The sequence below is a fragment of the Bacteroides sp. 1_1_30 genome, assembly GCF_020982715.1.
Taxonomy (GTDB): Bacteria; Bacteroidota; Bacteroidia; order Bacteroidales; family Bacteroidaceae; genus Bacteroides; species Bacteroides xylanisolvens.
In genome coordinates, this window is sequence record NZ_JAJKHN010000034.1 from 1 (window position 1) to 57,671 (window position 57,671).

Here is a 57,671-nt window from a genome sequence, read left to right on the forward strand (position 1 = left end):
GCTTTGCCTCGTTGAATATAATTCTTGACGAAGTAGAGCACCATATTTGAGTTGTACATGGTGGTTTCGCCATAACATTCTTCCGTAAAGCAGTAGTTGTCATACCAGGGTTTTATTATTTCTATCAATTCGTCCACCGTATCTTGTGGCAGATAGTCGGCATATATTTTGCAGAAGTTCTCAAAGGTGGTGCCACAATGCGCATCCAGCCTCTTTCGGTAGTTGTGCAATTCACCGACTATTCCGGCGAAGTTGAAATACAGCACCAAATACCTGTTCCGGTCAGGGGGTAGGGTGTTTTCCGATGTAAAGGTCGTCAAACAGGGCATCGAACTTATTCTTGGCAAGTATATCATAATAATGTTGCAACATATTTACTGTAAGACTTTTGCCGAAACGGCACGGGCGAATAAAGAAGAAAAACTTGTCTGCCTCTTCTATCATGGGGATAAACCGGGTTTTGTCCACATAATAACAGTCGTCGCGGCGGATTACTGCGAAGTTCATCATGCCGTATGGGATACGTTTTCTGCGCGGTATTATATATTCTTCCATAATTTAGTTAGTTTTGTCTTAAAAGTGTCTTTAGAGTAGTAGTGATGCACAGAGAATCGATTTATGATCGGCAATCTGTGCATCTTTTATTGTATATATGTCAGTAAAGCATTTCTTTTTTAAACCATACTCCAAATACTGGATCTGCAAGAACTATCTCTTTTCCATTTGTCTCTATGAGCTCCTTTTGTAGTAATGCATTTTTTAAGCGGACAATATTGGCCGATGTTCCTAAATTGTATTTTGAAATGACTTCTTTGCTGCTGAATTTAGTGTGTATTCCATCAACAATTGCTTTTAGAAAATTCATTTGATAGGCAGAAAGGTTTTCTGTTTCACTTTGGAATAGAATATTGTTTTGGTCGAGTAGGTCTTCCAATGCATAAGAAAGTTGTTCTGTGGTTGCTGTATTAATGGTACGTATCCAAAGTAGCCAGGAAAGTTGCTGTACATAAGACGAATGGTTGTCTACAAGGCGGCAGATTTCTTCTGCAAGTTCGGGAGAAATGTGTTTTCCTGTATTTTCAAATCGTTTGCATATATATTCAATCCAGTATTTTGTTTCTATTTTTGCGAGATAGATAGCATCTCCAAATTTATAGAATGGTAAATTCTTCTTTTCAAAAAGTTCGTTCATTAAATGCTTTTTACTTCCGAAAAGACAATATGAGACATGTTGTTGTAATTGCCATACGCTACGTAGCTTTTTCTGAAACGTTTTGGAATCTTCGAAATCCGAAATTTGTTGGAACTCATCAATGCAAATGACTATCTGTATTCCTTTCTCTATTGCAATTTTTTCGGGTAACTGTAAGATGTCATTCTCCGTATTATTTTGCATGTTGTACTCGAATGATATAGAGAAATCGTTCATCGGATCTGCTCCGATAGAGATTTTGGGATTGATGTGTGAGAGGAATTGTTTAGTATTCTCTATCCATTCCTCCCATTTGGAAGAAGTTTGTTTTAAGATAGAAGTGGCAAAGAGACGATAAAACTCATTTTCGGTGCGACAGGAAAAAATGTCTATGTAGACCACTTTTCTCTTGCTATCTTGTGATAGCTGGGCTACTTTCTTAACTAGTGATGTTTTTCCCCATCTTCTAGGAGAAATAAGCACTGTATTTACACCATGTGCAAAGTTTAGGAGTAAACGTTGAGTCTCTTTTTCGCGATCTGTAAAGTTATCTCCGGAAGTGGCTACACCAAAAACAAACGGCTTTTCCATAACTATTCTTTATTATTCTTATTGGGCAAATATAGTGATTCTTTGAAATACTAACAAGTTTGTTACTAACAATGTTGTTACTAATAGACTTGTTAGTATTCTTAAAAGAATAAATGCGAACATAAAACAATTTGATTTGTTATTTATAGTAAATGGATCTATGTGGAGGTGGTTTTCTTGCATTATGATATTAAACATCTCTTTATATCTATTTTTTAAGGTGATTGTTTGACTATATGTCAGTTTAAACCTTTATATTTGTATATGTGAAGTTAACCGAAGAAAAAATCACTTATTATTGGCTATGATTAAAAAGGAAATTAAATTCAGTCTTGTTTATCGGGACATGTGGCAATCTTCCGGTAAATATCAACCTCGGGTTGATCAGCTTGTTCGTATCGCTCCTTTGATTATTGAGATGGGCTGTTTTGCCAGAGTTGAAACGAATGGCGGTGCTTTTGAGCAAGTGAATCTGTTGTACGGTGAAAATCCTAATAAAGCCGTCCGTGCTTTTACCGCACCTTTTAAAGAAGCGGGTATTCAAACGCATATGCTCGATCGCGGATTGAATGCGTTGCGTATGTATCCGGTTCCGGCAGATGTGCGTAAGTTGATGTATAAAGTCAAGCATGCGCAGGGAGTGGACATCACACGCATCTTTTGTGGACTGAACGAAACAAGAAATATCATTCCTTCTATTAAATATGCTTTGGAAGCAGGTATGATTCCGCAGGCAACTCTGTGTATCACCTATTCTCCCGTACACACTGTTGAGTATTATGCCCGAATTGCCGATCAACTGATTGAGGCCGGTGCACCTGAAATATGCTTGAAGGATATGGCGGGTATCGGTCGTCCGGGTATGTTAGGAGAATTGGTCAGGACTATCAAGGAGAAACATCCGGATATATTGATTCAATATCATGGTCATAGCGGACCGGGATTGTCTATGGCTTCTATTCTTGAGGTTTGCGAAAATGGTGCGGACATCATTGATGTGGCTATGGAACCGATGTCTTGGGGTAAAGTGCATCCGGACGTAATCTCTGTGCAGGCTATGTTGAAAGATTTAGGTTTCCAGGTTCCCGACATAAATATGAAAGCATATATGAAAGCTCGTGCTATGACGCAAGAATTCATTGATGATTTTCTGGGTTATTTTATGGATCCTACCAATAAATACATGTCTTCACTTCTACTGAAATGTGGTTTGCCGGGTGGTATGATGGGTTCCATGATGGCAGACTTGAAAGGAGTACATTCCGGTATCAATATGATATTAAGGAGTAAGAATGAGCCGGAACTTAGTCTGGATGATCTGCTTGTGATGCTTTTTGATGAAGTGGAATATGTATGGCCTAAGCTGGGTTATCCTCCTTTGGTGACTCCTTTCAGCCAGTATGTGAAGAATGTTGCATTAATGAATCTTATGCAGCAGGTAAAAGGGGAAGATCGCTGGACAATGATAGATAACCATACTTGGGATATGATTCTGGGTAAAAGTGGACGTCTTCCGGGTAAGCTCGCACCGGAGATTGTAGAGTTGGCGAAATCTAAAGGATATGAATTTGTCGATACCGACCCGCAGTTGAATTATCCGGATGCTTTGGATGAATATCGAAAGGAAATGGATGAAAATGGCTGGGAATATGGAGAGGATGACGAGGAACTTTTCGAACTGGCCATGCACGATCGCCAGTATCGTGATTATAAGTCCGGGGTTGCCAAAAAGCGTTTTGAGGAAGAGTTACAACATGCTAAAGATGCGGCAATGGCAAAGAACGGATATTCGGAAGAGGAAATTAAGAAATTGAAACGTGCCAAGGCAGACCCGGTCATTGCTCCTGATAACGGGCAGGTACTTTGGGAAGTTTCCGTAGAGGGACCATCCATTGCTCCATTCATCGGACGTAAATATCAGCATGATGAAGTCTTTTGTTATCTTTCTACCCCATGGGGAGAATATGAAAAGATTCTGACCGGATTTACCGGACGTGTGGTGGAAATATGTGCGCAACAAGGTACCAATGTACGTAAAGGAGATGTAATCGGTTATATTCTACGGAGTGATATCTTTGCGTAAACCTTTTATAAGAGTTAGGGTATAAGCTACACCTAATAAAGAATTTTAGTAGGGTGTCTTAAAAGTGTTTTTAAAATAGTAGTGATGCACAGAAAATCGATAACTAATCGGTGATCTGTGCATTCTCATTATTGTTACCTTAATGTAATAATTCTATGAGTATGTTACTATACCAGTACTTTATTCTCTAAAAGTTCTATGCGTTTGCACAATATCTCGATAAACCGGCTGTTTGCCTTGATTAGTTCACGGAGATCCTCTGCAGCTTCAATGCGGACAGTGCTACAATCTTTCGCGACTCCGATATTTGTCCCGATTGTACCTGTGTTATTGACATACACATTTCCATCTATTTTATTAAATAGCTCCAATGCAGACATATTTAGCACTTCTGCTATTTTGTTCAGCCTTGTTAATGTGAGGTCGGTTTCACCATACTCAATCTTACAATAGGCACTTGTTGACAGGTTCAACTTTTCTCCCATTTGTTCTTGAGTAAGATTCTTTTCCATACGAAGCATTTGCAGCCGATGTCCTACTATCTTTTTTAAATCCGTTTCCATGTATATTGTTGTTGGGAAGCAATTTTTATTCGACAAATGTAACAATTTTAGCGGATATAACAAATGCTATTTTATACTTATTCAAAGGAACTGAAGAAAATACAATGATGGAAAGATTTTGAATGAGAGAAAAATACTTCATATTATCGTACATACTGCAATATTCCTTTTATATTTTCCTTTCTCGTTGATATTTGGATAATACTATGCGTTTAATGGATAGTTGTAGTAAATATTGTGTATACAATTGATCTTGATGTGTGCTTAACTTTGCAACCGGAGAAACACGCAGTGACTCTTAACACTTAAAAAACAAACATTTCATTAATAATAAAAGAAAAACAAACATGAAGAAGATTTTACTATTGTTCTCAATCTGCTTAATTTCGATGTTAGGTTATGCACAAACTAATGAAGATGGAAAAGAAAGCGTTTACATTGATTATTTTTCCCGTCCTGGCAGTATAAACAACATTTTAGCAGAAGCTTTGCGTAATAAAATTATTGAAGGTATTCAAGAAATGAATCGTGTCGTGTTGATTGACGTTGATTCTAATGAAGCATTGAAAACCGAAGCCAGGCGGCGTCAGGAAGCTTCCGCTATGGGAGATGTTGTTGCCAGAAGCGAGGCTATGACGACGTTGGGAGCTAAATATCTGATTCAGGGGAATATTACAAGTATGCAGGGTATTAAAAAAACGGACAGTAAAGGAAAGCCCTATTATAAAGGAAGTGTTTCTTACACATTAAAGATTGTGGATCCTTCTAATGGTACGCTCAAAGGTACTCAGGCTTTCTCTCATGAAGGGTTGACGGGAAGTATAGGAGATACTCCTGAAGAGGCAATCATTAAAACGTTGGATTATGCCAAAATAAGTATGGATGACTTTGTTAACGAGAATTTTAAGATACAAGGTACGATTGTGCAAGTGGAAAGCACAAAGAAAGATAAAGCACAAACTGTATACGTTGATCTTGGAACAAAAAGAGGTATACAGAAAGGACAGAAGTTTACTGTTTACATAGAGATGGACATTGCCGGTGAACTGTCATTGAAAGAAATCGGTCGCTTAAACGTGAAAGAAGTGTTGAGCGGGACACGTTCTTTGTGCAGTGTCAGCAAAGGTGGGGAAGAAATCATGAGAGCTACCAAGGAAGAAAGGAAGTTGATTATCATTTCGAGGAAAGATACCTTTTTGTCATTATAATCAATTTCAATTATCAACTTTTCTCCTAGCAAAAAGAAAATGAAACTACGAATACTACTTTTGAGCCTGCTGGCGACATATACTATTCATCTCACAGCACAGGAGCTATACTCCAATGATCTGTTTTGCGTGAAAGCAGATAATAATTTGGCTGTTATCGCAGCCTCCGGAATAGCAGAAAAGAAGAAAGATGTATATTCTATGGCATTGAAGTCGATTTTCAACGCTCTCTTCTTGAATGGTATTGACGGAGTAGAAAACGGTCGGCCGCTGGTTGGGAAAGAAGACTCTTACTATATGAACCAGTTTTTCAATTCACGCTATATGCTTTTTGTGAAAAATTATGAGACGGTCGAAGAACCGGTGCGACAATCTTCCAGACTTTATAAGGGTACGGTTACGGCCCAAATTTTACTGGGTGCACTTAAAAAGGATTTGATACGGAACAAATTGATGACAAAGCCCATGGAGGAGATGTCGATGGAAGAAACCCGGCAACAGGTTGCTCTTCCAACCATTATGGTGGTTCCTTATAAAAGTAATGACCGGAGTTCGTATGCCGGTATCCTGAAAAATGATTTTGATCTTCGCGTAGCGGTAAGTACGGTAAAAGAAGGATTCGTCAAACTTGGTGTGAAGACGGTAGCTGCCGAAGGAAAACAGGCAGGTACTCTGCGTGCTTCTGAATGGGAGAGTAAGAATGCTGATTCCAATGATAAACAGTTGTTGATGAATTCGGGGGCAGATGTATATGTGATTGTTGATTTGCAGAAAGATATATCGGCAACCTCAGGTAGTAGGGTATCATTGATTATGACTGCTCGTGAGACCGCTACAGGAATTGATTTAGCCAGCCGGAAAAGCTGGACGAACCGCTTTAGGACAACAGATGTGGACAAACTATGTGCGTATGCGGCACAGGATGTTTTGGATGGTTTTCTGAAAGATATTTCAAAGGAGTTTGCCCGGAGAGTCCAACAGGGAAATACGATAGTTCTTCGGGTCAGTCTTGCTGATAACGCTGTCAATACGATGAACAGCCGGATAAACGGGAGCACTACTCTTTCGGCGCATATACGCAACTGGGTGAGGAAGAATGCTCAGGGAGGACGCTACCATATTCAAGGTGCTGTGGACGATAGTCTGATATTTGATTCGATACAGATTCCTGCAAAGGACAGCGACGGCTTGCCGATGGATTGCATCACGTTTGCGGATAATCTGGTTAATTATCTGAATGATTCCGGAATAGATAGTGAACACAGAGTGGATGGAAGTACCATCTATTTGACTATTCAATAAATCAAGGACGTATGAAACATTGGCTTTTATTTATTCTTGTGATTTCATGGTTTTGCTTTCCGCTTTCCGGTCAACAAACGAACCGTCCTGACTGGGTGAAACAGCATCCTGTTGATGGTTTAAATTATATCGGAATAGGAATGGCTGAAATATCGGGAGGGGATTATCAGCAAAAGGCAAAGCAAAACGCTTTGTCTGACCTTGTATCTGAAATTCAAGTGGTGATTGCCGCCAATTCTTTGTTGAATACGTTGGAGGACGATGGTAATGTGAAACAAACCTTCGCAGAAAGTATTCGTACAGAAGCCCGGGCGGAAATAGAGAACTTTCGTCTGGTGGATTCCTGGCGAAGTGACAATGAGTATTGGGTTTATTATGAACTGAATAAGGATGATTATGCGGCCTTGGTGGAAGCACGTCGTCAGAAGGCAATCCGTAACGGCTTCGATTTTTGGTATAAGGGACACATTACTTTACAACAGGGAGATTTAATGACTGCCATTGAATTATTCTCAAATGGAATGGAGGCTATACGCCCGGTGCTTAATCAGGAGTTGTTCTGTTCTTACGAAGGAAAGACAATTAATCTGGCGACTGAACTATATGCGGCTTTGGCTGGAGTATTTGATGGAATAACGATTGTTCTGAATCCGGCAACCGTTTCAGCCACGCCGTTTCAAGGTATAAGGGAGCCTATTGCTATAGGTGTTTACCGTAATGGAAATCCGTTAAGGAATATCCGGTTGAAAGCCGAGTTTGTTTCCGGGTCGGGAGATTTGTCTTCCATGTCTCCCACCGACGAATCGGGAGTTGCCGCTCTTTATGTGCGCAATATTACTTCTAAACAGGCACAGCAGGAAATTGGAATTTCATTAATTGATGATGTGTTCAGCTTGTTCCGGAAGGGAAGTTATGCAGCTTTATTCAAACAAATGCTTTCTTCTCTTCCCGGAGCAACGTTGACTGTCAACACGGCGCAGACACAGACTTCTGCTTATGTTAGAAGTGCGCAGAGCGATATAGAGACGGTGGAACGAACTGTGAAGAGTTTGCTGAACAATCATTTCTTTAACGTAGTTGCATCTCCTTCTGAAGCCGACATTATCGTTACATTGGATAATAAGTGTCGTAAAGGCAATACCGTTCCGGGTGAACTGTACAACTTCATCGAATTCTTTTCTACGTTGGGGATTAAAATAGAAAATAACCGGACGGGGCAAATCCTATTGAATTATTCTATTAATGATGAACGGACATTAGTACCTGAAAATAAGTCCGCTTCTCAAGGCAAGAATATGGCGGCGCGTGAATTGATAAAACGGTTGAACCGGGAGTTTGCGCGTGAATTGAAGAAAATAACATTCGACAGAACCGGAAAGATTCCGGAAAGACAGAAGATGTTGCCGGATGTTCCTGTTCCGGTAGTCGGTGCTTCCGTACCGGAAAAAGAAGCTGATCCGGTTATATCTGTCCCTGTTGTGGTGCCGGAAGTTATTCCTGCTCCTTTGGTTCCGGTTAAGTCCGCCAAACCAGAGAATCAAAAGGCAATTCGGGTTGAATGGTTGGATGGTGTCTTTGTTGAATTTGACAAACTTGCAACTTTGGGAGACAAATCGAGGATACATCTTAAGATTGTGAATACAAATGCTGACGATTGCGAAGTGGACTTATATAGTGGAAATCTGACGGTTATAAACGAAAAAGGTGAAGAATCTCCGATTGTCAGTCTCAAACTGGGGTCTAAGTTCAATGACCGCAGAGTCACTGCGCTCATTGTGCCTGATCTGCCTACGGAGATGGTTATTGAGGTAAGTAAGTTGCAATCTATGGCACTGCTGCAATTGAAGGATTTCAAAAATAATATAGTGAAGTTGAGAGGCTTGAAATGAATCATATATTAACATTAAAAAAGACTTGAAATGAAAAGAATTAATTTATTGGGAACAGCATTGCTAACCATTGTTGTTATGACAAGTTGCGGTAGTTCAAAACCTGTAACACAAACAGTGCAGCAACCGGCAGTGCAACAGGACGTAGAAATTAATGTTCCTTGTTCGGGACCGGAATTTCAAACGAACAAAGAGTATTTTAGAGCTAGTTCGATGGGACTTTCTACGGATATGTCTATTGCAAAGAAAAAAGCGATGACGGAGGCCCGGGCTGAAATTGCTACTGCTATCAATGCAAAAGTGAAATCGGTAACCGATAGTTATGTTTCCTCTTATCAGCAAGATGAAAATGATGAAAGCAAAAGTCGTTATCAATCATTGACCCGTACGGTAGTGGAACAGGAATTGAGCGGTACGCGTGTAATTTGTGAAAAAACCATGAAGACTCCTGATGGTAAATACAAAGTATATGTCTCTCTTGAACTGGCAGGAGAGGAAATCATGAATGCTATGGCAAATCGTATTAAGAATGATGACAAATTGCGCATTGACTTTGAATATGAAAAGTTCAAAAAGGTATTTGAAGAAGAAATGAGTAAAAACGCCCAATAAGCAGCTTGTTTATCTTTAATAACTACCCAACTATTTGAAGATTGAATGATGAAACTTAATTTGTCGGATATAAGATATAATTGGGTAGTTATTTTTATTATCCAGTTGCTTTTGTCTCCCGGTATTGATGTGTTTTCACAGGCAATGCCTGTTGATACAGTTTATAACCAATCTTATGACTGGAGACCGGGACAGCGGGAGACTTTGCCGGAATGGGTGTTTGCTTCTCAACGGAAAGGTCGGGTAGTTGGTATATCTGATCCTCGTATGAAATCCGAAGCTGCAAGGATGCTTGCTTTGCAAAGAGCGGCTTATCTGTATTCATTGCAGCAAGGGGTACAATTGAGACTTCTCTCGGACGTTTTTTCCACCATGGAGACTGCCAGTAATACATACGAAGACCAAAGAAACAAAATGCTTGTACTGGGAGTGATCGAACATCCCGTTCAACATGTTTCTTACCGGATTGAGCATGAATATACTTCTATATTTGGAGAGAAATTTCTGGAGGTATCTTTTACTCCATCGAATGATAGTTGCGATTTTTCTTATCATTTCGTTAGTGAGTTGATGCTTTTGTTTACGAAAGAAAGGGTTGAGGAAGAAGAGGTGAAATTCAATTTATTGTTGGAATCGGATAGTTGTAGGGAGCAATCAGACCAGTCATGGTTTCAGCTTAAGGGAACACAGTCATCTCCTCAAATAATTTCATATATGAACGGAGTTGAAATTTGTTCTTCACAAGAAGGCTGTTGGTATGAAGATGCCGGTTTCGGAGGTCAGGACGGATTGGAGAAGATGGATATGAGGAATGCCTTTTGGAATGCCTATATGTCTTCTTTAGTGAAGGCGCTGTTGTTATATCCGTTTTCTGATGTAAATGTCAAGCAGGTGGACGATCGTTTCAATGGCGGCACTGATTCCGGTTGTGGTTTGTATCGGGAGAAGGTTGTCGCTGTCTTGTCCATTTTCCCCTTTATCAAAGATATACGGAATAATAAGCTGTGTGTGGATTGGCAGATAACAGAACAACAAAATATAATAAGGAAATGAGGAAAAATAGGATACGAATACTATCTATGGTAGTTTTTTCATTGTGTTTGCCGTTTAGTCTTTTTGCGCAAATAGATAAAGACATGAAGGAGTTTGACGATTTTGTGAAGCAGCAGCAAAAAGAGTTTGATGATTTTGTGAGCGAACAGAATAAGGAATTTGCCGAATTCCTGAAAGAAACCTGGAAAGAGTATGATTTGCAGAAGCCGGTGGTACGTCCTCAAAGACCAGAGCCTGTAAAACCGGTCAGCTTTGACCATAAGAAGCCGGCAACAAAACCGCAAGAGGTTAAAGTAGGGGAGGTGACCCGACTCCCCATTCCGACAGTGACTCCAAGTGCGACATTTTCTCCTTCAAAAGGGAAAACACCGGTTCCGGTTATACCGGGAGGTAAAGATGTGGCTGTAGAACCGGAAAAGGATTCTGCGGTGCTCCCTGAAATAAAACCGGAAGTGAAGCCTGAAGAAACCGTTCCGGCCAAACGCTCACTTTCCGGTGTAGAGTTTTCGTTCTACAGTAAAGATTGTGTTGTCAATGCTTCATTGAAGAACCGGCTCACTTTAAAAGGGATTGCAGAGAAAGATATTTCTGCCGGATGGGAGACGTTATCGCGTAGCAACTATCAGCCTTTGATAGACGACTGTCTGGCTTTTAAAAAGGATAATGCCCTGAATGACTATGGCTATCTGCTGTTAACGAGGAAAGTTGCTACTGAACTATGTGGAAGTACTCATTCCGATGAAATAGCTCTTATGCAAATGTTTCTCCTTTCTCAATCGGGATATAGGGTTAAGGTGGCGCGTATGGATAACCGCCTTACTTTATTCTATGCTTCGAGTAACATGATTTATGCTACCTGTTTTATTACTTTGAATGGAGTAAACTATTACAGGTTTGATACTACCCCGGATAAAACTAATTCTATTTACACTTACAACCGTGATTTCGCCAATGCGAAGAACCCGGTAAATATGAATATCACTGCTCCTCAACCCTTTTCAGGAACTTACGTGGAGAAAACGTTGCAAGCGAAAGCTTATCCATCCGTCAAAGTCTGCTCGAAAGTAAATTCGGGACTTATTTCCTTCTATAAGGATTATCCGCAATGTGACTTTTCTGTCTATGTGGGAGCTCCTGTCAGTCAGGAAGTACAACAGACGGTGCTTCCATCATTGCAAGCTGCCGTACAAGGGAAAAAACAATCGGAAGCCGCTAATATACTGATTAATTTCGTGCAGACAGCTTTTGATTATAAGACAGATGGTGACCAGTTTGGTTATGAAAAGCCTTTCTTTGTGGATGAGCTGTTCTACTATCCTTATTCCGATTGCGAAGACCGTGCTGTGTTATACTCTTATTTGGTACGTACTCTTATGGGGCTTGATGTTGTATTGTTGGAATATCCCAATCACATGGCAACAGCGGTCTGTTTTGATGAAAACATTGACGGAGATTATATAACTGTAAGCGGAAAGAAGTACATAATTTGTGATCCTACTTATATTGGAGCTTCTATCGGGCTTGCCATGTCGCAATTTAAGAATGTGGCAGCCAAGGTGTTGAAATATTAATTTTATTATATTATGAAGAATATTAAAAAGTATTTGTGTGCCATTGTAATGATGGTTATTTCGATGACTGCATTTGCGCAGGAAGATGTTTTTAGCGGTGACTGGCTAGGAGCAAATAAAGAAGGCGATTTAAAGGTTGCGTTCACATTGAATTGTGATGGTAATTGGCAATTGAATCCTTATAATGAGAATGCCAGATGCAATGGATTTATGGAAGTGAATATGCTGGAACCCGGTGGAAGGGAATCTTTGATGGCAACTTATGAGTTTTACGTCGAGAGTATGAACGGGAATGAACTGACTCTTTCTTTTGTAGGTGGACGTCCGGAGGTTGATGCCGGGATTTCCGGTCAATGCAAAGTCGTTTATAGGGATGATAAGTTGTCGTTTACCGGACTTGATAAAGGCGGAAAAGATGCTGCCTTTAATGGATTGACACTTGTAAAAAGCGGTAGTGGAGCTGATGCAATAGCTGATGCTGCGGCGGATGACGGAGTTCCTTTGGGAGTAAAGATATTGGCTGTTCTCCAACTGATTTTGTATATTGCCGTTGTTTTATTTATTGTGGGGCATATGTTTTTTGTATGGTATAAGGGCGCACGTTATAAAGAGGTTTTTACGGTAGAAGGAATGTTGAATAAACGCCTTGCAGCCGGAATGCCGGAGAAAATGACGGATGAAGAGATAACGGAGGCGTGGAAGCTGATGGATGAGGCATTTGCTACTTGGACGGTGATTGAAAAAACAGATGATGATGAATTCAGAAAGCCGACAAAGATGAAGCAAATTAAGAAATCTGTTCTTTTGATTGATCAGGTTATCGGTATGTGTCCTACTGATGCTGATGTCATAGAACGCTTAAATTCATTGACTGATGTGATTAATAGTGGTGAAGAACGTCATTTTGATGGTTCCAAGAAATTAATCTGGTTAGGTGTCATTGTGGGTATCTTGATGTATTGGATGATGGGAGTCGGTATGATGTTTTCTACTTTAATAGCTACCGGTTTGTATGTGGTAGCGAGCAGGACGCCTCAATTCTTAATTGATAAGCGGGCACTTCGTGGCGGTGGAAATATTCATAATGGTATTTTTGCCGGAGTGTTCGGGTTATTGGCAGGAGCGCAGACAGTGCGGACAATATACAAGTTTAATGATGGTCATAAAGAATATTCTGATGATCATTCACAACATTGGATTGCTTTGGCAATCGGACTTGTCGTTTTGTTTGTATTGGCAATGATGATGGCGTTCTGGGCACTTCTGAACTATTTACGTAATTATGTTCTGTACTTTTGATGGATAAAACTAACATGGTTGTTAATAATGGATTCGGCAGCATAATTAGGCTATTTATGTTTTGAAGTAGAATTTAGAGTAGCAGGTGTACAGGGGATCGATGAAAATTCGATGACCTGTGCATCTTTTTTTAATTAGTGATACTACAAAATATGATTAAGAATCTGCTAATTCCAATATAAATTTTAATATTTGCATTATAACAATAGTGTCAATTGAAAACAAAAGATGAAATAATCGCTATTCTCCGGAATTTTAAGGAAGAATTTGGGGAGAGATATGGAATTGAAAAGTTGGGACTTTTTGGTTCTGTGGCTCGTGGTGAGCAGAAAGAGGATAGTGATATTGATATTTGTGTAAAGCTTCAAGATCCGGATTATTTTACTCGAATGGAAATAAAAGAGTCATTAGAAGAGCGTTTTAATGCAAAAGTGGATGTCGTGTCTTTAACCGCAATTATGCGTAGTTTATTTCGCAATCATATAGAGAAAGATGCAATCTATATCTAATGCTGACTATTGGATATGCTTCTTTTTGTAGAAGAACGTATTAATACAACTATAGAAAGATGTGGTAGTGTCATTTCTGTAAATGATTTCTTAGCTTCTCCTGATAAGATGGATATTTTTGATGCGACTTGTATGCGTTTGCAAACCATAGGTGAGACTGTTAAGAATATAGATAACCTGACTAATCATGAATTATTGATAAATTATGCCGGTACTCCATGGAGGAGCATCATTGGACTGCGCAATATTATTTCTCATGAATATTTATCTATTGACCCCGAAGAAATTTTTAAAATAGTAAAAGTGCATCTACCTGGATTGCTTCTTGCAATTCAGCAGATCAGGAATGATATTGCTGCTAGTATATGAGACCTTTGTAGCTTTTCTATTTTTTATTATGCAAACGGTAGTCTTTAGGTGCCACTCCCATCCGCTTTGTACACTCCTTATAGAAATGTGATCTATTCATAAACCCACTTTGATACATGATTTCTTTAATGAAATTTTTGGGTGGGGATAAAATATCTCGTAGAAAATTCCTGGCGACTCCCGATCATAGTTATTTCCCGATTTGTATAGAGGAGATGAAGCTTGGCATCCATGTGTATGTGGAAAAGCCGCCTGTCAGAACTTCCTTTTTCTGTTTATTATTGACCTTAAACTCTCAAAACTTGCAAAATAGTTTCAATCGTTTCACAGAACCTTTCATGCCTTTGTTTTTGTTCTAAAAGTATGATTCGATTTGTTTTCTAACTTCTATATTTGTTATCAGAAACGAACGACAATGAAACATGGTATCTATATATTGACTATTCTTATGGCTTTATTAAGCCTTCCAGAAAGTGGGTATGCTTCGATTCCATTTTTCGCTGTTGCGAATGATACAATCCGGCGGGCAGTGATATATTTTGATGCGAATGAAGCGAAAGTGAATCTTAGTTATAAGAATAATAATCAGGTAATTATAATTTTAGATTCTTTGCTTCTCGGAAATTTAAATACGAAATATATAACAGCGCTGAATGTGGAAACTTTTGTTTCTCCTGATGGTGATGAATCTTATAATAGAAGTTTGGCTGCTCGGAGAAATGATTCGATAAAGGAATTCTTACAACGGTATAATTCGGATGTTAGTGTTGATAAGATTCATTTTTTTTCAGGGGGAGAGGATTGGTCGGAGTTTCGTAAGTTGGTGGCATCCGACTCTAACTTACCAGATCGGGAAGAAGTGCTGATATTGATTGATTATCATAAGAATGATGTCAATAAACGGAAACAACTGTTGCGAAAATTGAATCGGGGAATTGCTTACCGATACATTGTTCACAATATCTTTCCAGAACTGCGGAGATCGGTTATTACGATTGTCGGAGAAACTTCGAAATTAGGTAAAGAGGCTTTTGAACCGGTATCTTCTGTCTCCGGGTTGTTTGTTTCAAAGCAGGAAGAGGCGCTTCCGAAAGATCAACCTGATAAGCCTGTGGGAGAAAGTGAAAAAAAACAGGCCTGTGAGGTCGATATATCGGAGGCAGAAGGGCCGGTGAAAAGCCAAACTGTACTTGCAGTGAAGAATAATCTGTTATATGATTTGGCATTGGCGCCAAATATAGAAGTGGAAATTCCGATGGGCAAGAGGTGGTCTTTGAATACTGAATATAAATGTCCGTGGTGGCTGAATAGCAAACATGATTTCTGCTATCAGCTCCTTTCGGGAGGGATGGAAGGACGTTGTTGGCTGGGAAACCGTCAGAAACGCGACCGATTGACCGGACATTTTATCGGACTTTATGCTGAAGGCGGGATATATGACTTCCAGCTGCGTGGAGACGGCTATCAAGGTAAGTATTACGGAGCTGCGGGAGTGACTTATGGATATGCACGGCAATTGGCACGGCATTTTTCCCTTGAATTCAGTCTTGGCATAGGGTATTTGACAACAGAATATAAAAAATATACTCCTTATGAGGGAGATATTGTATGGACAAATAGTGGGCGTTATAACTTTATTGGTCCTACCAAGGCGAAAGTTTCTTTGGTATGGTTGATAACAACAAAGAGATAGGAGGGCGTAATGCGAAATACAAGATACGGGTTTCTTGTGCTTTTGTCCTCGCTGCTGATGCTAACTGGATGTAGCCGTCGCGATATATTGGATGATTATCCCGTAAGTGGGGTAGATATAAAGCTGGATTGGGATGGAGTGACAGATCAACTGCCGGAGGGAGTTCGGGTGATTTTTTATCCGAAGAACGGAGATGGCAGGAAAGTAGATAAATACCTTTCGGTACGAGGTGGAGAAATGAAAGTTCCTCCGGGGAGGTATTCGGTAGTAGCCTACAACTATAACACGGAATCTATACGAATCAGGGGCGAAGAGTCTTATGAAACGATAGAAGCCTATACGGGAAACTGTAATGGTTTAGGGATTGAAGGAACGGAAAAGATGGTTTGGTCACCGGATTCATTGTATGTGTTGAATATAGATGAGCTGAAAATAGAGAAGAGTGAAGAAGTGCTTCGCTTAGACTGGAAGTTGGAATCTGTGGTGAAGAAATATTCTTTTGCAGTAGAGGCTAAAGGTTTGGAGTATGTTGCAACAGTGGTAGGAAGCATTGATGGATTATCCGATTGTTACTGTATAGGCAAAGGTCGTGGAGTATGTAGCTCACAACCTATCTACTTTGAGGTAAGGAAGGGAGACAATAAGGTAACGGCATCTTTCACCGCTTTCAAACAAGTAAAGGAAATGACAATGCCGACGCGAATGTCAACATCAGAGAGAGAAACTTCTAGTGAGAAAGATGCTATAATATTAATATTGAAATTTATCAAAACAGATAATACAGTTCAGGAAGCAACAATTGATGTTACTGAAATAATAGGTACACTTGAAAATGCTGGAACAGGGGAAGATGGAAAACCAACCCCACCACCGGAGATTGAGTTACCGCCTGATGATAAGATTGAGGTTGATAAGCCGGAAACACCACCGAATCCTGATGGAGGTGGAGGAATGGGCGGCAATGTTGATGAATGGGGGCCCGAAGATAATGTTGAGTTACCCGTGAATTAAATAAATGCTATAAACAAAATATAACAATATTATAAACTTAAAAAATACAGTTATGAAGAAAATTTTATTGGCAGTAACAGCTGCTTTAGCAATTACGGGTTGCTCACAAAATGAAGAGTTTGAAAGTACTGGACTAAAATCCGAAATTGTATTTAATACAATTGTAAGTAAAACAACAAGAGCTGCAGTGACAGATATTACGGGTTTACGGAGTAGTGGGTTTACTGTATATGCTTATAATACTGGTGCTAATATTATTAGTTCTGAAGGCTTAGAATTAACTAACTCTATTATACCTGAGGGATTGGCGGTAACTTCTTCAGGAGAGAATTGGATCTTTACTGGTACATATTATTGGCCACTAAATGACTATGTACAGTTTTTTGCTTATGCAACAGACGATGCTGTAACAGAATATAGTGTTTCGGCAGGACTTCCTACTTTGAAATATACTATTGCTTCTGATGTCAAATCCCAAAAGGATTTTGTTGTAGCTCAAGCTAATGATAAGAAGAAAATGGCAGAGGCTCTTCAGCTTACTTTTACTCATGCTCTTACACAAGTCAATTTTTCTGTAATTGGAGCTGACAATAGTACGTATAAAATAAGCTCTGTATCAATTGAAGGAGTTGCAGAGAGTGGCGTTTATTCATTTAAAACAGGTAAGTGGACTGCTGGCAGTGAAACAACAGGAAAATATGCTTATACTATTGCATCAAATGCTTCTGTTTCAAGTTCTACGACAGCTGTTCAGCTTGACCAACAAAATGGTATTTTAATGTTAATGCCACAGGCAATGACAGATGCAGCCCAAATTAAAATAAGTTATTCTGTTTATAATGGAGAAACGGAGATTTCGAAATCAGAAAATACAGTAATTCCATTAAAAGAAACTGCTGCATGGGAAGCAGGTAAGAAAGTTCGTTATACTTTAAAATTGGCAAACAATGCAGCTACCATGACTTTTGCTCCAGAGGTTGGCCCATGGGCGAATGATGATGATACTCCAGTAAATAAAGATGTTGAATAAGGGGAGTAGAGCATAGAAGTGGACAGCATTTGGCATGTCTTTGATTGGGTTGTTTAATCTTGAAATTTATGGTTTAGATTGATAAATAGAACTGTATAAAATTAATGAATTATACAGTTCTATTTTGATATAACGATATAACATAACCTCTTTTTCACTTTTCTCTCTTTTTTTATGGCAATATGAAAGATTTCATATATTTTTGCTGGCAGCATAAACAAACACAAACACAGTCAGCGTATGCCATCTATTTGTCAAGGAACCTGGGATTGTCAAATATGTCCAAAAGCGGTGAGTAATGCCATTACTCATGTGATTTATCAGCGTGGTTTTCATAAACCGGCTCAAAAGTGTGAAGAAAATCTTATCCTTTTTTTGATGAAGGGAGAAATACTGGTCAATAGTAAGGAATATGCGGGGACAATGCTTAAGGAAGGTGAATTTATCCTTCAGGCCATTGGTTCTATGTTTGAGATGCTTGCTATGACTGAATGTGAGTGCATTTATTATCGTTTTATTCAGCCCGAACTGTTTTGTGATTTCCGTTTCAATCATATCATGAAGGAAGTATCTCCTCCACTTATTTATACTCCATTAAAAATAATTCCAGAACTGCAATATTTCCTCAATGGGTCTATTACTTATTTGAAAGGAGATAAAGTCTGTCGGGATTTGCTATCTCTGAAACGAAAAGAATTGGCGTTTGTATTGGGATACTATTATTCCGATTATGATCTTTCGAGCTTGGTGCATCCACTCTCTAAATATGTAAATAGTTTCCAATACTTCGTTATTCAAAACTATAAGAAAGTAAAGACAGTGGAAGAACTGGCACAATTGGGTGGATATACCCTTAGTACATTCCGTCGTATCTTCAATAACGTCTTTCATGAACCTGTTTATGAATGGATGCTGGCGAGACGTAAAGAGGGCATTCTGGACGACTTGAACAACTCTAAATGTAGCATCTCGGAGATATGCTATAAATATGGTTTTGAATCTTTACCCCATTTTTCTAATTTCTGCAAGAAATCTTTTGGTGCCTCTCCACGTAATTTACGTAGGCAAGACATTTCATAAATGCAACTATGTAAGATAATTGCGGTTCACCGGTTTCACCCAATTCTCTAAATGCCGATGAATAAGGTAACAGCGGGTGAAAGCAAGGGAGAAATTCAGGCGAAACTGAACCTTCCCGGTTTCACCTATTGAGTTTATTCATACCGACTGTTGGACATATAGCTCCAAGGTGTTGGATATATAGCTCCAAGATGCTGGATATATAGATGCAACAACTCAAGTATTAACACATGAGAACTAAGGTGTTAAGACCTGGTGGCCAAAGTATTACATCCGCACAGTTCACTCATTAATACCTGAAAGCGGATTTGCTATAAGCATATCCGGATTAGCTATAATGATAATTGTTTTAGCTCAAGGGATATTTTAATAAGACAGGTGAAAGTGGTAACGAATGATTTTACCTTATTTCAATCCTCGCTTTCACCCGTAATTCTCTCATTCATAACAGTTCTGGCTATAAGGTGAAATCGGTGAAACTTATGAATTAAAAGTTCATGTTACTGATCCGTATTAATAATAATTGTGATCTACTCATACATAAAGAAATCCCCTGTCGGACTAGCCGGCAGGGGATTCTGTCATTAATCAAATTAAGCTCTCGCTATTGAAATCTAGCAATTTCTAGTCTTTTAATTTTGCGATGATGAAGTCGCGGTTCAAGCGAGCGATGTTGCTGATAGAAATATTCTTCGGACATTCAGCTTCACAAGCACGAGTGTTTGTACAGTTACCGAATCCCAGTTCGTCCATCTTTGACAACATAGCTTTTGCACGACGCAAAGCCTCCGGTTTACCTTGCGGCAGCAAGTTCAACTGGCTAACTTTTGCAGAAACGAACAACATAGCAGAACCATTCTTACATGCAGCTACACAAGCACCGCAACCGATACAAGAAGCAGCATCCATAGCTTCGTCAGCGATAGGTTTCGCGATCAGGATAGCGTTAGCATCCTGCGGAGCACCTGTGCGTACGCTTACATAACCACCAGCTTGCATAATCTTGTCGTATGCAGTACGGTCTACCATCAAGTCTTTGATGACAGGGAAACCAGCCGAACGCCAAGGTTCAACAGTGATGGTATCACCGTCGTTGAAACGACGCATATAGATTTGGCAAGTAGTAGCACCTGTTGCAGGACCGTGCGGGTGTCCGTTGATGTAAAGAGAACACATACCGCAGATACCTTCGCGGCAGTCATGATCGAATACTACCGGTTCTTTTCTTTCGCTGATGAGCTGTTCGTTCAGAATATCCAGCATTTCGAGGAAGGAAGTATCACCGGGGATATCTTTCATTTGGTAGGTTTCAAAAGCACCTTTAGCTTTCGGACCAGCTTGGCGCCATACCTTCAGTGTAAATGATATATTTTTATCCATTTTCTTCTAATTCTTTTAAATGTTTAACTTCACCGATTAGCTCTTGTAGTTACGAGTCTGAACCTTGATAGCTTCGTATACCAGCGGTTCTTTGTGCAATACCGGAGCCTTTTCATCATCACCTTGATATTCCCAGCATGCTACATAGAAGAAGTTTTCGTCATCACGTTTTGCTTCTCCTTCTTCAGTCTGGTATTCTTCACGGAAGTGACCACCACAACTTTCGTTACGGTTCAATGCATCGTAAGCAACAAGCTCACCCATAGTGATGAAGTCGTACAGACGGATTGCTTTGTCAAGCTCTACGTTCATACCTTCCTTAGAACCGGGGATAAACAAGTTCGTTTCGAATTCCTTGCGGATTTCTTTCAGTTCGGCGATACCTTTCTTCAGGCCTTCTGCCGTACGTCCCATACCTACATATTCCCACATGACATGACCCAGTTTCTTGTGGATAGAATCAACAGATTCTTTACCCTGGATGCTCATGAACTTGTCGATCTTAGCTTGAACAGCTTTTTCAGCTTCAGCGAATTCAGGAAGATCGGTAGAGAAACGAGGAACAGTGATCTGGTCTGCCAGATAGTTCTGGATAGTGTAAGGCAATACGAAGTAACCGTCAGCCAAACCTTGCATCAATGCAGAAGCACCGAGGCGGTTTGCACCATGGTCGGAGAAGTTACATTCACCGATAGCGAACAGACCCTTGATAGTGGTTTGCAGTTCGTAGTCTACCCAGATACCACCCATTGTATAGTGGATAGCCGGATAAATCATCATCGGGTTATAATATTTCACACCACTGATTTCTTTAGCCAGTTCGCCCGGATTAACGTCAGTGATTTCTTCGTACATATCAAAGAGGTTACCATAACGTTGAAGAACAACGTCGATACCCAAACGGTTGATAGCTTCAGAGAAGTCGAGGAATACGGCCAAACCTGTGTTGTTTACACCGAAACCAGCGTCGCAACGTTCTTTAGCGGCACGGCTGGCAACGTCACGCGGAACTAGGTTACCGAATGCCGGATAGCGGCGTTCCAAGTAATAGTCGCGGTCTTCTTCCGGAATATCACTTCCTTTGATTTCGCCTTTCTGGAGTTTTACAGCATCTTCTTTCTTCTTCGGAACCCAGATACGACCGTCGTTACGGAGAGATTCAGACATCAAAGTCAGCTTAGACTGCTTGTCGCCATGTACCGGAATACAAGTCGGGTGAATCTGAACGTATGCAGGATTTGCGAATACAGCACCCTTGCGGTAGCAAGAGATAGCAGCTGTACAGTTACAACCCATAGCGTTAGTAGACAGGAAGTAAGCGTTACCATAACCACCGGTAGCGATTACTACAGCGTGAGCGGCGAAACGTTCCAATTCGCCTGTTACAAGATTTTTTGCGATGATACCGCGGGCACGTCCGTCAACGATGACAACATCCTGCATTTCGTAGCGGGTATACAGTTTAACAGTACCTACGTTTACCTGACGGCTCAATGCAGAGTAAGCACCCAGCAGCAACTGCTGACCAGTCTGGCCTTTAGCGTAGAAAGTACGGGATACCTGTGCGCCACCGAAAGAACGGTTATCCAGTGTACCGCCATATTCGCGAGCGAAAGGAACACCTTGCGCTACACATTGGTCGATGATAGCGTTAGACACTTCAGCCAAACGATATACGTTTGCTTCACGGGCACGATAGTCGCCACCTTTTACAGTATCGTAGAACAGACGGTAAACCGAGTCACCATCATTTTGATAATTCTTTGCAGCATTGATACCACCCTGTGCAGCGATAGAGTGTGCACGACGGGGAGAATCCTGAATACAGAAATTGAATACTCTGAAACCCATTTCACCAAGTGAAGCAGCGGCAGAAGCACCTGCCAGACCCGTACCCACAACGATGATGTCCAAACGACGTTTATTAGCGGGGTTCACCAATTTCTGGTGAGCTTTATAGTTGGTCCATTTCTCAGCCACCGGGCCTTCTGGAATTTTTGAATCTATCTTGATCATAATATTATTTACAATTTAATCATTTACAATTTACTATTTAGCAAGCACCGCCACAAATCAGTGTTTTCACGAAGAATACCACTACTACCAGTGCGAAACCGAGTACAACAATCGTAGAATAGATGTTAGAAATACATTTCCAACGATTGATCCATACTTTGTTGTTCCATCCCAGTGATTGCATAGAGCTCCAGAAACCGTGAGTCAGGTGGAACCACAAAGCAAACAGCCAAACGAGGTAAAGAACTACGTAAACCGGGCTAGAGAAAGTCTGCTGGATGTGATAAGCACCGTTAGCGGCATAAGCCAGCGTCAGTGTATCAGCGTGCATGCCCATGTTGTGCATCAGTTCCGGCAACTGCATTTTTGCCCAGAAGTTGAAGAGGTGCAAACCAAGACCTACGATAACGATCAGACCCAGCACCAACATGTTTTGAGATGCCCATTCTACAGTTTTTGGTTTGTCAACCACTGCATAGCGTTCGCTACCACGCGCTTTGCGATTCTGCATTGTCAGCCAGAATGCGTAGATGATGTGAATCACAAAAAGAGCGGCTAGTCCTGCGGTAGCCACTAACGCATACCAGTTTGCTCCCAGGAACTCACAAATCATGTTGTAACCATCAGCCGAGATGATTGCAACCAAGTTCATCGCCATGTGAAATGTTAGAAACAGGACAAGGGCGATACCGGTAACGCTCATCACCACTTTCCTTCCTACAGATGAATTACTTAACCACATAAATGATTGAATTTAAATTATTTAATTGTTAGAACTAAAATTTCGACGTTTTACACCTCTTACGGACTGCAAAAATAGGGGAAATAGATTGATTGAGCAAGGAATTAAAGAAATAATTCTTTAATAATAGATCAATGCGCCAATGTGTCAATATGCCAGCCAGTATGCGCGCATGGTGCAACTGATTGGCACATTAGTAGGATGGGACTGTTTATTGTACCTTTCCGATTTTCTCACCACCGGCTGCTTTTTTGCGTAAAGCGCGTGGGGTATCGCCAAAAGAGTCTTTACAGAAGTGTGCGAAATGCGACAGGGAGTCGAATCCGTATCTGTTACAGATTTCAGTGATTCGCATTTTGGTGTGCTGCAGGTCTTCCAGGATTCCTTCCCGTTTCTTTTCCAGTATCCATTCGTATACGGGCACACCATAGAGGTTTTTGAAAAGGCGGCGGAAAGTAGTGGTCGTATATCCTCCCAGATGCGCAAATTCTTCCACGTTCTTCACGTTGCTGTAATTCTGCATGACGAAATAGTGGAAACTTTCCGTATAAGTGCTGATCGGATAGAAGAATGAACCCAGTTGGGGCAGCGGATAGAAGTTGGTAATCAAGAAAACCAGTTCTTTGCATTTTAAGTCGATATACTTGCTGCAAGGGTTTTCTTCAGCGAGGAATTCGGGCATACTGGTGACAAGGTGGTAAAGCCTTTCGCTCATAATCAGTGGAGTGTAGGTCAAAGGAGCTTCCGCCTGTTCCATCATTTCCTTATATCGGTCTTCGCAAAGCAAAGGCAGTTCGTTGAACCAGTAGACAACATATTCAACATCTGTCAGTGCCAGTATTTCGACCTTGGAGCCAATAGCTTGCAAAACAATTTGTTTCTCGCGTAACGTTATTCCGGGATGCTCTTCGCTATTGATAAGTAATTCGCCCTTTATCATAAAAAGCATACAATTCTGCGTACACTTATCCTTGGGGATATGCTCTCCTTTAGGTAAGTTTCTATATACAAGGATATTCTCAACATTTTTTGGACATCCCGTACAGTTGGTATATTGTATGCAAAATGAATCTCCTGGCATGAGTTTTATGCGTGATTTATTATCTTAACGGAACAAAGATAGGCTTTTTTTGCGGAAAATGGAACTCTTTCTTTTATTTATGTTTTAGTAGAAACCTGCAAATATTATTCTTATCCCTTTGGATGATGTTAGAGAATTCAATATTTATCTGTTGTAAATTTCTGAATAGAAAACTTTATGTTGATTTTTGGAAGTATTATAGTTGTTTTTGAACATCTGTTTCCCTTTGATATGCGTATTTTTGCAATCTAAACGTTTTAATTATCAATCATTATGCTAATGCTAAGAAAAATTGTATTCTTCTTTTTTTTGTTTGTTGGATTATCATTGTTTGCACAGCAAGACTATATGGTCAGTTCTTATGTGCGGGGTAATTTTTACAACCGTGGTCGTATCTCTACAGAAAGCTTGCGGGCAAGTGACGACCTTATTTTCTTGAATGTTCATCCTAATAAAGACGGATCATTGTCTTTTGAGAATCCACGTGTATTTCAGGGAAAAGGGGTGACCACTTGGGAAGGTTTGATTAAATCGGTTCGTGCAAAAGTAAAAGGTACAAAAGTGAAAATACGTTTGGGAGCTTCCAGTGGCGAATGGAAAGCGATGGTGGCCGATGAGGCCGCTCGTACGACGTTTGCAAAGAACATAAAGACTGTACTGGAAAAGAATAAACTGGATGGCATTGATCTTGATTTTGAGTGGGCGGAAAATGAGAAAGAATATAAAGATTATAGTTTGGCTATCCTGAAGATGCGGGAAGTGTTGGGAGACAAGTATCTTTTCAGTGTATCTCTGCATCCTGTTTGTTATAAGATTAGTAAGGAAGCTATTGAAGCTGTTGATTTTATTTCACTTCAGTGCTATGGTCCTTCACCGGTTCGTTTTCCGATAGAGAAATATTGTTCGGATATACAGATGGTATTGGAGTATGGCATTCCGAGGGAAAAACTGGTAGCAGGAGTTCCTTTTTATGGGGTGACCAAAGATAATTCAAAGAAGACAGAGGCTTATTTCAATTTTGTACAGAATGGATTGGTTACGAGTCCTGCACAGAATGAAGTGATCTATCAGGGAGATACTTATGTGTTTGACGGTCAGGATAACATTCGTATCAAAACCCGTTATGCAAAGGAACAGAAGCTGAAAGGTATGATGAGTTGGGATTTAGCTACGGATTTGCCGTTAAGTGACAGCAGGTCATTACTAAAAACAATGACTGAAGAATTGAGGGAATGACTTAGTTCGCACGACTGCTGCTTGTAAATCCTTTTTATAGATGCTGCCTAACAGGCTCTGTTTTAATAGGTTCCTCCCCTCCTTTATTATAAATCAGATTTATAAAGAATGTGTTAAAACGTTTTTCTTTAGAGAAATACCCCTGCCGCAATATCTTCATTTGCAGGAATTTGTTCAGGAAATATGCCTCTACCAACAAGCATATCTCTGACTGCGACATTATTGTCAACATGTTCATTTTCAATGGCAGTTTGTCCGTATAGGTCTTTTTGCTGAACATTCACAGAGGTCATTTCTGCGGCAAAGTCTTTGGCTTTTATGCTGATGGTCGGAAGAAAATCAGCCAATGGTCGGCTATCAGGTACGCCAAGTTTACGTTTTAGCATTTTGGTGTCCATGTGAAACAGTGCTTTATCTCCTTTGGAACGTATAATGGCGAATCCTTGATTGTCAACTCCTCTTTCATATAAAACACCCGAGAGAAGTTTCTCTGTCTCGGCTAGTTTGGTACGTGCTTGGACACGTTCATATTCTATTAAACGTTGCTCTACTAATTCTGCACGGCGCGTTTGTATTGCAAAGTAGTTTTGAGCAAAGGCAATTTCTTGCTTTCGAGAATCTCCATTTTGTGCTACCAGATAGCAGGCATAACGGGTCAGAAAGATGTTATCTACTTCTCTTTCAGCGCCTGAACCTAATATAACCATTTTGCTGACGTCAGCAAAATGGTATGCAATATTTTCTCCGGCATTTTTACATGCATCTTTTACTTTCTCTATGATAGACAGGAAGTTACGCCATTGAGAATATCCTAACAATGGATAAAGTTCTCTCGCACTCCAACATTCCACTTTGTTGTATTCGCAAACAATGCTCTCAAACTGCTTAAATAGCTCTTTTATTTCTTCTGATTTCATTTTATTTCTGTATTATGTTTGTTCCTTTTATTCATCTGTCTTCATCTCCGCCTTGCCATAATATCCTGGCATCGGCACATAAATCGGATTATAATAAGTATTGATATTCTTCAACTTCTTCTCCTCCTCTTTCAGCCGTTTGATTTGCCGTGCGGCAGTGGTAGGGGTAAAGCCGCACAATCCTTGAAAGTCGCGACGGGTTAATACAGGGTTGCTCTTGAAGTAGTTTGTCAGCAATTTGTCTATCTCGTCATTTGAAAGGACAGCCGAATGGGGTTTCAGTTTACTTCGCTCCACATGAACAACACTGACAGACTTTTTCAGTTTGACGTCCGCTTTAAAGCTGATGTTGGCTTTGAGTTTTATCTGATTCGCTTTTAGTTTGGGCGAAGTGATAGGTTCTTGACTATTCAGCTTTATCTGGAAATAACCGATGCCATCCAGATGGACGCTTTGTCCTTCCCGAAGACGATCCCCCATAAAATGACTTAGGGATTCGAGAACTGACTTTACATCCCCTTCAGTTAGAGAAGTTGCTATCTGGATTTCTTTTGCCAAATAGTCTGTGTCAATGTGTTGGAAGTTGACTACACGTGCGTGATACACTTCTTTGTCTTCCTCATCCTTGGGACGGGGAGTCTTGTACAATTCAAATTGTATTGCCATTATTTATTTGTTTTTTGCCTTATACATTACTACGTACCTTTAATTTACCGTTGCAAGCCTATAAGGACATTGTTTTCTGTTGTTGCAAAGCTAATCGATCATCTTCGGACTTAGGGGGAGGGTGTTATATAGCTGTTGTTTGTTTGCTATCAAGCGGCTTTTATAAGTTATCCTGCCTTTATTCTTGGACTAAGGCATAGGGATAGTTGTCTTCCGGTGCCTTTATCATTAGTTTCCCACGGCCGTGGAGAGATCTCTTCATGGCTGTGGTAGTATCTTTCCACGGCCGTGGTAGGAATCCGCCACGGCCATGAAGAATGAACTATATCGGTAACAAAGATAAACTATATCAGGGAGAAAAGCAAACTATCTCTGCTTGTTTGAGGTATTTATACGCCTTGTTCTATCTGATAGATATAGGGCAGGGGAGAATTAAACTATTCAACAAAAACAAGCTATCTTATGCATATAGGGCCTTTATTCGGCTATTTTGTAGATGATAGATAACCTGTTTTTGCTGGTAAAAGTATGATAGATACCTTTTTTAAAAGCTATCTATCATACTTATTTCTTTGATAATGAGAAGAGTATCAAAATGAATGATACTTATGATAGATATTTTTTCACTATAGTGAGTATATATGTCCACCGAACTGAAAAATGATGTCTTATGATTGTTTACTGAATACCCTGTTTCAGCTTCTTCTGATACTCATCCGAATTCAGTATCTCCAGCGCCTTTTGTATACTCTCATTGGTGGTATTCATTACCTGGAAATATTCGTTCATATCCCAAAGGTCACGGGCTATCAGTGCTTTAAGCTGCGTCTTGATAAGGGGAAGCGACTTCTGATATTGTTCTTCATTGAATTTCACTCCTTCTTTCTCTCCTATTTCTTTTAAAGTAGCGAGCATATCATCATCGACTACGAACTTTTCATCAAACGATTCGAATTTTTTATATTTGTTTTTCAACTCTTTCCGGTGTCCTTCGATAAACTGCATGGTGAATTTAATCACGGCTCCTTTAGCTACCAGATTACGGTGATAATCCGTATAAAGAGTAGTATCGATAGGTACGAAATAGTCCGGCATGATACCCCCTCCGCCATAAACAGTGCGTCCTAGCTTCTTGGTTTGTGCTTTCAGTGAATCAGGGAAGTGAATACTGTCAGCATTCATCAGTTCACCGTGGTTGAAACGTTCTATCAGATCCTTGTTGTAATCGACAGTACTGTCGTACGGTTTCTGGATGGAACGTCCCGATGGAGTATAATAGCGCGCAATAGTCAAACGAATCATGGAGCCGTCCGGCAGGTCGATAGGGCGTTGCACCAATCCTTTGCCGAAAGAACGGCGTCCTACGATAATTCCTCTATCCCAATCCTGCACTGCACCGCTGACAATTTCGCTGGCGGAAGCCGTATATTCATCTACTAGGATGATAAGACGTCCATTACGGAAATCTCCGTTTCCTTTGGCGTAGAAATCACTGCGTTTGGCAGTCCGTCCTTCCGTGTAGACAATCAATTCTTTTTGCCCCAGGAATTCGTTGGCAAGGTCGATGGCTGCATTCAGGTAACCTCCTCCGTTTCCTTGCAGGTCGAGAATCAGGTCCTTCATACCTTGTTTCTGAAGGCTTGTCATTGCTTTCTTGAATTCTTCGGCAGTGGTTGCTCCGAAGCGGTTGATGCGGATATAACCTGTTTTAGGCTGAATCATGTAAGAAGCATCGAGGCTAAGGATAGGTATTTTATCTCTTTTCACAGTGAACAATAAAGGATCTTGCACGCCACGACGAACGATAGTCAGGTTGACTTTAGAGCCTTTCGGACCACGAAGACGCTTCATAATATCTTCCGTACTCATTTTCACTCCGGCAATGGCGCTGTCATTGACCGCAACAATACGGTCACCGGCAAGGATGCCGACTTTTTCGGAGGGTCCGTTGCTGACGGGTTGCACTACTAACAGGGTATCTTCAATCATCTGAAACTGAACTCCAATACCTTCGAAGTTACCTTGAAGAGGTTCGTTCATTTTCTTCACTTCTTCTGCGTCCGAGTAGGTAGAGTGCGGGTCGAGTTGTGCCAGCATCTTGATGATGGCTTCTTCCACCAACTTGTCTTCATCTACTTTGTCTACATAGAAATGGGAGATTGCGAACTCTGCCATTTGTAGCTTGCGCATGGCTTCAGAACCGAAATTTTGGGCCTGTAAGGCTGATACTGCCCACAGGCAAGCCAAAAGGACGTATATTTTAATCTTATTCATAATCTTACTTTATATTAATAGCCGAGTATTAACAACCGGGCACAGATACGCCTGCATCCTTCTCAACTCTCAACTTATCCTCATTCCTTTGGGAATAAACTGGCTGATATCTTTATTATAAGTCAATAATTCGCGTACAATCGTCGAGCTGACGCAAGTCAGTTCCGGTTCTGTGAAGAGCAGGATGGTTTCAATGCCTGCCAGTTTGCGGTTGATGTCCGCAATCGTTTCTTCATACTCGAAATCTTTCACTGTACGGATACCGCGGACAATAAACCTGGCTCCTACTTCCTGCGCAAAATCAATGGTCAGACAGTCGTAGGACATCACTTTTATACGAGGCTCATCCTTGTAAAGTTCCCGAATCATTTCCTCTCTTTTCTCAATGGGAAAGTATGTATTCTTGTTCTCATTGATACCGATTCCTATCACGATTTCGTCCATAAAGGTGAGTGCACGTTCCACTACCGAATAATGTCCGATGGTGAAGGGGTCAAAAGTACCCGGGAATATTGCTTTTCTCATGATGCCAAATCTTCTTCTATAACCAGATTATCTATAATAAAGTTCTGTCGTTCCATGGTATTTTTACCCATGTAGAATTCAAGTAGTTCTTTCACTGCATCCGTCTTTCGCAAAGAAACTTGCTCCAGACGCATGTCTTTACCGATGAAATGCTTGAACTCGTCCGGTGAAATCTCTCCTAAACCTTTAAATCGCGTGATCTCCGGATTCGGGCTTAGTTCGTTAATTGCATTGACACGCTCTTCTTCACTATAACAATAGATTGTTTTTTTCTTATTGCGTACACGGAACAAAGGCGTTTGCAGAATATATACGTGGCCTTTTTTTATAAGGTCAGGGAAGAATTGCAGGAAGAAAGTAATTAATAGCAGGCGGATATGCATACCGTCCACATCGGCATCGGTTGCTACGATGACTTTGTTGTAGCGTAGTCCGTCCAAGCCATCTTCTATATTCAGGGCTGCCTGAAGCAGATTAAATTCTTCGTTCTCGTAGACCACTTTCTTAGTTAACCCGAAAGAATTCAGCGGTTTACCACGTAGACTGAACACTGCTTGCGTGTTCACATCACGGCTTTTGGTGATGGAACCACTTGCAGAGTCCCCCTCGGTGATAAAGATGCAGGAGTCTTCTTCCAGTCCTTTTCCTTTCGGGTCGTTGAGGTGAATACGGCAGTCACGTAATTTGCGGTTGTGCAGGTTCGCTTTCTTTGCACGCTCACGGGCAAGTTTGGTTACACCTGCAATGGCTTTACGCTCTTTCTCGGATTCTTGGATCTTTTGTTGTATCGCTTCGGCTACATCCGCATTCTTGTGCAAGAAGTTGTCCACTTCCTGTTTGATAAAGTCGCCTACATATTTATTGACTGTCACTCCGCCGGGAACCATATTGGTAGAACCCAGCTTCGTTTTCGTCTGACTCTCAAAGATAGGCTCTTCCACATTGACGGCAATGGCAGCAACCAGTCCGTTACGAATGTCGGTATAGTCCATGTTCTTGTTGAAGAACTCTTTGATGGTGCGGGCGATGTGTTCCTTGAAAGCACTCTGATGCGTACCTCCTTGGGTAGTATGCTGACCGTTGACGAAGGAGTAATATTCTTCTCCGTATTGTCCGGTATGCGTGAAGGCGATTTCGATGTCTTCCCCTTTCAGGTGGATGATCGGGTAAAGTCCGGTTGCCGTCATATTGTCGTTCAAAAGGTCTACCAGGCCGTTGCGCGACAAGATACGGTGTCCGTTATAGATAATGGCAAGCCCGGTATTGAGGTACGTGTAATTACGTAGCATTGTCTCAATAAATTCAGGCTTGAAACAGTAATTCAGGAATAATGTATTATCCGGTTCGAAGAAGATGTAAGTTCCGTTTTCTTCTTCGGTATTCTGCGTCTCGTCGGTCAGCAGGTTTCCTTTTGAGAAAGTGGCGATACGTACTTTGCCATCGCGGTAACTGCGTACCTCAAAACGGGAGCTCAAGGCATTGACGGCTTTCACACCGACACCGTTTAGTCCGACACTTTTCTTAAACGCTTTGCTGTCGTACTTACCACCAGTGTTCAGCATGCTGACGGCTTCGATGAGTTTTCCCTGCGGGATGCCTCGTCCGTAGTCACGTACGCTGACACGGAGGTTTTCTTCAACGGTAATCTCGATTTTCTTACCGGCTTGCATTTTGAACTCGTCAATACTGTTGTCAATTACTTCTTTCAGGAGGACATAGATTCCGTCTTCGGCATGTGCACCGTCGCCCAGCCTTCCGATATACATACCGGGGCGTGTGCGTACATGTTCCATGTCACTTAGGTGACGGATGTTGTCGTCAGTGTACTCTACTGCATTGTTGTTGTCTACAGGTATCAATTCGTTCTCTTCCATAGCTGTTTTTTATTTTATCTCTTTGATGAACGCACGGCGGCGCTTATGTTGTTGAGTCTCAAAGTAATCCCATTGTGCCTGAACTTTTCCGTTCAGTTCCAGTTCGGGGTTGCTTTCCGCAAAGATAAAACCTAATTTTTGATAAACTGGAATTAAATCGGAAAATAACAAAGCGTTAACACCTTTGTTTTGATATTCCGGTTTCACTGCAACGAGTAGCAGATCAAGCATTTTGGCACGGCGTTTCATAAATAGTGCCTTTAACAGATAGAACCATCCGAGTGGCAACAGACGCCCGTGTGATTTCTGTAAAGCTTCGGCGAGAGATGGCATGGAGATACCTACACAGACCAGTTCGTCATTGGCATCAGTAATCAGTGTAACCATCCGTAAGTCAAGGATCGGCAGATACATTTTCACGTATTGGTCGATTTGCCGCTGTGTCAACGGAGAATAGCCATAAAGAGGACTGTATGCTTCATTCATCAGCTCGAAAATCTTCTGTCCGTAGTCTTTGGCTATTTTTCTTCCGGAAGTATATTTCTTTATCTTGAGGTTATATTTTCGTTGGATCAGTTCGGAGATACGTTTATGCTTGTCGGGAATGGCATCCGGTATGTAGATTTTGTATTCCACCCAGTCGGCGTCTTTCTCGAAGCCTAACTTTTCCATGTGTACAGGATAGTATGGGTAGTTGTAGATAGTAGCCATGGTGCTAAGTTGGTCGAATCCTTCAACTAACATTCCTTCCGCATCGAAATCAGTAAATCCGAGAGGACCGGCAATATGAGTCATACCCCGTTCTTTTCCCCATTCTTCCACTGTTTTGATAAGTGCGGATGATACTTCGGGATCGTCGATGAAGTCTATCCATCCGAAACGAACGTTTTTACATTCCCACTTCTCGTTCGCCTGATTGTTGATGATTGCAGCTACACGTCCTACTATTTTATCGTCCCGGTATGCGAGGAAATAATCTGCTTCACAGAATTCGAATGCTGCGTTTTTCTTCTTGTTGAAGGTGTTAAGCATGTCGTCATAGAGGTCAGGCACAGAGTAAGGGTTACCCTTGTACATTCTGTAATTGAAACGGATAAATTTCTTAAGTTCTCTCTTTGTGGAGACTTTTTTGATTGTAATAGCCATATCTCGTATTTATGATTTGAGCAGGCAAAGATACGTGATAATCTTTAAATTACAACGCGCCGGAAAGAGAAAATATCGTCTCTGGACGATTAGGGAGTGGACTGTAAATATGAAAAATACCGGAAATGATGATCATACATTCATTGCCGGTATTCTTTTTCTGTTTTTGTAGGCCGTTTATTGGCTGATGTGTCCTTCGAAAGGCGAGGCAGGTAAACCGGCTGCGTTGTATAAGTTAGCATCATCGGGATTATCTCCCCAAGCATATCGTACAGAGACCGGTTGCTGTATTTCCTTATTCCATACTATTACTTTATTGTTTTCGATTTTAGCCTGTGCCCATTGGTATTTTCCATCTGCGCCGGCAATGGCGAATCCTGATAAATAGCCATATTTATTACGAGCTACTAGTTGCTCGTCACAAGCGTTAAAGGTGATCTCCAGTGCATCTCCGATTCTTTTTACCGACTGGAATATCGGGCCGGTGCAAACAATAGAGTTATATCCGTAATCATTGTGGAGAGCATGCAAAGCAAGTCGTTTACCTACATCTTGTTTGTTGCGGGGATGTATGTCATTTTCTTCACCGATGTCTATAATGACGGCCTGTCCTGTATGTGGTAAGGCCAGTGTCTTCGACTGTGTATCCCGCAGGTTTGCCCAATGACTTTCGGAAGGCTGCTTGGCCGGAGACATGAAGTTTGCTAATTGAACCCAATAAAATGGGAATTCGTTATTCCATCTGCTTCTCCAGTCTTTAATTAAAGCCGGAAATAAATCAATGTATTCGTTGGCGCGGGCGGCATTGTTTTCTCCCTGATACCAGATTACCCCTTTCATCCCCAAACCTACCAGCGGATGAATCATTGCGTTGAACAGCAAAGAAGGAAAAGCGTTAGGACCATATTCTACATAATCATATTGTGCACTCGATACTGCAACTTTATACTTCCAATTATCACACAAAGGGAAAATTCGGTTGTTGATTTTCAGGTATACTTCATCTTTAGGACCATATAGGCCACCTCCTCCACGATAGTCGGATATTTTAATAGTGATGGTATTCTGTTCCTTTAATACTTCTGCCGGGATCTTGTATAAACGTTTCAGGTCATATCCTACCGTTCGTCCTACTTCATGTCCGTTAACCCAGGTAATGTCATCGTCATCGATAGTACCGAGACTCAATTCTGCATCCTGTCCTAAACAGTTGGCCGGTATGGAAAACTGATAAGTAAACCATACAACTCCATCTATACCGGATAACTCTTCATTTGACCATAATGACGGAACAATATGTTCCTTCCAGTTTTCTGTAGGGGTGTTTTCTAAATACCATTTCTCTTTTTCTCCCGGTTCGTTTATGATGGCTTGTTCGAATTCTTTTTTGACTTTGTCACTGTGCTTGATGTATTCTTCGAATTCAGAAGAGCGCATACGGGCTAATGATTTTTCATATTTCGGGAAATGCTCTATCACTTCCATGCTCATCCAGGTTTCGATGTCCGTACCACCCCATGAGGAGTTGATGAATCCGATAGGAATATTGAGTTTTTGGTATAATTCACGCGCAAAGAAATAGCCGACAGCTGAAAAATCAGAAGCGGAGGCGGGTGAACATACTTCCCATTTACCTTTTAAGTCGGTTTTAGGAGTGTGCCCCATTTCTTGAATTACGTTGAATGAACGGATTTGAGGGTAATTGGCAGCTGCGACTTCTTCGGTAGCATGATTAGCGCTACGCAGACGAAACTCCATATTTGACTGTCCGCTACAAATCCATACTTCACCGATTAAAATATCTGTAAATGATAAAGTCTGCTTGAGGCTTTTTACATTTAGAGTATACGGTCCACCGGCTTGCATAGGGGGCAGGCTGACTGACCATTTTCCATTTTTATCGGTTCGGGTACTCTTTTGAGCATTTCCTAATGTTACGCTAATTCGCTCACCGGCACTGGCAGTTCCCCATATATTGATTGGCTTCTCACGTTGCAGCACCATGTGGTCTGAAAAGAAAGAAGGTACGGAAAGCTGTGCCATTATTTGTGATAGGACAAATAACAAGCAAACTGTTAATGATAGAAGTTTTTTCATCCGATGAGTATTTGGTGATTATTCATTAATATATTCTTTGGGAAGCAATATCTTACGAAGCGTATCGGCAAAGATTGCAGCCATGCGCTGTTGAATAAATGAATGTTCTCCATGTGGCGGATGCCATCCAAATACTTCTCCATGAGTCTCTTGTGAATCCCCAGTGTAAATTAGGCTATATTGTTTTCCTGTAACCGGATGTTTCTGGTTTTTGGAGAATCCGATGTATCTGTCGAATTCAACTACTGGGAATCCCCATTTTTCTGCCAGTTTTCGGACCGAAGTGTTGAATATCGGACGACTGTCATGCCAATGAGTACATAAGACAATAGAAGCAGGTTTCCCATAAGGAGTGTTATAATATCTGGATTTTGGATTAAATTTCTGGTTATAACAGTCTGATATGTAGCGCTTGATGACATAATCATAGCAAACGGCATAGTCGGAAGCATCAAAAGGAGTTTTATAATCCTTGTAGTTCTCTTTTAAGTTTGCTTCGTTATATACGTCTTTTTCATGTACTTGCATCAAGACAAATACATCAATGTTATCGAACTCTTCCGGGGTATAGAGAGTGCCGTCCAGCATTTTATTTGCAGTGTGAGCAATAGATTCTGCACTTACAGCCCGATTGATGGGGATGGCGTGAAGGGCACGACATCCCATTTCAAACCACTTATTGTTAGGTTCGGCAAAAGATGCTCCGGATAATAAAATGGTATAAGTGTCTTTATTTTGGGCTATTCCTGCTAAAGCGAGCAGGCAAATGAATGTGAATAAGGTGATTCTTTTGTACATAGTTATCGTTGATTGATTAATTGGTGAATAAAATCAAGTTCAAGTGAATGTTTTCCGGCTTGTAAAGTTATCGATTTTTGGGGTTCTGGCATTGTAAAAGGAACAAATGTTGCAGAAGTGCCTGCCGGAATATCGATTGTATAACGGATGCAGTCATTAGTTTGACGAACCCAGTTGATATTTAACCAGCCATAGGGAGTATTATAGCGTATGGTAAGTTCATTCATGTCTGCCGGAAAGAAAGGTTTTAGCAAAATATGCTTGAATCCGGGATGTTTTTCATCTATCTGAATTCCTCCCAGTCCTTTGTATAGCCATGCTCCTATTTCTCCGAACATAATATGGTTATATGAGTTGTCGATAACGACATCTGTCCGCCAATTTTCATGTAGAGTTGTAGCACCTTGTTTGATCCAGTACCCCCAGGAAGGATAGGTGTCTTGTGATGCGACTTTGTAAGCTGTTTCCGCATATCCGTTATCTGACAGGGCGGAAAGTAGGGCCTTGCTTCCTAATAAACCGACGTCCAGATGATAATCGTCTTTTTCTACCAATTCATGTAGTCTGGCAGCAACTTTCTTTTTATCTTCTTCCGGAACGATTCCCCAGTATAATGGCATGGCAAGTTCTGTCTGTGTTCCCTCTGCATATATTCCTGTTTCCTTATTGAGAAAACTGGTGTTGATAGCCTCTTTTATTTTTTGTGCCAGCGTGTTATAATAGGAGGCATCTTCGGCATATCCGAAAAGTCTGGCTGCTTTGGCCAGAATACAGACGTCCGTATAATAATAGATAGAGGAAGTCAAGGTTATATTGCTTTTTGAGCGTACAGGTACCCAGTCGCCCAGTCCCCAGTCTGTAAGATGATTGGTTGATATGGATTCTATATAGGAGACATATTTTTTGATTGGTCCGTACATGCGGCGGAGTAATGTGGTATCTCCGTAAAATCGATAAATTTCCCAGGGGATAATGGCGACAGCACTCGTCCAGTCGACCCCGTTGGCCCAATCATAGCCCCATACAGAAGTTGGGATGATACATGGGAGGACTCCGTTGTCTTTTTGTTCATCACAAAAGTCGTTCATCCATTTCTCATATATAGAGATACCATCGAAATTGTATAATCCTGTTTCTATGGCAATATGTGCATCTCCTGTCCAGCCATTCTTTTCCCGTTGAGGGCAGTCAGTCGGGTAACCGAACAAGTTGGCTAAATAGGAACTGTTAGTGGCTTTCCATATTTTGTTTAGCAGATCGGATGACGAAGACCAGTAGCCGATGATCGGAACATCACTGTGCATTTCTACTGCAATAAGATTTTCGTCGGATAATTGAATGGGGGCAGATGATGAGACTTCTACAAACTGAAAACCTTTGTAGTTGAATTTGGGCATGAATCTATCTTGCTTTCCGCTAAGTATGACGATGTCTGTTTGAAAAGGATCGCTGTCGTCTGTCGGCCGGTAGTGATAATCTATATTTGCCATGTTTACCATACCGTTTTTGTCTAAAAGTTCCCCATGTTTCAGGCGCAGTTTTGTTCCTTTTTTTCCTTTCACTTTTAGCTCGGTGACACCTGCAATGTTTTGGGGGAAATGATAGACGTAGCAGCTGTCATTTATTTTTTTACATTGAGTTGCTGTATAGCGGGCCGTTTCACGAATCGGATGCATAACTTGTGATTTGATCGTTTCCGTAGGCGATTCGGTTTCTTGTGCATGATACCATCCGGTAGCGTTGAATCCGGGGGAGTCCCAGCCTGCTAATTCTTTCTGTGCATCATAATGCTCGGCTGTATAGATGCTGTTGAAAATAACCGGGCTGTCAGTTGTTTGCCAGGTTGAGTCAGTACCCAGATATTCTGTTGTTCCATCTGTGTAACGCAGATGGAGTTGTGCTGTGAATTTAGGGCGGTTTCTCCATGAAGCCTTGTCGAAAAACCATACTGCTGTGGATTGATGATTATACCAGCCGTTCCCCAGTTGTACTCCTATTACATTTTCACCCAGAGATAGTAATGACGTAACATCATGAGTGACTGATAGTATACGTTTGTCGAAATGTGTATACATAGGGTCAAGGAAATGATTTCCTGCCCGTTGCCCGTTGATAGAGAGCTCATGCAGGCCTGCCGATGCAATAGTGAGTAAGGCTTGCTCGATTGTTTTGTCTAATTGGAAGCTCTTTCTATAATAGGGTGCCGGACGGTATGTGATGTCATGTTTGTCAGTAATCCATTTCCCTTTCCAGTTGTCGGGTGATAAACATCCTGTTGTGAAGGAGGATATTGGAGAAAATGTAGTTTTCTGTTTGGAAGAGGTTTGATAGCCTATTTTCCAATAATATGTTGTATATGAATCTAATGGTTGTCCATCATAGGAGACTCTTATGGGAGCTCCTATGATGGATTTGTTCCAATAACCGGACTGTCTGCCTGATAATTGAGTACTGTCTGTTGATAGCCATATTTCAACTCTGTTGATACTATCTTCCTCTAGTAGCGGAAGTTTCCAGGAGAGTCTGGGAGTTTGAGTATCTACTCCTACAGGAACGGGTATATTCTCACATTTTAATTCAAATGGCGGTTTTAGCTCTTGAGGTACACATGAGAATAGGGTTGTGCCCAATAGTAAATATAAATAGGACCGAATTGGAATATGAGCCATATTGGTTAGTTGGTTAGTGATGAATTTACTTTTTTCTTCTCTCTTCGAGTTCTGTTGATATTTCATATAATCTTTTTTCATTTAACGGATAACGTGAAATGAAGAATGCTGATAGCATGGTGGCAATTGCCGGGAAGATACTCATCATCATACAAATGCCGGTTTGAGCAAAGTCGGATTGGATTACATTTGCTTTGAAACCGAAATAGGCCAGTAGCCATCCGGTCAAAGCACCTCCGATTGTCCAACCGAACTTTTGAGACATGGACGAAGAAGAGAATATCAGGCCGGTTGCCCGTCTTCCGGTTTTCCATTCGGAATAGTCTGATATATCTGCATACATAGACCATAATAAAGGAGAAATAATACCCGCACAGATACTTATTAAGACCTGTAAACAAAGAATTCCCCAGATAAAATCTTTAGGAAGGAAGTAGAATAAAACACTTAGAATGGTAGCGCCAACCATTGCTACAAAATAAGTTTTCTTTTTACCGATTCTTTTGGTGAGTGATGGCACAAACATGATTCCGAGGATATTGGCGGCTTGTCCTAATACCAAGTAGATCGTGATTAGAGTAATGGCACTATTCATGAATGAGAAAGAGAATGTATCGGAGCTGTCTACATAATATTTGAAATAGAATACAGCAGAACCGTCACGAAGAGAATTGAACACTAATGCCATGATTCCTGCGCATAAAAGAATCCACCAGGGTTTGTTTCTGCCCAGATCTTTCAGATCTTCTTTCAGTGATCCTTTTTCTTCCTTTATGGGCTGCACTCTTTCTTTTGTCCATAGAAAAGTTAATAAGAACATTCCACTAGCCATAATCGCAAATACGACTGCAGCCATCTGCCAGCCGAAAGCGATGTCAGGTATATTTTCCGTTATCTTCATTTTACTGAATATATCAACCAGTGGCTCAATGAGGAATAGTACCAGAATACTTCCTCCAAAAGCAAATGTCATGCGGTAGGAGGAGAACTCTGTGCGTACTTGTGGATTGGCAGACATTACTCCTAATAGAGATGCGTACGGAACATTGATTAATGAATATACCATCATCATAAGGGTATATGTGGCATAGGCAAATATTATTTTGGTAGTCATGTTATCTCCAAAAGATGAGAAGGTCAGTATACCACAGATGCCGAATGGTATGGCTATCCATAGTAGGTAGGGGCGGAATTTACCCCAGCGTGAGTTTGTCCGGTCGCCTAATATTCCGACAAACGGATCGAGGAAAGTGTCCCAAATGCGTGTGATAAGGAACATTGTTCCTACCACTGCCGAAGAGATACCTACCACGTCTGTGTAGAAGAATAGCAGATACATTGTGAATAACTTCCAAAACATGGAAGAAGCAGCATCTCCTAATCCATACCCGATTTTTTCTCTTAGTTTTATGTTTTCCATGGTGATGTATTTATTGTTTCAGGTATTGTTTATTGTGGTTTACCATAGTAATGATCCGCTTCACAGATTCTATAGAACGGAAACCGTCGGTTGGTGTGTGCAGACAATAATCTACAAGCTGGCTTACTGTTGATTCGGCTACATGAAGACGGGTGTCCGAAGACGCATAATAGATATAAATTTTTCCGTTATCATCTTCAATCCATCCGTTTGAGAATAATACATTCGATACATCACCGATTCTTTCTTCTCCTATAGGGGCCATGAAATAACCTGCAGGTTCAGCTATAATTTCTGTCGGATCTTCTAAAGAAGTCATGTATAAGTATAATACATAGCGTAATCCGGCTGCGCATCCTCTTACACCATGTGCTAAATGTAACCATCCTTGTGGAGTTTTAATGGGGTGTGGCCCTTCTCCATTTTTTACCTCCTTGATCGTATGATAAAACCGTTTATTGATGATTTTTTCCTCTTTTATTTCGGCATGACAGATGTCATCTATGAGTGCCCATCCGATACCTCCTCCATTGCCGGCGTCAATAAAACCATCTTGAGGGCGGGTATACAGGGCATACTTCCCATTCACAAATTCCGGATGAAGCACTACGTTACGTTGCTGGCTCGGAGATTTCAGATCCGGCAAGCGTTGCCATGTTTTTAGGTCTTTTGTTCGTGCAATACCTGCAACGGCTACTGCGGAAGATAAATCACCGGCTGGAGCGTTTGTATCTTTGCGTTCCGCACAAAAAATGCCATAAATCCATCCATCTTCATGTGCGGTCAGGCGCATATCGTACATATTGGTATCAGGAATGTCTGTCTCCGGCATTTCTATCGGATAATCCCAAAAACGAAATCCGTCTACGGGACTATTACTTTCTGCTACTGCAAAGAATGATTTTCGGTCTGCTCCTTCCACACGCGCCACAAGATAGTATTTATGATTGATCTTGATGGCTCCCGTATTCATTACAGCGTTGATACCAATTCTTTCTTCCATGAATGGGTTTTGTTTTTCATCAAAATCATACTTCCAGATGAGTGGTGCATGTTCTGCTGTTAATACAGGGTGGTAGTAACGTTTATATATACCGTTGCTATTGTTACATATCTCATTTTTTCGGTTGATAAGAGCTTCATAATTTTGTGTTAGCTCTTCTAATCTATTACTTTTCATATTCTATAGTTATTTTTCTCGGTTAATTATTCTATAATTAAAACCCAGTCATTTCCTTTTCCCTTTGTGGGAGAGGATACGGGAATGGTATCTGCTGTTGTATTTTGATGGAATGTGATTCTTCCATTGCGAGGATTCATCCACTTTAAAGACCGTTTGGATGCCTTCATTGAAGGCAAATAAATCGTTCTCTCTCCACCTTGTGGAAAATATACTAATAAGTAGTCTTTGTTGCCGAATGCTACGGGATAGTTTTTATTTTCTAAAGGTATATTGCCAAAGATGGTTTGTTGGTTTTTTCCTTGAGTAAAGTCAAATTTTTCCCATAATCTGCGAAAGTGAATTAAGTCCCATGCTCCTTGTTTATCCATTGATTGGTACCATGGAGTGTCGGCGTCACATTTAGGCTCACGTCCGGTATCAAACATCTGCCATATATCATTACAGCCGTATGTATATCCACAAGCTCCGCTGAACATACTTTGGTAAAGTGTATGGCGGATATCATCATCTCCAAATCTTCCATTTTCTTTTTTGAAATTGATCGGAATATTTTCATATCGGGGTTCTCCGTCCATGCATGGCTTGTGTGGTTCCTTTTTTAAATCGGGCAAAAGCAGACGTTGATAGATTGCGAAATCTTGTTGTGCGTGTCCGGATTGACACATATTAAAATCCAGCCACGAAGCATTGTGAAACCAGAACGAGGATGAGTGCTCTCCATGAGGATGATAGGTCATCAAATGGTTTTTGTCTACACTTTTAATACCGGTTGCTAATGCATTCCAAATGGCAAAGTTTTTTCCGTCTCCACTTCGATCACCTCCTATTATCCATATCAGATTGGGTGCGTTCATATAACGTTCTCCTAACCATTTGCCGTATCTATATGCATTTTCCGGTGTAAAAATCTCCGGTCCTTTTCCCCATTGTTTGTCTACCTTATCTCCCCAGGTTGGTAATAGAGCTATGTATAAACCTTTGGCTGCTGCCAGAGAAATAACTTTGTCTACATGAGTGAAATAGCCGGGAGCGGGCTTGTCAATATTGCCGTCAATTAACTTAGGTTCTCCGTTAGATGAAACATCCATATCATCTAATTCATCCAGGATTACCGTTTGTATGACGGTAAATCCTTTTTCTCTGCGATTCTCCAAATATAGTTCAGTCTCTTTGTCATTTAAGCGGCTGATGAGTTCCCATGCTGTATCTCCCATGTAGAGAAAAGGAGTTCCGTCACTGTATTCTAGGTAACGTCCTGAAGAATTTACTCTTAAGTTTCCTTTGGATAGATTCGTGGCGTTTCCTGTCCACCGGTCTTCTTGGGCGGAAGTTCCAGTTATACAAAACATGAATAAAATATAGCAGATGGAGAATCGTTTGAACATAATTCTATTTTTTTAAGGTACTTGTATATTTCTCAATGATAGGCATTTGCGGTCTGTCTTTTCCGTCTTTGGGGGTGATTGCCATGAAATAGGTATCCCACCACGGACCCGCAGCCCAATATGTACCATTGATTCCATTTTCTTGTAAATATCCCAAGAATAAGTCGAGGGTTTCATTCCAACGGGGATCATTGTCGGGGATTCCATATTCTCCGATAAAACCATGGAATTTATTCTGTTTAATCCATTCTACAAATGGTTTTACCCGGTCGATTCCTTTCTCCGGATAACATTCTTCCTCTTCGTATGAATATTTGTACGTACCGGATGCATCCTTGTCAAAATATACATGAGCTTCAAAAGCAAGGTTATTAGCCGGGTCTTTTAAGAATTTGAGTGTATCACTCTGCTCGATCCAACGCTCTGCTGATGACCAGTCGTTGCCGCCTACCATAATAAGCGTATTTGTGTCGACTTCTCGTATGGCATTGATGGACGCTTGTGCCATGTCGAACCACTTGGTTTCCGGGGCCAGATCATGTGGTTCGTTCATTAGCCCGTAACCATATATGTTTTTAAAAGTGGAGAATTCTTTAGCGATAGCTTGCCAGAAAGAAGCCAGGTCTTCGATTGTTAATCCGTTGTTTCCAATGAGGGTATGTTCGTTGTTCATGAAGCGGCGACAGTAATTATGTAAGTCAAGAATAACCACCATGTCGCGTTTCTCTGCTGCTCTGACCAATTCTTTCATTTTATTGAGGTCATGCTGGTTTAGCGGTCCTTTTAAGTCAAGTTGTAGCCGTTCCCATTTGAATGGTAACCGGATAAGTTTCAGCCCTTTCTTTTGCCAATATTCGAGGTCTTGATCTGTCGGGTAGGTATAGTCTTTATTATACTCACCGGGGAAAGATGAACCGAAGTCCGCGCATGCCAAGTTTACTCCGTAAGGTTCACCTGTCTCTTTTACCGGAGGTTGATTACTTTTACATCCATTTAGAGTAAGAAGGCTAAGTAGTAGAAAAGCCGAAATAAAAACTTTTTTCATAATGTTCTGTTTAATAGGGTGATTGAAGATTCCAGCCTTTTACAATAACTGGAGATTCCAAATTTATTTTTAATATTTTTGATTCCTGTGGGTTAAGCCATATATAGTTCTCCGAAACGATAAGTTGGTCCATTTTTTCTGGTACTTCTACGTGTACTCCGATAGCAGGGTGCTTTCCTGTATTTGTTAAAGTCACCATATTACCTGTGCGTTCCATTTTAATTTCTGTTTGGGGCATTGATACGATGGAGCCCGGACGTACTTCGTAATTGGTAAAGTAATAATTCCGATATATGTTTTTGTTATCTTTGATTATGTCCAGAACAAAGAATAGCATGGTCGATTTGGTTTGTTCTCTATTCAGATTTATTTCTCCTAGTTTTTTGACGACATTATCATCGCCGATACCGTTGAAAGTATGGGTGGCAACAGTATCTAGTAATGCATTGTATATAGACACTTTGACTTGATAAGGTTCTTTCTCTAATGTTTGGCAGTCATCAAGTAGATAGACAGGAAGACTGACTTCTTGACTGGCAAGGTTGCTGCGGTCAAATAGCATGACTGCTGCTAACGGGGCAAAAGACTTTTGCACAAAATAGTGAACGGGTTTTATGATACCATAATAGTCTACACATGACCATGATACACCAGGATAGTTATCGTTCATCTTATAATAAAGTGCTCCGGTAGTATGAGGCCATAATGTGCGTGCCCGTTCTAATGTATGGCGTACTCCTACTACTTGTGCTAACTGTGACCCGAGTATGAAAGAAGCCAGCGAGTCCTTCGGCATAAAATAACCGGAATATTGAGTAAGTTTCTCTATTTCTCTCATCGTTCCGAAGATAGGAGTGTGGTGCGTGAAATTACCGCTCCTTTGGGGAGGCCACACTTCTTTTTCCTCGTCCAAATATCTACGCACTGTCTCGATGTGAGGCAATGATGCTATCCCAAATTCTCCCCAAAAAGGAGCGGTCATATTCAAATTGTGATTAAGATGAGCATCGTCCCACCAGCAGTTGTAATTGTGCAGGCTGCCTCCCCAGGCTTCCCCACGATGGAAGGGACGTGTTCCGTCAAGTTCTATACTAAGTCGTCCCATCATGTCAATTGCAGGTCCGAATGGTTTATCTGATTCATTCCCTGCTCCCCACATAATAAGAGAAGGGTGATTTCTTAATCGTTTGGTATTTCTTTCCACTGTTTCTTGCAGGATAGTGTACGGTTGCGTGTTATGGCTATTCCAGGCCGTTGGCCATTCTTGCATGACTAAAATACCATATTTATCGCATAATTCGTAAAAATCATCGGTTTCGGGCATTCCTCCTCCCCAGGCTCTTAACATTTGTATGTGCTGGCTTTGGGCTATCTGGAGCAAATGCTCGTATTTATTTCTTGAGAAGTCCATTAATGCATCCATAGTGCACCAGCCTGTTCCTTTTATGAACATCGGCTTGCCATTGATGACGAATGTCCAGTTATAATAATCTTCTTTAGCACCATCAATTAATGGTCTCATCTCAATAGTCCGTATACCGAACGACGTTTTTATATGGGCTGTCTTCCCTTTTTGTGGAACGAAGAATAGGTTGAGGTCGTATAGTGATTGTTCTCCTCTGTCATTGGGCCACCAAAGATGCGGATCTTTGATTTGAAAGTCTAAAGATAAAGTTTCCTGTTTTTTCTGACTATTTATGTCGAAACGATAATATTGTGTTATTCCTTTGAAGTTCTTGGGAGATACTTCTGCATATAATACTCCTTTTAATGGAGATGATTTTTTATGCAGATCAAGAGTTAAGCGCATTTGACCATCGAGCGAACGAGTAGCGATGAAGGGTGATTCTATTTCTACTGCGGCTTGTTCTTTTAATTGAACACTACGCCAGATTCCTAATGATGGGATTTGTGCATAATGCCATCCATAAACGCAATTGAATACAACTGTATATTTCCAACTTTCATTTGCGTTGGGAGGCCAGTTGCCCAGAAACATTTGAGGGATGGCTTCTAGTTTTACTATGAGAGTGTTTTTATTCTTTAAATAGTTACCTATTGAAAAATCGGGCCCTCCGAACATACCTTCGTGTGTTCCTAAAAGTTTTCCATTGAGCCATATTGTACATTTGTTAGCAATTCCGCCAAAAGATAATATACAGTGAGATGAGGGGGAGTCTAGTTCGAACTCCCGCTTCATCCACCATGTCTTGTAAGATTGTTTTTCTGCAATAGAGTCATTCTGTCCGATGTATGGATCGGGTATGATTCCATTTTCTACTAATGCGGTGTGAATACTACCAGGCACATGGGCAGGTATTTGATCTGTCCAGATAGTGTGTAAACGTTCTTTTTCAGTTCCTCCTTCTGCCAGTTGCCAGGTTCCGTCCAAAAAGATGTTTGCAGGAGTATCTCTGACAAGAGGAATATTTCCTGTTTCAGTCATCTGTATACCTTTTACTTCCATTGGAGATAGCTTTGCTGCAAAGCTTTCTCTGTCTATCTCATCCATTGATTTTTGTGCAATAACCATTGGAGTGGATAGCAGTAAAGTGATAATAGTGATGATTCGAGTTCTCATGGACAGTATTTATTCTGATTATTGTTGTGTACTTTTATATTTCAGGAGCGTGCTTAATTGCGGACGATCCTGTGTGTAATTATTGGTCGGTTGGACAGATAAGGGATAATCACCCCATCGTGGACCGGCAGACCAGTAAGTTCCGTTTATTCCATTTTCTTGTAGATATTTAAGTGCTGCATCAAGAATATCCATCCAACGGCCGTCAGTATCAGGTATACCATATTCACCAACGAATCCACGTTTATTATTTTCTTTCAGCCAGTCAACAAAAGGTTTCAAACGAGCCACCCCTGTTTGAACGGTTGCACCATCTTCATCATATCCTTTATTATAGTTTCCGGAAGAATCCGAATCGAAATATATATGTGCCTGGAATATCAGGTTATTACTTGGATCTGTAAGAGTTTTCAGATTGTCACTGCATTCTTTCCATCGTCTGGCAGAGCTGAATTCGTCTCCGCTAACTATGATGGTCGTTTTAGTATCTATAGTGCGGATGGCATTAATGCAGGCTTGGGCTATGTTAACCCATGGTGTCGACGCCAGCATTTCGTAGGGCTCATTCATGATGTCGTAACCCCAGATATTTTTATAGTCTTTAAACTCTTTTGCCAGTTTCTTCCATACGTCACAGAAATTGTCAACAGTGCATCGTGCATTACCAATGATTGCATATTGATTATTTTGTGAACTTTGACCGTCGCAATATACACAATATCTTCCAAAGTTATGCATATCCAGAAGTATCTGTATGTTTCTATCTTCAGCGGCTTTGACGAATTTCTTCATTTTTGCCAGCTCTGTTGCATTTAATTCCCCATTCATTGTGGGTTGTATACGTTCCCAACGAAAAGGAAAACGTACCAGATAAAGGCCTTTGGCTTTAAAGTAATCCAAATCTTTTTCTGTGGGATAACCATAGTGGGTACCATCCACCCCCGGATACACATTCCCAAATTCAGCTCCTGACAGGTTAACTCCAAAATAAGCTGTTTGTTTGGTTGAGGCTCATCACTATTTTCTTCTTCGTCTGATTTGGAACAAGATGAAAATAGAAGTGCTACAATCGTTACTAATGAAAATAAGTCTTTTAGCATAAATCGAATCTTTTTGATTATGAGGGAACGCCCATATTAAAGCGTTCCCTTTTTTATTTTTACTTATGAACAAATCTGAAATTACACATACTTAAATCAAAATCCTGTGCAGATTCAGGAGAGAATATGATTTTGAAAGCTGTGTTGGTACTGGGATCGATGGAACTGGGCAACAATGATTCTGTGTCAGCACTGATCCGTACTGTTTGCCATCCGCCATAAGTATTGACCGGAATTCCTCCTTTGGAAGGATACCATCCATAATCTCCTAAGATGATACGCGCTTGGGCTGATATCGGGAATTTAGCTCCAGTACAGATTTCAAATCTTAAATCGTATGATGAAAGATCTGCGGCTACTTCTGCTGGTACAGTAATATATCCGGCCCACATAACCATCCATCCCCAAGCTTTCACGGAATTATTGAATCGAATATATTTTCCTCCTTCTACTAATGGTTCCGGTTGTCCTTCTAATGTGCCGTCACATAAGAAATTTTTCGGGGCATCAGGGAATTGGCTGGAATGTGTAAAAGCACCGCTTCCCGGCCAATTATTGAAATCAAAAAGTTGAGATACTCCCGGATCCATGTATGTGAGCTTGTATGCTTCATCCATATTGGCTCCTTTTATAGTAAGGGTAGATTTCGGAGTGGCATTTGCCGGGATTTCTATTGTTAGTTCTGTACGAGTGGCATCGATTACATTTACCGGTAAATTACCTAGATTAACAATTGCTTCTTCGATTGTAATACCGTAAAGGTCAAAGTTGTCACCTGTAATAACTGTCGTATCTCCTGGTTGGGTAAATTCATTCTTGAGTCCATTGATTGTTAAATCAGGGATGGAAACAACAAAAGGAATACTTAGTTCTCCGTGTTTGGTTGTAATATAAATCGTGTTGGTCACTTCTTTAGGAAGTGCACGGGGAATAGGTGCGAGAAGCATATCGTAGGTCGAATATACCTCCTTGCTGTCCACTTCGATATCATTGAATTTTAGAGAGGTGATGTCTCCGAGATTTGTTCCCTCAATTCGTACTACTTGTTCGAAATTCGCTCCCTCAATGGGAAATTCAGCATCTGTTGCCAAAACAACTTTGTCTACAGTCGGAGCACCTGTTGACGGTTTGTTTTCTTTGGCTTTCAGATCGTCGACTTCAACAATATCCGTACAGGATGTTAAAGCAAATATGGATGCTGCGATTATTGCAAAATATTTTATTTTCTTCATAATCTGTTTTATTACATGGTTATAAGTGATTAATCCCAGCCAGGATTATTCTCATTAATTCCTTGGTTCGTCAGGATTTCAAGAGTCGGAATCGGGAATAGCAGATGTTTACTGGAACGTTGTTTTACGTTATTGGCTTCATCCATTCCGCCTAGAGCATTCATTGCCTGCAAATAAATTCCCCAACGTATTAAATCCCAACGACGATCGCCTTCCAAGGCTAATTCCATTGCACGTTCTTCAAGGATTGCAGAACGCAGGCTGGTTTTATCTGTAAAGTTTGCCAGTTCTTTACCTGTTGCGTTACTACGGGTGCGGACATCATTTAAAGCGTCTACCGATTCTTTTGTCGGACCATTTAATTCATTAGCTGCTTCTGCAAAAATTAGAACAACATCAGCATAACGTAAAAATGGGTAATTGGCATCTGTTCGAGGTTGAGTCTGATCGGCTATTTGTTGTGAATATTTGGTCGTGAAAGCGAAGAACTGTTCTGATCCTCCTTCATCACATCTCCATCCGGAGGTTACTTTAGGATTATCGAACGGAGGTTCTTTGGCTTCAACCATACGTTGCCATTTCCCAAAGTTCGGATAGTATGAACCACCCCCCCAACTTGTATCAGAGTTCTGACGTATCCAACAATGCAACACTCCCTTGTCCACGCGGTAGTCTTTTTCTTCAAATAATAGATACCAGTGTTTTCTACATCCTACCGTTAAGCTATTGTCTATATTTCCTGCTGCATTGAGTCTGCCACAGTAGTGCGAGCTGAATAATGTACCGTATAATTCATCACCGGACTTAGTTTGTAAGCTGAATAAATGTTCGCTACAAGTCTTGCCGGAAGGAGACCAAACCAAATCATAGTCCTCAAGTTTGTGTATTCCATATTCTCCTCCTATTATATCTCCTGCAATTTCGTAGGCCAGTCTATAATATTCTTGAGAGGAAAAGCTTTCGTAACCGGCAACTTGATCCTTGGAGAATGTTGTCGGAACAGGTTCTGTATATACTTTGGTCATAGTGCCGTTTACATTCTGCATGACAAACGGTGCGCCGGTTTTTACTGTTATTTGTTCTCCGGTAGCCATGGACGCAGAGCCGATAGTCGCATATACTTTGGCTAACAAACCTGCCGCAGTTGCAGCACAGACTCTTCCGGGTTTAAATCCATTGTCCGAATTTTTATAAATCATATCTTTGGCGTCTTTAAGCAAAGGTATGATTGTTTCCGTGTATACTTGTGCAATTGGAATGCGCGGATTATTAGTATATTGCCCGGATTCGTTTACACTGACGGAATAAATAGGGATAGCTCCATAAGCACGTACCAGATAGAAATATGCCCATGCTTTAAGAAAATAGCATTCTCCTAATGCATTCTTTTTAAATTCTTCCGATACATTTTGCATCTTGTTGATTTCAGAAACCGCTATATTTGCCCGGTTAATCAAAGAGTACATTCCGGTCCAAAGTACATCGGCTTGTCCGTCACCTCCCTGGAAGTTACCACTTCCAAATTGGCTGAACTGCCATACTGCACCGGAAATATAGTCACAGTCATAATCCAGCGGACGTGGGAAACTACCGTATCTGAACATGGCTTCGTGTAATGTGTTATATACTCCTGTTACCCACATGTCGGCACCGTTATCAGAATCCTCAACATCTTCAGGGACAATGAAGTCGAAAGGCTTTTCTTCGATCATACTTTCGCATGATGTCATTACTGCTCCGGATAATAGGAGGCTGGATGCCATCAGATATATGAATATATTTTTCTTTTTCATTATTTCTTGAGATTATAACGTTAATTTAAAACCTATTGAATATGTTCTGCTGCTTGGATATGAGAAAATATCAACTCCTCTTCTGGAAGCGTCAGAACCAAAGGCGTTTACATCCGGATCAAACCAACTATAACCTGTAATCGTGAATACGTTTGTTACTGTACCGAAAACAGACAAGTTGCTAATTCCTTTTATGACTGAACCGAAATTGTAGTTTAAGTTGATCGTTTTTAGTCTGAAGTAAGAACCATCTTCTACATAACGGTCGGAGAGTTTCATGTCACGGGTCATTGCAGTAGTGACGCGAGGCCATTTGGCGTTAGCTGCATTCTCTGGTGTCCAGCGGGAATCATAAGCATCTTGAGTGATGTTTGCAATACTGCTCATTCCGATATTTGTCAAGTTACCATTAAAAATATCATTACCATGAGTACCTTGGAAGAACAATCCCAGAGTCAGATTTTTCCATCGTAAATTGGCGTTCAGCCCGTAAATAAAGTCTGGATTAGTATCACCGATGATAGCTCGGTCTTCTGACGTTATTTTTCCGTCATTGTTTTTGTCCAGGTATTTGATTTCACCGATCATTCTGCGAGCCTCATCATCAGATGCTTTGGCATATATTGGATCTGCACGGACTTCTGCTATATTATCATAGAAGCCGTCTTCTATATAGCCGAAGAGTGTTCCGATAGGTAATCCATTTCTTTGCAGAAAGACTTCTTTGGCACTATACCATAATTGGTTAGCATATTGATCGGCCGTTAAACCTCCGATTTCATTTTTATTAAAAGAGATGTTACCGTCGAAGTCTAAGGTCCAGTCTTTTTTATCTAATGCAATGATTTTACCGGTTAGCTCAAGTCCTTTGTTTTTTACATGACCGAAATTCGTCCACATGGTAGTATAACCGGTACTATTCGGTATAGATACATTTTGTAGCAGGTCATTAGTTTTTTTATAATAATAGTTAGCGGATAAACTAATCCTGTTATTCCAGAATCCCATGTCGAGTCCGACATTATATTGGTCGGTTGTTTCCCATTTGAGTTTGTCATTCAAAGGACCTTTGTAAGTTTGTCCTGCAAATCCACTGCTCAATGTTCCGTCGAGAGGGTAATTGGATGGTGCAAGTGAAGCGATGGTCTGGTAACTGCTGATCGCTTGATTACCGGTTTGACCGTAGCTGAATCGCAACTTTAAGTTACTGAATATATTTAGGTTTTTGATGAATTCTTCTTCAGATATAGTCCATGCTACTGCTCCTGAAGCGAAGTTCGCGAATTTATTTCCGGGAGCGAAACGGCTTGAACCATCACGACGGAACGATGCTGTGAAAATATAGCGATCCTTGAGTGTATAGTTGGCGCGTCCTAATAAGGAGACTAGAACTGCTTGTCCTCGATAGCTGGCTGGTGTCTCAATATTTAACGCCTGGCTCATATCGAAGTCCTGTGTGATGTCAGTCGGGAAGTTGGACGCATTCATTGTTTTGCCACCCCAGTCTGATTTTTCGTAAGTGAAACCGGCTACTACATTGAGATGATGTAGTTTGTTGAATGTCTTATCGAAAGTAACCAATGATTCTGCTGTTAAGTTCTGCCAGAAATTGTCGCTTTTACCAGCTCGTCCGTTGGAAGCTTTACCTTCTCCTGTTTCACGATTGTAGTAACTTGCACGATCGTTTACTGAATAACTGATACCTAGATTCTGACGGAATTTCAAACAATCAAGGATTGTAATTTCGGCAAATGCAGAAGTAAATACATTAATTGATTTCAGTTCATCTTTAGCTGTATTAACGTATGTACGTGGATTGGCTGATAACCATGCATAAGAATCATCTTCTGTCTTGTCCCCTACATATAATGTTGGTAAATAAAGCATAGCAGAGCGGATGATACTATAATCATAGGAATTTGACTTGGCAAACTTAGTTAACGAACGGGTAAAGTTGATATTTAGTCCCGTATTTAACCAGGGTTTCACATGGCTTCCAATGTTGGCACGAACAGCAAAACGTTCATAACCTGAATTCTTGATGATACCACTCTGGTCTGTATAGTTGCCTGAAAATGCATAGTTGCTCTTTTCATTTCCTCCTGATACACTAAGATTGTATTCCTGTGTTAATGCATCTTGTAAGATCTCGTCCATCCAGTTGGTGCCTTCTACCCATTCTTTATTGCCATATTCGTCTTCACGATAACCCGGATTGAGATAATCTTCTGGTGAAGCATAGTATTTACCGGAGTTAGGAACGATTTTATCGTTTTCGTCGCGACGGTAGTTCCATTTTCCACGATAAGGCAGGTATGAATAGGGAAGATTGTCATAAGCAGCTCCGTTGATTACACCTTCATTTACATAATTAGCATAAGTGTAAGCATCCAGCATTTTGACCATTTTGGCTATTTTGGAAAGTCCGAAGTTGGCCGAGAACTCAACTTTGGCATCTCCGGCACGACCTCTTTTAGTGGTAATTAATACGACACCATTAGCTCCGCGAGAACCGTAAATGGCTGTTGCAGAAGCATCCTTCAAAATATCGATTGATTCGATGTCATTAGGATTGATTAATGAAAGAGGATTGGTTGTTGAGTTATTGCCTTCATTTGCTTTACTACTTGGAGTGTCTCCTACTTCAAACGGAATGCCGTCGACAATGTAAAGTGGTTGTGAATTTGTAGAAAATGAGTTGGCACCACGGATGGTGATACTTACGCCTGAACCGGGAGCACCGTCACTCTGGTTTACTTGTACACCGGCTAATTTGCCTTGTAAAGCTTGGGAAATACTGGTAGGATTACCAAGCATCAAGTCATCACTTTTAATAGAAGAAACAGCTCCGGATAAATCTTTTTTCCTCATTGTACCATAGCCGATAACTACTACTTCATCCAGAGATTGAGTATCATCTTTGAGTGAAACATTGATTGTTTTACGGTTTCCTACAGTGACTTCTGTTGTTTTATAACCGATAAAAGTGTACTGAAGAACAGATTTTTGGCTTTCTACTGTTATAGTATATTTACCATTTAAATCAGTGATGGTACCATTATTCTTTTTAACTCCTAACTCAACAATATTAACTCCCGGAAGAGGTTCACCTTTGCTGTCTGTTACAGTACCTTTAATCTCAATACCTGCTGCTGAGGCAGCTGTATTTATCATCCAGAACATAATCAAGAAGAGCCAGACTCCTTTTGATCCTTTTAACATCCGCACTTTTGAGCGGGGAAAAGAAAAGAGATTCTTTTTCATTTTTCTCAAATTTAAAATTAACTTTATTATAAAATTTCGTAGGTTTATTGTTGATGCAAAGCTAGTAAATAAGGAAAGTAAATAATTGACGTTATTTACCTAAAACTGATATTATTTTATCATTCTTTATTTTTATAAATATGTGAGTTGTATTGTCGGATAAACTTACGACTTTGGCGTCCTGCTGGTTTTATTAAAGACTCATCCCATCCTCCGTTTTTGCTTGCTCGCGGGAGAATCATAGAGCAAGTTTCGTTCTTGTCTGAAATGGACCAGTTAACCCAGCTGATCTTTTTACTTTCCATCCATTCTACCCAACGGGTCCATTCCGGTATATCTAATGGCCCATCGCCAGTACACTCCATTCCTGCACATTCTGAAACAAAAATGGGAATTCCTTTTTCCCATGCCGCTTCAGCTCTATCCCGTAACTCTTGTTTATGAGTGGCGGCATAGAAATGGAGGGTATACATTATATTATTGAATCCTTTTAAAGGACTTTCTGCTACCAGGTGTAAATCTTGATCCCAGTGTGGACTGCCTACAAGAATAATATTATCAGGATCATATTTGCGTATTTCAGAGATAATATCAGTTGCATATTCTTTCACGCTTTCCCAACTGTCTTCCATGGGTTCGTTATATATTTCATAAATAATATGAGGATATTTTCCGTATTTCTGTGCCATCATCGAGAAAAATGCTTTCGCTTCTTCTTTTTGCGGATAATAAGTATGCCAGTCGATTATTATATAGAGGTCATTTTTTATCGCTGCTTTAATCACTTTATTCATGCATTTTAATGCAAATTCGGGATTTTCAATGTAATTGTCTTCAATAACTGTCCCCATTGCTGCACGTAAAACGGTGCATTTCCAATCTTTTTTCAACCATTTTACAGATTGTTTATTGTAAAATCTAGGCCATAGATTGTGCCAGCCATAACTAACCCCTCTTAAAACAATAGGGTCTCCGGTTTGATCGCATAATTGATTGCCTTTCACTTGTAGTTGTCCCCATTGTTTTACAGGATTTTTACTGTAACTGAATAATGATATCATGGAGAATAAGGTGATAAACAAAATGACTTTCTTCATTTTCATAATAAATTAGGTATAACATATAAGATGGACGTTGCAAAGTAAGCACAAAAAAAATATGTAAAAAAGTGCTTTGTTATCATATACTGATACTTTTCTTACTATTTATTTCAAACAAGAGTATATTACCTTATTATATATACAAAAAGGGATTAAGCCGGGAAATAAATATGATAACAGATGGTTTGAAGGTCGAAATAGTATATTGATTTGATAATAAAGTGGTTGTATGCTTATATAAGTTGCCGTACTTTTATGAATTAAATTTTATAGATAGATTAATGTTTTATTTTATATTTATCACCTTATGAAAAAAAGTATTTTTTTAGTTTGTTTGGTAGTTTTCGGGGTTGTGTCATTGTCGGCAATTGGTCCGATAGTCTCTGTATCACGGTTGGGTTGGCAAACCGATAGTATATCTTATGGTATATCACGAATGGTTGATATTGCATCTTTGCCCTTGTTAGATCGTGGAATTTCGGTCCATTATGAAGGCAGCATTGATAAAAGAGGAAAGAATGCCGACTGGGATTGGAGTCTTTATCAGGACCAACGTGGAGAGTGGGTAATATTTGATGTTGATGGTCCGGGATGCATTTATAACCTTGTACAACATCGCTATATGAGTTCAAGTGATCCGCTCTTCCGTTTTTATTTTGATGGAGAAGAAACACCTCGTTTTAGCTTGCGTTTATCTGAATTCGGAGAAAAAGAACCTTTTATAAAACCTTTGGCTGAAAGTTATATTGGTCCGTTTGATAACGGAAGAGGGCCCATACGTGTTGCACGGGGTTTTGTTCCAATGTCGTTTAACAAGGGATGCCGTGTAACTACCGATGTGAAACTGGAAGGTTATGAAAGAACCAAAGGTGAAGGAGGTTGGGGACATGTTGTATACCACACTTATGCGGACAATGGTATCAAGACCTTTACCGGGAAGGAGAATTATGATACTTTGATACAATTATGGAAGAAACAAGGAAGCAATCTTTTGTGTAAAGATCAATTGGCATATCATCGTAAGTCGGAACAAAAGATCAATGCTGGCGAGTCCATTACTTTATTGGATGAAAAAGGAGAGGGAGCTATTGGTTCTTTAAAATTTTATCTTCCGGAGATTAATGAGCAGCACTTGCAGAATGTATGGATTCATATGTTTTGGGATGCTCATCAACAACCCGATATTTCTTGTCCTTTGGCGTGTTTGGGAGGTAATTCTTTGGGCTTTCACGATACCAACTATCTGCTGTCAGGATATAACACATACGGTTGGTTTTATAATTATTTTCCAATGCCATATTGGAAGCATGCGAAGATAATAATTGAAAATCGTAGTGGTGTTCCTGTTTCTTTGGGATTTTCTGAAATAGCAGTTTCCCGGTCGGTTTATCCTACATTTAATACCGGGTATTTTCGTAATACACCATATTATACGAGAAAATATGTGGCAGGAACAGATAGTCCGATAGCTGCTATTCAAGGAAGAGGGAAGATGGTTGCTGCCCATATTACATGTCACGCCGAACGCTCACATATTATTTCTTGTGAAGGGGATGTTCGTATATATATTGATGGCAAACGGACTCCACAAGTTGAGAGCGACGGTTCTGAAAGTTATGTTTGTTATGGCTGGGGATTTCCGACTCCGCCCGAAGTGCATCCAATGGGAGGGTATGACGGTCTTTCGGATAACCCATGGTCAATGACTCGTTTTTGTATAGGCGACAGTTATCCTTTCTATTCAGAGTTGAAGTTTGGTATAGAGTCGGGAGAATATAATAATCAGTATTTGGAACATTCGGGTACTATATTTTATTATGGTCAAGATAAAAATGTACTGGTGAAGACTGATAGCTTGGATTTAAGTTCTTCGCATTCCATTAAGCAACACTCTTATAAAGCTATGGGTAATGTACGAAGAACAAAATTGGAAAGTTTCTTTGAAGGAAATGAGGATAGTATTTTATATGTAGGAGAAATTGTCCGGTTTGAAAATTTTAGTAATTTTAGAGTGAACATATCTTCTCAAAATGAAGGAGTGCGTTTGCGTAGGTTGAGCGATCAAAACGATGCTCGACAAGCAGCCCGTGTTTTTGTTGATGGCGAAGAAGTTACAGAACGTTTATGGTATGTAGCTGATAGTAACCCTTATAAACGTTGGCTGGAAGATGATTTTGAAATTCCAGTCAGGTATACTAAGGGGAAGAAATCATTAAACATTCGTATTGTACCAGTTTCTATGTTTGAAGAAGGAAATTTTACTTGGAATGAAGCTGAATATCAGGTGTTTTGTTATATTATTTAGGTATTATAAATTAATACTACCGTGTACGCCACATAACAAAGTATCATAATCGCTCCTTCGATTCTTGTAATTGTTCTCTTGGCAAAAAACAGTCCGAATAACCAAAGCAGAATACCGGAACCTACTAATGTAAACAGGTCGAAATTGGTGATTCCACTAAGATGGAGAGGAGTGATGCTCGCGCTGCATCCCAGTACAAAGAATATATTGAAGAGGTTACTACCAATCACATTTCCAATGGCAATTTCCGGATTTTTCTTTAATGCGGCAACGATAGACGTAGCCAGTTCCGGAAGAGAAGTCCCTCCTGCAACCAGTGTCAGTCCGATAATCGATTCGCTGACACCCAGGTTGCGGGCGATGCCCGTGGCACCGTCGACAAACAACTGCCCTCCATAAATAAGGGCGGCCAAGCCTCCGATGATATAAAGAATGGATTGCCACCAAGGCAGTGATTTGATTTCTGTTTCCTCTTCTATGACCGGATGTTCTGCTTGTTGTTCCATTGTAACCGGCTTGGAAGCGATGGCAAAAGTGTAGCCCATGAAAATGACAAAGAAGCAAAGCAACAACAAGCCGTCTACTCTGTTCAGGATATTCTCCGGAGCTTTATCCAAAAATACATCATTGGCACAAATCAGCAAGACAATAGAAGAAAGTATGCAGAGCGGAATCTCTTTTCTAAGTGTATTGCGGGTGATGACAATCGGGGCGAATAATGCCGTGCAGCCTACAATCATCAATGTATTGAAAATGTTACTTCCCACCACGTTGCCTATGGCAATAT

General features: G+C 40.5%; 43 protein-coding genes and 1 pseudogene (1 of these 44 running past the window's edge). 16 read left to right on the forward strand and 28 right to left on the reverse strand.

The genetic code is table 11. The annotated features are described in order from the left end of the window. Positions 1 to 555 (reverse strand): annotated as a pseudogene (locus tag LPH68_RS11890) (AAA family ATPase); the annotation flags it as partial. Between the two features lie 100 nt (positions 556 to 655). Then, on the reverse strand, positions 656 to 1,783 hold the full coding sequence (locus LPH68_RS11895; protein WP_004317037.1) for an ATP-binding protein: 1,128 nt from the start codon (positions 1,781 to 1,783) through the stop codon (positions 656 to 658). Between the two features lie 304 nt (positions 1,784 to 2,087). On the opposite strand from LPH68_RS11895, the gene LPH68_RS11900 reads away from it, so the two are divergent. Continuing rightward, the gene (locus tag LPH68_RS11900; protein WP_192923120.1) at positions 2,088 to 3,866 is read left to right on the forward strand and encodes an oxaloacetate decarboxylase; all 1,779 of its coding nucleotides are present in this window, start codon (positions 2,088 to 2,090) and stop codon (positions 3,864 to 3,866) included. Positions 3,867 to 4,033: 167 nt separating this feature from the next. Here LPH68_RS11900 and LPH68_RS11905 read toward each other — a convergent pair whose 3' ends face one another. Next, entirely contained in the window at positions 4,034 to 4,429 is a 396-nt protein-coding gene (locus LPH68_RS11905; protein ID WP_004312261.1) for a helix-turn-helix domain-containing protein, read from the reverse strand. A gap of 347 nt (positions 4,430 to 4,776) precedes the next feature. Here LPH68_RS11905 and LPH68_RS11910 point away from each other — a divergent pair, with 347 nt between their 5' ends. From LPH68_RS11910 to LPH68_RS11950, 9 genes are all read left to right on the forward strand, one after another. Beyond that, positions 4,777 to 5,637 carry a penicillin-binding protein activator LpoB gene (locus LPH68_RS11910; RefSeq protein ID WP_151922839.1) on the forward strand — a complete coding sequence of 287 codons (861 nt, stop codon included), beginning with the start codon at positions 4,777 to 4,779 and terminating at the stop codon, positions 5,635 to 5,637. Positions 5,638 to 5,676: 39 nt separating this feature from the next. Continuing rightward, positions 5,677 to 6,939 carry a DUF6175 family protein gene (locus LPH68_RS11915; RefSeq protein WP_151922840.1) on the forward strand — a complete coding sequence of 421 codons (1,263 nt, stop codon included), beginning with the start codon at positions 5,677 to 5,679 and terminating at the stop codon, positions 6,937 to 6,939. A gap of 11 nt (positions 6,940 to 6,950) precedes the next feature. After that, positions 6,951 to 8,828 carry an LPP20 family lipoprotein gene (locus LPH68_RS11920; protein WP_151922841.1) on the forward strand — a complete coding sequence of 626 codons (1,878 nt, stop codon included), beginning with the start codon at positions 6,951 to 6,953 and terminating at the stop codon, positions 8,826 to 8,828. Positions 8,829 to 8,858: 30 nt separating this feature from the next. Beyond that, positions 8,859 to 9,440 (forward strand): LPP20 family lipoprotein, encoded by a 582-nt coding sequence (locus LPH68_RS11925; protein ID WP_151920888.1) that lies wholly within the window; start codon positions 8,859 to 8,861, stop codon positions 9,438 to 9,440. 45 nt (positions 9,441 to 9,485) lie between these two features. Beyond that, positions 9,486 to 10,493, forward strand: a complete 1,008-nt coding sequence (locus LPH68_RS11930; protein ID WP_151922842.1) for a hypothetical protein — start codon at positions 9,486 to 9,488, stop codon at positions 10,491 to 10,493. Beyond that, on the forward strand, positions 10,490 to 12,064 hold the full coding sequence (locus LPH68_RS11935; protein ID WP_151922843.1) for a hypothetical protein: 1,575 nt from the start codon (positions 10,490 to 10,492) through the stop codon (positions 12,062 to 12,064). Before LPH68_RS11930 ends, LPH68_RS11935 begins: the two co-directional genes overlap by 4 nt. A 12-nt stretch (positions 12,065 to 12,076) precedes the next feature. Then, a complete protein-coding gene (locus LPH68_RS11940) occupies positions 12,077 to 13,363 on the forward strand; it encodes a hypothetical protein (protein ID WP_004298497.1) in 1,287 nt (428 codons plus the stop codon). A gap of 215 nt (positions 13,364 to 13,578) precedes the next feature. Further along, positions 13,579 to 13,872 (forward strand): nucleotidyltransferase family protein, encoded by a 294-nt coding sequence (locus LPH68_RS11945; protein ID WP_004298496.1) that lies wholly within the window; start codon positions 13,579 to 13,581, stop codon positions 13,870 to 13,872. 15 nt (positions 13,873 to 13,887) lie between these two features. Beyond that, a complete protein-coding gene (locus LPH68_RS11950) occupies positions 13,888 to 14,241 on the forward strand; it encodes a DUF86 domain-containing protein (protein WP_008775271.1) in 354 nt (117 codons plus the stop codon). Positions 14,242 to 14,257: 16 nt separating this feature from the next. Here the strand turns inward: LPH68_RS11950 and LPH68_RS26840 are convergent, their stop codons facing one another. Continuing rightward, positions 14,258 to 14,359 (reverse strand): AraC family transcriptional regulator, encoded by a 102-nt coding sequence (locus tag LPH68_RS26840; protein WP_128859561.1) that lies wholly within the window; start codon positions 14,357 to 14,359, stop codon positions 14,258 to 14,260. Between the two features lie 297 nt (positions 14,360 to 14,656). On the opposite strand from LPH68_RS26840, the gene LPH68_RS11955 reads away from it, so the two are divergent. The 4 genes from LPH68_RS11955 to LPH68_RS11970 all read left to right on the forward strand — a co-directional run bounded on the left by LPH68_RS11955 (position 14,657) and on the right by LPH68_RS11970 (position 19,055). Then, the gene (locus LPH68_RS11955; protein WP_055234472.1) at positions 14,657 to 15,934 is read left to right on the forward strand and encodes a DUF3575 domain-containing protein; all 1,278 of its coding nucleotides are present in this window, start codon (positions 14,657 to 14,659) and stop codon (positions 15,932 to 15,934) included. Positions 15,935 to 15,943: 9 nt separating this feature from the next. Continuing rightward, positions 15,944 to 16,945 carry a DUF5119 domain-containing protein gene (locus LPH68_RS11960; protein ID WP_229037548.1) on the forward strand — a complete coding sequence of 334 codons (1,002 nt, stop codon included), beginning with the start codon at positions 15,944 to 15,946 and terminating at the stop codon, positions 16,943 to 16,945. Between the two features lie 52 nt (positions 16,946 to 16,997). Next, positions 16,998 to 17,975: a fimbrillin family protein gene (locus tag LPH68_RS11965; protein WP_055234470.1), complete on the forward strand. Its 978-nt coding sequence runs from the start codon at positions 16,998 to 17,000 to the stop codon at positions 17,973 to 17,975. Positions 17,976 to 18,215: 240 nt separating this feature from the next. Then, complete coding sequence (locus tag LPH68_RS11970; RefSeq protein WP_004322970.1) at positions 18,216 to 19,055, forward strand: AraC family transcriptional regulator; 840 nt, start codon at positions 18,216 to 18,218, stop codon at positions 19,053 to 19,055. 624 nt (positions 19,056 to 19,679) lie between these two features. On the opposite strand, the gene LPH68_RS11975 is transcribed toward LPH68_RS11970, so the two are convergent. The 4 genes from LPH68_RS11975 to LPH68_RS11990 all read right to left on the reverse strand — a co-directional run bounded on the left by LPH68_RS11975 (position 19,680) and on the right by LPH68_RS11990 (position 24,274). Continuing rightward, entirely contained in the window at positions 19,680 to 20,435 is a 756-nt protein-coding gene (locus LPH68_RS11975) for a succinate dehydrogenase/fumarate reductase iron-sulfur subunit (RefSeq protein ID WP_004298485.1), read from the reverse strand. 36 nt (positions 20,436 to 20,471) lie between these two features. Then, a complete protein-coding gene (locus LPH68_RS11980; protein ID WP_004298483.1) occupies positions 20,472 to 22,451 on the reverse strand; it encodes a fumarate reductase/succinate dehydrogenase flavoprotein subunit in 1,980 nt (659 codons plus the stop codon). 37 nt (positions 22,452 to 22,488) lie between these two features. Beyond that, positions 22,489 to 23,193, reverse strand: coding sequence for a succinate dehydrogenase/fumarate reductase cytochrome b subunit (locus LPH68_RS11985; RefSeq protein ID WP_004298481.1), 705 nt, complete (start codon positions 23,191 to 23,193; stop codon positions 22,489 to 22,491). 211 nt (positions 23,194 to 23,404) lie between these two features. Beyond that, the gene (locus LPH68_RS11990) at positions 23,405 to 24,274 is read right to left on the reverse strand and encodes an AraC family transcriptional regulator (protein WP_004317067.1); all 870 of its coding nucleotides are present in this window, start codon (positions 24,272 to 24,274) and stop codon (positions 23,405 to 23,407) included. A 273-nt stretch (positions 24,275 to 24,547) separates the two neighbouring features. Here LPH68_RS11990 and LPH68_RS11995 point away from each other — a divergent pair, with 273 nt between their 5' ends. Then, positions 24,548 to 25,510, forward strand: a complete 963-nt coding sequence (locus LPH68_RS11995; protein ID WP_008770536.1) for a glycoside hydrolase family 18 protein — start codon at positions 24,548 to 24,550, stop codon at positions 25,508 to 25,510. A gap of 128 nt (positions 25,511 to 25,638) precedes the next feature. Here the strand turns inward: LPH68_RS11995 and dinD are convergent, their stop codons facing one another. The 19 genes from dinD to LPH68_RS12090 all read right to left on the reverse strand — a co-directional run bounded on the left by dinD (position 25,639) and on the right by LPH68_RS12090 (position 54,576). Continuing rightward, on the reverse strand, positions 25,639 to 26,427 hold the full coding sequence (gene dinD, locus LPH68_RS12000) for a DNA damage-inducible protein D (protein WP_004317069.1): 789 nt from the start codon (positions 26,425 to 26,427) through the stop codon (positions 25,639 to 25,641). 27 nt (positions 26,428 to 26,454) lie between these two features. Further along, entirely contained in the window at positions 26,455 to 27,093 is a 639-nt protein-coding gene (locus tag LPH68_RS12005; protein ID WP_004317070.1) for an HU family DNA-binding protein, read from the reverse strand. Between the two features lie 678 nt (positions 27,094 to 27,771). Continuing rightward, positions 27,772 to 29,367 carry a S41 family peptidase gene (locus LPH68_RS12010; RefSeq protein WP_004317071.1) on the reverse strand — a complete coding sequence of 532 codons (1,596 nt, stop codon included), beginning with the start codon at positions 29,365 to 29,367 and terminating at the stop codon, positions 27,772 to 27,774. 69 nt (positions 29,368 to 29,436) lie between these two features. Continuing rightward, positions 29,437 to 29,892, reverse strand: coding sequence for a pantetheine-phosphate adenylyltransferase (coaD, locus tag LPH68_RS12015; protein WP_004311084.1), 456 nt, complete (start codon positions 29,890 to 29,892; stop codon positions 29,437 to 29,439). Further along, positions 29,889 to 31,766 (reverse strand): DNA topoisomerase IV subunit B, encoded by a 1,878-nt coding sequence (locus LPH68_RS12020; protein ID WP_004317072.1) that lies wholly within the window; start codon positions 31,764 to 31,766, stop codon positions 29,889 to 29,891. Before LPH68_RS12020 ends, coaD begins: the two co-directional genes overlap by 4 nt. Before the next feature lie 9 nt (positions 31,767 to 31,775). Then, positions 31,776 to 32,912: a GNAT family N-acetyltransferase gene (locus LPH68_RS12025; protein ID WP_004311086.1), complete on the reverse strand. Its 1,137-nt coding sequence runs from the start codon at positions 32,910 to 32,912 to the stop codon at positions 31,776 to 31,778. Between the two features lie 177 nt (positions 32,913 to 33,089). After that, positions 33,090 to 35,009 carry a sialate O-acetylesterase gene (locus LPH68_RS12030; protein ID WP_004317073.1) on the reverse strand — a complete coding sequence of 640 codons (1,920 nt, stop codon included), beginning with the start codon at positions 35,007 to 35,009 and terminating at the stop codon, positions 33,090 to 33,092. Positions 35,010 to 35,027: 18 nt separating this feature from the next. Further along, positions 35,028 to 35,807, reverse strand: a complete 780-nt coding sequence (locus LPH68_RS12035) for a DUF5040 domain-containing protein (RefSeq protein ID WP_004317074.1) — start codon at positions 35,805 to 35,807, stop codon at positions 35,028 to 35,030. A 2-nt stretch (positions 35,808 to 35,809) separates the two neighbouring features. Then, positions 35,810 to 38,542, reverse strand: a complete 2,733-nt coding sequence (locus tag LPH68_RS12040; RefSeq protein ID WP_008016098.1) for an alpha-L-rhamnosidase — start codon at positions 38,540 to 38,542, stop codon at positions 35,810 to 35,812. Beyond that, entirely contained in the window at positions 38,502 to 39,896 is a 1,395-nt protein-coding gene (locus tag LPH68_RS12045; protein WP_004298410.1) for an MFS transporter, read from the reverse strand. The genes LPH68_RS12040 and LPH68_RS12045 overlap by 41 nt, the downstream gene beginning before the upstream one ends. A 10-nt stretch (positions 39,897 to 39,906) precedes the next feature. Then, complete coding sequence (locus LPH68_RS12050) at positions 39,907 to 41,076, reverse strand: glycosidase (protein ID WP_004298408.1); 1,170 nt, start codon at positions 41,074 to 41,076, stop codon at positions 39,907 to 39,909. A gap of 26 nt (positions 41,077 to 41,102) precedes the next feature. Next, positions 41,103 to 42,464 carry a DUF4038 domain-containing protein gene (locus LPH68_RS12055; protein ID WP_004317077.1) on the reverse strand — a complete coding sequence of 454 codons (1,362 nt, stop codon included), beginning with the start codon at positions 42,462 to 42,464 and terminating at the stop codon, positions 41,103 to 41,105. Between the two features lie 4 nt (positions 42,465 to 42,468). Next, on the reverse strand, positions 42,469 to 43,509 hold the full coding sequence (locus tag LPH68_RS12060; protein ID WP_004322990.1) for a glycoside hydrolase family 5 protein: 1,041 nt from the start codon (positions 43,507 to 43,509) through the stop codon (positions 42,469 to 42,471). A 10-nt stretch (positions 43,510 to 43,519) separates the two neighbouring features. Further along, positions 43,520 to 46,090 (reverse strand): glycoside hydrolase family 2 TIM barrel-domain containing protein, encoded by a 2,571-nt coding sequence (locus tag LPH68_RS12065; RefSeq protein ID WP_052587922.1) that lies wholly within the window; start codon positions 46,088 to 46,090, stop codon positions 43,520 to 43,522. 18 nt (positions 46,091 to 46,108) lie between these two features. Next, on the reverse strand, positions 46,109 to 46,990 hold the full coding sequence (locus tag LPH68_RS12070) for a glycoside hydrolase family 5 protein (protein WP_230296943.1): 882 nt from the start codon (positions 46,988 to 46,990) through the stop codon (positions 46,109 to 46,111). 259 nt (positions 46,991 to 47,249) lie between these two features. Further along, the gene (locus tag LPH68_RS12075; protein WP_004298397.1) at positions 47,250 to 48,422 is read right to left on the reverse strand and encodes a glycan-binding surface protein; all 1,173 of its coding nucleotides are present in this window, start codon (positions 48,420 to 48,422) and stop codon (positions 47,250 to 47,252) included. A 29-nt stretch (positions 48,423 to 48,451) separates the two neighbouring features. Then, the gene (locus LPH68_RS12080) at positions 48,452 to 50,215 is read right to left on the reverse strand and encodes a RagB/SusD family nutrient uptake outer membrane protein (RefSeq protein ID WP_151922845.1); all 1,764 of its coding nucleotides are present in this window, start codon (positions 50,213 to 50,215) and stop codon (positions 48,452 to 48,454) included. A 12-nt stretch (positions 50,216 to 50,227) separates the two neighbouring features. Then, entirely contained in the window at positions 50,228 to 53,479 is a 3,252-nt protein-coding gene (locus LPH68_RS12085) for a TonB-dependent receptor (protein WP_004302610.1), read from the reverse strand. Positions 53,480 to 53,598: 119 nt separating this feature from the next. Beyond that, complete coding sequence (locus tag LPH68_RS12090; RefSeq protein WP_004302609.1) at positions 53,599 to 54,576, reverse strand: glycoside hydrolase family 5 protein; 978 nt, start codon at positions 54,574 to 54,576, stop codon at positions 53,599 to 53,601. A 310-nt stretch (positions 54,577 to 54,886) separates the two neighbouring features. On the opposite strand from LPH68_RS12090, the gene LPH68_RS12095 reads away from it, so the two are divergent. Continuing rightward, on the forward strand, positions 54,887 to 56,884 hold the full coding sequence (locus tag LPH68_RS12095) for a DUF2961 domain-containing protein (protein ID WP_151922846.1): 1,998 nt from the start codon (positions 54,887 to 54,889) through the stop codon (positions 56,882 to 56,884). On the opposite strand, the gene LPH68_RS12100 is transcribed toward LPH68_RS12095, so the two are convergent. Continuing rightward, positions 56,881 to 57,671, reverse strand: partial view of a calcium/sodium antiporter gene (locus LPH68_RS12100; RefSeq protein WP_008646632.1) — the 3' portion only. It continues 193 nt past the right edge of the window; only the last 791 of its 984 coding nucleotides appear in the window; its start codon lies off the right edge, out of view; its stop codon occupies positions 56,881 to 56,883. The two genes, LPH68_RS12095 and LPH68_RS12100, sit on opposite strands and share 4 nt — an antisense overlap.

What these genes read in the sequence shown, in the direction of transcription:
- LPH68_RS12025 (WP_004311086.1), bottom strand. Translation starts at nt 32,912, where the DNA reads ATGGCTATTACAATCAAAAAAGTCTCCACAAAGAGAGAACTTAAGAAA.
- LPH68_RS11930 (WP_151922842.1), top strand. Translation starts at nt 9,486, where the DNA reads ATGATGAAACTTAATTTGTCGGATATAAGATATAATTGGGTAGTTATT.
- LPH68_RS11900 (WP_192923120.1), top strand. Translation starts at nt 2,088, where the DNA reads ATGATTAAAAAGGAAATTAAATTCAGTCTTGTTTATCGGGACATGTGG.
- LPH68_RS12065 (WP_052587922.1), bottom strand. Translation starts at nt 46,090, where the DNA reads ATGAGAACTCGAATCATCACTATTATCACTTTACTGCTATCCACTCCA.
- LPH68_RS11915 (WP_151922840.1), top strand. Translation starts at nt 5,677, where the DNA reads ATGAAACTACGAATACTACTTTTGAGCCTGCTGGCGACATATACTATT.
- LPH68_RS26840 (WP_128859561.1), bottom strand. Translation starts at nt 14,359, where the DNA reads ATGTATCAAAGTGGGTTTATGAATAGATCACATTTCTATAAGGAGTGT.
- LPH68_RS11980 (WP_004298483.1), bottom strand. Translation starts at nt 22,451, where the DNA reads ATGATCAAGATAGATTCAAAAATTCCAGAAGGCCCGGTGGCTGAGAAA.
- LPH68_RS12040 (WP_008016098.1), bottom strand. Translation starts at nt 38,542, where the DNA reads ATGAAATATCAACAGAACTCGAAGAGAGAAGAAAAAAGTAAATTCATC.
- coaD (WP_004311084.1), bottom strand. Translation starts at nt 29,892, where the DNA reads ATGAGAAAAGCAATATTCCCGGGTACTTTTGACCCCTTCACCATCGGA.
- LPH68_RS11910 (WP_151922839.1), top strand. Translation starts at nt 4,777, where the DNA reads ATGAAGAAGATTTTACTATTGTTCTCAATCTGCTTAATTTCGATGTTA.
- LPH68_RS11905 (WP_004312261.1), bottom strand. Translation starts at nt 4,429, where the DNA reads ATGGAAACGGATTTAAAAAAGATAGTAGGACATCGGCTGCAAATGCTT.
- LPH68_RS12095 (WP_151922846.1), top strand. Translation starts at nt 54,887, where the DNA reads ATGAAAAAAAGTATTTTTTTAGTTTGTTTGGTAGTTTTCGGGGTTGTG.
- LPH68_RS11995 (WP_008770536.1), top strand. Translation starts at nt 24,548, where the DNA reads ATGCTAATGCTAAGAAAAATTGTATTCTTCTTTTTTTTGTTTGTTGGA.
- dinD (WP_004317069.1), bottom strand. Translation starts at nt 26,427, where the DNA reads ATGAAATCAGAAGAAATAAAAGAGCTATTTAAGCAGTTTGAGAGCATT.
- LPH68_RS12045 (WP_004298410.1), bottom strand. Translation starts at nt 39,896, where the DNA reads ATGGAAAACATAAAACTAAGAGAAAAAATCGGGTATGGATTAGGAGAT.
- LPH68_RS12030 (WP_004317073.1), bottom strand. Translation starts at nt 35,009, where the DNA reads ATGAAAAAACTTCTATCATTAACAGTTTGCTTGTTATTTGTCCTATCA.
- LPH68_RS12050 (WP_004298408.1), bottom strand. Translation starts at nt 41,076, where the DNA reads ATGAAAAGTAATAGATTAGAAGAGCTAACACAAAATTATGAAGCTCTT.
- LPH68_RS11970 (WP_004322970.1), top strand. Translation starts at nt 18,216, where the DNA reads ATGCCATCTATTTGTCAAGGAACCTGGGATTGTCAAATATGTCCAAAA.
- LPH68_RS11935 (WP_151922843.1), top strand. Translation starts at nt 10,490, where the DNA reads ATGAGGAAAAATAGGATACGAATACTATCTATGGTAGTTTTTTCATTG.
- LPH68_RS11895 (WP_004317037.1), bottom strand. Translation starts at nt 1,783, where the DNA reads ATGGAAAAGCCGTTTGTTTTTGGTGTAGCCACTTCCGGAGATAACTTT.
- LPH68_RS12060 (WP_004322990.1), bottom strand. Translation starts at nt 43,509, where the DNA reads ATGAAAAAAGTTTTTATTTCGGCTTTTCTACTACTTAGCCTTCTTACT.
- LPH68_RS12020 (WP_004317072.1), bottom strand. Translation starts at nt 31,766, where the DNA reads ATGGAAGAGAACGAATTGATACCTGTAGACAACAACAATGCAGTAGAG.
- LPH68_RS12010 (WP_004317071.1), bottom strand. Translation starts at nt 29,367, where the DNA reads ATGAATAAGATTAAAATATACGTCCTTTTGGCTTGCCTGTGGGCAGTA.
- LPH68_RS11940 (WP_004298497.1), top strand. Translation starts at nt 12,077, where the DNA reads ATGAAGAATATTAAAAAGTATTTGTGTGCCATTGTAATGATGGTTATT.
- LPH68_RS12090 (WP_004302609.1), bottom strand. Translation starts at nt 54,576, where the DNA reads ATGAAGAAAGTCATTTTGTTTATCACCTTATTCTCCATGATATCATTA.
- LPH68_RS12075 (WP_004298397.1), bottom strand. Translation starts at nt 48,422, where the DNA reads ATGAAGAAAATAAAATATTTTGCAATAATCGCAGCATCCATATTTGCT.
- LPH68_RS11965 (WP_055234470.1), top strand. Translation starts at nt 16,998, where the DNA reads ATGAAGAAAATTTTATTGGCAGTAACAGCTGCTTTAGCAATTACGGGT.
- LPH68_RS12055 (WP_004317077.1), bottom strand. Translation starts at nt 42,464, where the DNA reads ATGTTCAAACGATTCTCCATCTGCTATATTTTATTCATGTTTTGTATA.
- LPH68_RS11975 (WP_004298485.1), bottom strand. Translation starts at nt 20,435, where the DNA reads ATGGATAAAAATATATCATTTACACTGAAGGTATGGCGCCAAGCTGGT.
- LPH68_RS11920 (WP_151922841.1), top strand. Translation starts at nt 6,951, where the DNA reads ATGAAACATTGGCTTTTATTTATTCTTGTGATTTCATGGTTTTGCTTT.
- LPH68_RS11955 (WP_055234472.1), top strand. Translation starts at nt 14,657, where the DNA reads ATGAAACATGGTATCTATATATTGACTATTCTTATGGCTTTATTAAGC.
- LPH68_RS11925 (WP_151920888.1), top strand. Translation starts at nt 8,859, where the DNA reads ATGAAAAGAATTAATTTATTGGGAACAGCATTGCTAACCATTGTTGTT.
- LPH68_RS11985 (WP_004298481.1), bottom strand. Translation starts at nt 23,193, where the DNA reads ATGTGGTTAAGTAATTCATCTGTAGGAAGGAAAGTGGTGATGAGCGTT.
- LPH68_RS12035 (WP_004317074.1), bottom strand. Translation starts at nt 35,807, where the DNA reads ATGTACAAAAGAATCACCTTATTCACATTCATTTGCCTGCTCGCTTTA.
- LPH68_RS11960 (WP_229037548.1), top strand. Translation starts at nt 15,944, where the DNA reads ATGCGAAATACAAGATACGGGTTTCTTGTGCTTTTGTCCTCGCTGCTG.
- LPH68_RS11990 (WP_004317067.1), bottom strand. Translation starts at nt 24,274, where the DNA reads ATGCCAGGAGATTCATTTTGCATACAATATACCAACTGTACGGGATGT.
- LPH68_RS12080 (WP_151922845.1), bottom strand. Translation starts at nt 50,215, where the DNA reads ATGAAAAAGAAAAATATATTCATATATCTGATGGCATCCAGCCTCCTA.
- LPH68_RS12005 (WP_004317070.1), bottom strand. Translation starts at nt 27,093, where the DNA reads ATGGCAATACAATTTGAATTGTACAAGACTCCCCGTCCCAAGGATGAG.
- LPH68_RS12085 (WP_004302610.1), bottom strand. Translation starts at nt 53,479, where the DNA reads ATGAAAAAGAATCTCTTTTCTTTTCCCCGCTCAAAAGTGCGGATGTTA.
- LPH68_RS11950 (WP_008775271.1), top strand. Translation starts at nt 13,888, where the DNA reads ATGCTTCTTTTTGTAGAAGAACGTATTAATACAACTATAGAAAGATGT.